This is a genomic window from Psychrobacter sp. AOP5-GZ1-6, assembly GCF_052376345.1.
Taxonomy (GTDB): domain Bacteria; phylum Pseudomonadota; class Gammaproteobacteria; order Pseudomonadales; family Moraxellaceae; genus Psychrobacter.
Map to the genome: position 1 here is coordinate 1 of NZ_JBQSVP010000013.1, position 44,876 is coordinate 44,876.

General features: G+C 42.4%; 37 protein-coding genes. 17 read left to right on the plus strand and 20 right to left on the minus strand.

The window, feature by feature from the left end; genetic code table 11:
- Positions 1-399: 399 nt before the first annotated feature.
- On the minus strand, positions 400-2,598 hold the full coding sequence (locus ACT3RN_RS03275; protein ID WP_192518192.1) for a malate synthase G: 2,199 nt from the start codon (positions 2,596-2,598) through the stop codon (positions 400-402).
- A gap of 888 nt (positions 2,599-3,486) precedes the next feature.
- On the opposite strand from ACT3RN_RS03275, the gene ACT3RN_RS03280 reads away from it, so the two are divergent.
- Positions 3,487-4,101, plus strand: a complete 615-nt coding sequence (locus tag ACT3RN_RS03280) for a tRNA-(ms[2]io[6]A)-hydroxylase (RefSeq protein WP_226945044.1) — start codon at positions 3,487-3,489, stop codon at positions 4,099-4,101.
- Positions 4,102-4,267: 166 nt separating this feature from the next.
- Here the strand turns inward: ACT3RN_RS03280 and ACT3RN_RS03285 are convergent, their stop codons facing one another.
- The 6 genes from ACT3RN_RS03285 to mtgA all read right to left on the minus strand — a co-directional run bounded on the left by ACT3RN_RS03285 (position 4,268) and on the right by mtgA (position 8,910).
- Positions 4,268-4,468, minus strand: coding sequence for a hypothetical protein (locus ACT3RN_RS03285; RefSeq protein ID WP_192518194.1), 201 nt, complete (start codon positions 4,466-4,468; stop codon positions 4,268-4,270).
- Positions 4,469-4,568: 100 nt separating this feature from the next.
- Positions 4,569-4,868, minus strand: coding sequence for a hypothetical protein (locus ACT3RN_RS03290; RefSeq protein WP_192991719.1), 300 nt, complete (start codon positions 4,866-4,868; stop codon positions 4,569-4,571).
- A 67-nt stretch (positions 4,869-4,935) separates the two neighbouring features.
- Entirely contained in the window at positions 4,936-5,181 is a 246-nt protein-coding gene (locus tag ACT3RN_RS03295) for a hypothetical protein (protein WP_192991720.1), read from the minus strand.
- A gap of 56 nt (positions 5,182-5,237) precedes the next feature.
- Positions 5,238-5,408, minus strand: a complete 171-nt coding sequence (locus ACT3RN_RS03300; RefSeq protein WP_192518197.1) for a hypothetical protein — start codon at positions 5,406-5,408, stop codon at positions 5,238-5,240.
- A gap of 449 nt (positions 5,409-5,857) precedes the next feature.
- A complete protein-coding gene (gene ppk1, locus ACT3RN_RS03305) occupies positions 5,858-8,011 on the minus strand; it encodes a polyphosphate kinase 1 (RefSeq protein ID WP_442062883.1) in 2,154 nt (717 codons plus the stop codon).
- A 212-nt stretch (positions 8,012-8,223) separates the two neighbouring features.
- On the minus strand, positions 8,224-8,910 hold the full coding sequence (gene mtgA / locus ACT3RN_RS03310) for a monofunctional biosynthetic peptidoglycan transglycosylase (RefSeq protein ID WP_442062881.1): 687 nt from the start codon (positions 8,908-8,910) through the stop codon (positions 8,224-8,226).
- A 208-nt stretch (positions 8,911-9,118) separates the two neighbouring features.
- Here mtgA and ACT3RN_RS03315 point away from each other — a divergent pair, with 208 nt between their 5' ends.
- The 4 genes from ACT3RN_RS03315 to ACT3RN_RS03330 all read left to right on the plus strand — a co-directional run bounded on the left by ACT3RN_RS03315 (position 9,119) and on the right by ACT3RN_RS03330 (position 12,641).
- Complete coding sequence (locus ACT3RN_RS03315) at positions 9,119-9,430, plus strand: glutaredoxin family protein (RefSeq protein ID WP_192518199.1); 312 nt, start codon at positions 9,119-9,121, stop codon at positions 9,428-9,430.
- Positions 9,431-9,470: 40 nt separating this feature from the next.
- Positions 9,471-10,658, plus strand: a complete 1,188-nt coding sequence (locus ACT3RN_RS03320; RefSeq protein WP_192518200.1) for an alpha-hydroxy acid oxidase — start codon at positions 9,471-9,473, stop codon at positions 10,656-10,658.
- A gap of 12 nt (positions 10,659-10,670) precedes the next feature.
- Complete coding sequence (locus ACT3RN_RS03325) at positions 10,671-11,726, plus strand: rhomboid family intramembrane serine protease (protein ID WP_192518201.1); 1,056 nt, start codon at positions 10,671-10,673, stop codon at positions 11,724-11,726.
- A 102-nt stretch (positions 11,727-11,828) separates the two neighbouring features.
- On the plus strand, positions 11,829-12,641 hold the full coding sequence (locus ACT3RN_RS03330; protein ID WP_192518202.1) for a MipA/OmpV family protein: 813 nt from the start codon (positions 11,829-11,831) through the stop codon (positions 12,639-12,641).
- A 100-nt stretch (positions 12,642-12,741) separates the two neighbouring features.
- Here the strand turns inward: ACT3RN_RS03330 and ACT3RN_RS03335 are convergent, their stop codons facing one another.
- The 3 genes from ACT3RN_RS03335 to fumC form a co-directional block, all read right to left on the minus strand.
- Positions 12,742-13,176, minus strand: coding sequence for a hypothetical protein (locus ACT3RN_RS03335; protein WP_192518203.1), 435 nt, complete (start codon positions 13,174-13,176; stop codon positions 12,742-12,744).
- Between the two features lie 212 nt (positions 13,177-13,388).
- Positions 13,389-13,916 carry a peroxiredoxin gene (locus ACT3RN_RS03340; protein WP_192518204.1) on the minus strand — a complete coding sequence of 176 codons (528 nt, stop codon included), beginning with the start codon at positions 13,914-13,916 and terminating at the stop codon, positions 13,389-13,391.
- Between the two features lie 322 nt (positions 13,917-14,238).
- Positions 14,239-15,642: a class II fumarate hydratase gene (gene fumC / locus ACT3RN_RS03345; protein ID WP_192518205.1), complete on the minus strand. Its 1,404-nt coding sequence runs from the start codon at positions 15,640-15,642 to the stop codon at positions 14,239-14,241.
- 193 nt (positions 15,643-15,835) lie between these two features.
- Here fumC and ACT3RN_RS03350 point away from each other — a divergent pair, with 193 nt between their 5' ends.
- The 4 genes from ACT3RN_RS03350 to ACT3RN_RS03365 all read left to right on the plus strand — a co-directional run bounded on the left by ACT3RN_RS03350 (position 15,836) and on the right by ACT3RN_RS03365 (position 17,868).
- Positions 15,836-16,486: a 5-formyltetrahydrofolate cyclo-ligase gene (locus ACT3RN_RS03350; protein WP_225739059.1), complete on the plus strand. Its 651-nt coding sequence runs from the start codon at positions 15,836-15,838 to the stop codon at positions 16,484-16,486.
- On the plus strand, positions 16,486-16,737 hold the full coding sequence (locus tag ACT3RN_RS03355) for a hypothetical protein (RefSeq protein ID WP_192518206.1): 252 nt from the start codon (positions 16,486-16,488) through the stop codon (positions 16,735-16,737). The genes ACT3RN_RS03350 and ACT3RN_RS03355 overlap by 1 nt, the downstream gene beginning before the upstream one ends.
- A 44-nt stretch (positions 16,738-16,781) precedes the next feature.
- Positions 16,782-17,231 carry a hypothetical protein gene (locus ACT3RN_RS03360; protein ID WP_192518207.1) on the plus strand — a complete coding sequence of 150 codons (450 nt, stop codon included), beginning with the start codon at positions 16,782-16,784 and terminating at the stop codon, positions 17,229-17,231.
- Between the two features lie 193 nt (positions 17,232-17,424).
- Positions 17,425-17,868: a hypothetical protein gene (locus tag ACT3RN_RS03365; protein WP_192518208.1), complete on the plus strand. Its 444-nt coding sequence runs from the start codon at positions 17,425-17,427 to the stop codon at positions 17,866-17,868.
- Between the two features lie 101 nt (positions 17,869-17,969).
- Here ACT3RN_RS03365 and ACT3RN_RS03370 read toward each other — a convergent pair whose 3' ends face one another.
- Positions 17,970-19,331 carry a Na+/H+ antiporter family protein gene (locus ACT3RN_RS03370; RefSeq protein ID WP_192518209.1) on the minus strand — a complete coding sequence of 454 codons (1,362 nt, stop codon included), beginning with the start codon at positions 19,329-19,331 and terminating at the stop codon, positions 17,970-17,972.
- A 405-nt stretch (positions 19,332-19,736) separates the two neighbouring features.
- Here ACT3RN_RS03370 and lon point away from each other — a divergent pair, with 405 nt between their 5' ends.
- The 3 genes from lon (at position 19,737) to ACT3RN_RS03385 (ending at position 23,818) form a co-directional block, all read left to right on the plus strand.
- On the plus strand, positions 19,737-22,298 hold the full coding sequence (gene lon, locus ACT3RN_RS03375) for an endopeptidase La (RefSeq protein WP_225739060.1): 2,562 nt from the start codon (positions 19,737-19,739) through the stop codon (positions 22,296-22,298).
- A gap of 277 nt (positions 22,299-22,575) precedes the next feature.
- Positions 22,576-23,103, plus strand: coding sequence for a superoxide dismutase family protein (locus tag ACT3RN_RS03380; protein ID WP_192518210.1), 528 nt, complete (start codon positions 22,576-22,578; stop codon positions 23,101-23,103).
- A 157-nt stretch (positions 23,104-23,260) separates the two neighbouring features.
- Positions 23,261-23,818, plus strand: a complete 558-nt coding sequence (locus ACT3RN_RS03385) for a superoxide dismutase family protein (RefSeq protein WP_192518211.1) — start codon at positions 23,261-23,263, stop codon at positions 23,816-23,818.
- Positions 23,819-23,981: 163 nt separating this feature from the next.
- Here the strand turns inward: ACT3RN_RS03385 and topA are convergent, their stop codons facing one another.
- Together topA and ACT3RN_RS03395 are read right to left on the minus strand one after the other, a co-directional pair.
- Positions 23,982-26,636 carry a type I DNA topoisomerase gene (topA, locus tag ACT3RN_RS03390; RefSeq protein WP_192518212.1) on the minus strand — a complete coding sequence of 885 codons (2,655 nt, stop codon included), beginning with the start codon at positions 26,634-26,636 and terminating at the stop codon, positions 23,982-23,984.
- A gap of 351 nt (positions 26,637-26,987) precedes the next feature.
- Positions 26,988-27,590 (minus strand): hypothetical protein, encoded by a 603-nt coding sequence (locus ACT3RN_RS03395; protein WP_192518213.1) that lies wholly within the window; start codon positions 27,588-27,590, stop codon positions 26,988-26,990.
- Positions 27,591-27,875: 285 nt separating this feature from the next.
- Here ACT3RN_RS03395 and ACT3RN_RS03400 point away from each other — a divergent pair, with 285 nt between their 5' ends.
- Positions 27,876-28,409 carry a DUF2799 domain-containing protein gene (locus tag ACT3RN_RS03400; RefSeq protein ID WP_444518482.1) on the plus strand — a complete coding sequence of 178 codons (534 nt, stop codon included), beginning with the start codon at positions 27,876-27,878 and terminating at the stop codon, positions 28,407-28,409.
- Positions 28,410-28,555: 146 nt separating this feature from the next.
- Here the strand turns inward: ACT3RN_RS03400 and ACT3RN_RS03405 are convergent, their stop codons facing one another.
- From ACT3RN_RS03405 to ACT3RN_RS03415, 3 genes are all read right to left on the minus strand, one after another.
- Positions 28,556-28,957 carry an ExbD/TolR family protein gene (locus ACT3RN_RS03405; protein ID WP_192518215.1) on the minus strand — a complete coding sequence of 134 codons (402 nt, stop codon included), beginning with the start codon at positions 28,955-28,957 and terminating at the stop codon, positions 28,556-28,558.
- 103 nt (positions 28,958-29,060) lie between these two features.
- Positions 29,061-29,747 carry a MotA/TolQ/ExbB proton channel family protein gene (locus ACT3RN_RS03410; RefSeq protein WP_192518216.1) on the minus strand — a complete coding sequence of 229 codons (687 nt, stop codon included), beginning with the start codon at positions 29,745-29,747 and terminating at the stop codon, positions 29,061-29,063.
- 123 nt (positions 29,748-29,870) lie between these two features.
- Positions 29,871-30,821, minus strand: a complete 951-nt coding sequence (locus tag ACT3RN_RS03415) for an energy transducer TonB (protein ID WP_192518217.1) — start codon at positions 30,819-30,821, stop codon at positions 29,871-29,873.
- A gap of 404 nt (positions 30,822-31,225) precedes the next feature.
- Here ACT3RN_RS03415 and ACT3RN_RS03420 point away from each other — a divergent pair, with 404 nt between their 5' ends.
- The 4 genes from ACT3RN_RS03420 to ACT3RN_RS03435 all read left to right on the plus strand — a co-directional run bounded on the left by ACT3RN_RS03420 (position 31,226) and on the right by ACT3RN_RS03435 (position 35,381).
- On the plus strand, positions 31,226-32,236 hold the full coding sequence (locus ACT3RN_RS03420; protein WP_444518483.1) for a siderophore ABC transporter substrate-binding protein: 1,011 nt from the start codon (positions 31,226-31,228) through the stop codon (positions 32,234-32,236).
- A gap of 191 nt (positions 32,237-32,427) precedes the next feature.
- Positions 32,428-33,405, plus strand: coding sequence for an ABC transporter permease (locus ACT3RN_RS03425; protein ID WP_192518227.1), 978 nt, complete (start codon positions 32,428-32,430; stop codon positions 33,403-33,405).
- Between the two features lie 54 nt (positions 33,406-33,459).
- Positions 33,460-34,542, plus strand: a complete 1,083-nt coding sequence (locus ACT3RN_RS03430; RefSeq protein WP_413469388.1) for an iron chelate uptake ABC transporter family permease subunit — start codon at positions 33,460-33,462, stop codon at positions 34,540-34,542.
- Between the two features lie 68 nt (positions 34,543-34,610).
- A complete protein-coding gene (locus ACT3RN_RS03435; protein ID WP_192991722.1) occupies positions 34,611-35,381 on the plus strand; it encodes an iron ABC transporter ATP-binding protein in 771 nt (256 codons plus the stop codon).
- A 386-nt stretch (positions 35,382-35,767) separates the two neighbouring features.
- Here the strand turns inward: ACT3RN_RS03435 and ACT3RN_RS03440 are convergent, their stop codons facing one another.
- The 4 genes from ACT3RN_RS03440 to ACT3RN_RS03455 form a co-directional block, all read right to left on the minus strand.
- The gene (locus ACT3RN_RS03440; protein ID WP_192991724.1) at positions 35,768-37,090 is read right to left on the minus strand and encodes a PepSY-associated TM helix domain-containing protein; all 1,323 of its coding nucleotides are present in this window, start codon (positions 37,088-37,090) and stop codon (positions 35,768-35,770) included.
- Between the two features lie 202 nt (positions 37,091-37,292).
- Complete coding sequence (locus ACT3RN_RS03445) at positions 37,293-39,590, minus strand: FepA family TonB-dependent siderophore receptor (RefSeq protein WP_444518484.1); 2,298 nt, start codon at positions 39,588-39,590, stop codon at positions 37,293-37,295.
- A 662-nt stretch (positions 39,591-40,252) separates the two neighbouring features.
- The gene (locus tag ACT3RN_RS03450; protein WP_444518485.1) at positions 40,253-42,304 is read right to left on the minus strand and encodes a TonB-dependent receptor domain-containing protein; all 2,052 of its coding nucleotides are present in this window, start codon (positions 42,302-42,304) and stop codon (positions 40,253-40,255) included.
- Positions 42,305-42,490: 186 nt separating this feature from the next.
- On the minus strand, positions 42,491-44,605 hold the full coding sequence (locus ACT3RN_RS03455; protein ID WP_192518223.1) for a TonB-dependent receptor domain-containing protein: 2,115 nt from the start codon (positions 44,603-44,605) through the stop codon (positions 42,491-42,493).
- Positions 44,606-44,876 lie beyond the last annotated feature (271 nt).

Here is a 44,876-nt window from a genome sequence, read left to right on the forward strand (position 1 = left end):
AAAAACATAACATCGTGGTCATAAATATCATATAAAAGACAAAAATAAAGCGATACCTGTCGAAACAAGTATCGCTCATAATATGTTTGTAGTCCTGTAACAAAACCCTGTTACAGATCTCAGCTACATGAGCTTATTACCAGACCAAGCGCCATGATTCAACTATCGAGCCACATTATTATCAACACCGATATCAACACCGATAAAATAAACTAATGTTATCAAAGCATGTCATCACTTTAAACACAGTGACCAAAACGACAGCCAAACTCAAAAAATAGTCAGGATAATATCAAGCGATTTAATGCAGTTTAGCCAGAATTTGGGCCGCTTCAAGCCATTTACGGCTTAAATGAGCTCAGTGCTAGGTCACAGCCTAGCATCAGTGTATATCTAACTCTAAGTATTCGCTTTTAAGTCAAGGCGTGCTTGATGCAGTAATGGCTCAGTATAGCCACTAGGCTGCTCACGACCTTTAAACACCAAGTCACAAGCCGCTTTGAATGCATAAGAGTTTTCAAAATCACTGGCCATCGCTTGATAACTGCTGTCACCGGCATTCTGCTCATCAACAACTTTTGCCATGCGTTTCATGGTCTCTAACACTTGCTCTTCACTGACGACATTATGATGCAACCAGTTGGCTATATGCTGGCTTGAGATACGCAATGTGGCCCTATCCTCCATGAGACCGACATCATTGATATCAGGTACTTTAGAGCAACCTACACCTTGATTGACCCAACGTACAACATAACCTAAGATGCCTTGAGCGTTATTGTCTAGCTCTTGCTGCTTTTCTTCTTTTGTCCAGCTGGTATCTTTCGCCAATGGAATGGTCAAAATATCATCTAAGCTAGCACGCTCACGTGATTTCAGGCCATCTTGGACATCAGCGACATTTACTTGATGATAGTGCATACTGTGTAAGGTTGCGCCTGTTGGTGATGGCACCCATGCGGTACTGGCACCAGACTGAGGATGTGCCGCTTTAGTATCCATCATTTCCTTCATCTCATCAGGCTTCGCCCACATGCCTTTACCAATCTGAGCAACACCCTGTAAACCTGTCTCTAGACCGATATCTACATTCCACTGCTCATAAGCTGGTTGCCATGTTTGTGACTTCATCTCGCCTTTTGGTACAAATGCTCCAGCATTCATACTGGTGTGCATCTCGTCACCCGTACGGTCTAAGAAGCCTGTGTTAATAAAGATGACACGTTCTTTTGCTTGACGAATGGCTTCTTTTAAGTTGACCGTCATACGACGCTCTTCGTCCATGATACCGATTTTAATAGTATTGCGCTCTAGGCCTAATAGATCTTCTGTCGCGTTAAACAAGTCATTGGCCATTTTCACTTCTTCAGGGCCATGCATTTTTGGCTTAACAATATACATAGAGCCTTTACGTGAATTCGATAGCGCGTTTGTACCTTTGAGATCATTTAAAGATAATAGCGGTGTAATCAGACCATCCATCAGGCCTTCAAATATTTGCTCTTGACCATTCCCTAAATCCACTAGGATTGCTGGATTTTGCATCAAGTGACCGACATTACGGATAAGCAATAATGAACGACCCGGTAGGATAAGCTTGCCACCGTCTGGCGTGGTGTATTCACGGTCTGGATTTTGCTTACGAGTGCGTGTCTTACCACCCTTTTCAAAAGTTTCTTGTAGGTCTGCATTCATCAATCCAAGCCAGTTACGATAGACTTCAACTTTTTCTTCGGCATCAACGGCAGCGATTGAATCTTCACAATCTTGAATCGCAGTAATCGCGGACTCAAGCAATACGTCTTTGATGTTTGCTGGATCATCTTTGCCTACTGGATTATTGGCGTCGATTTGAATTTCGGCATGCAAATTATTATTTTTTAATAAAATACCTGTAGGCGCTGCTGCATCACCCACAAAACCTGCAAATTTTTCAGCGGATTTTAACGAAGTACTACTATCACCCTGAACAATCTCAAGCTGACCATCAACGACTTTAAAGCCTGTTGCATCATTGTATGAACCTGATGCTAGCGCAAAATGCTCATCTAAGAATGCTTTAGCGTAAGCAACAACAGCAGCACCGCGAGTCGGATTATAGCCGCCTGTCGCTTCTTGACCATTTTCATCACTAATAACATCGGTACCATATAACGCATCATATAAACTACCCCAACGTGCGTTGGTCGCGTTCAGTGCATAACGAGCATTGCGTACGGGTACCACCAGCTGTGGCCCTGCAATATGCGCAATCTCGTCATCGACATTTTGGGTACTGACTTTGAAATCATCACCCTCTGGTAATAAATAGCCAATCTCTTGTAGGAAAGCCTTATATGTTGGGTAATCAATTTCACCATCTTTGGCAGGGTGTTGTAGATGCCACTCATCAATCTGTGCTTGAATCTTGTCACGAGTTTCTAGTAGCGCCTTGTTGCGCGGGGTGAACTCTTTAATGACTTTTTCAAAACCTAACCAATAACTGTCTGAATCAACACCGACTTTCGGCAGCACTTCGTTTTCAATAAAATCATACAATTGCTGATCGATGGCAAGAATACCTTTTTGAATACGATTGGCGTTAGAAGATTGGCTCATGTTGTTATCCTTATCTGTTCGTGAGGGTGTAAAAACGAAGTTACTACCGCAATGGTTGGACATTGTCGGTCTTAGACATCTATTCCAAGTTTAGATGAAGTACGAAGCAAACTTATTGTTCTATCTTATAAGCTTGTCATGAATAGCGACTCAAGCATTTATGCTATGCTACTGAAGTGAATTTTCAATCTGAATACTTACGACTAAATGGACTAAAAATAGCTGAACCTTTACCAAGCCACTTTCCTTGTTTGGCTACCATTTGTCTTATTTTTATATCCATTTTCAAAATGAGAACACACTTTGGCATGATATTTCAGCCATAGCATCAAAAGATGCTTATTAATAATATGCCAAAAACCGGTAACAGGCGCAAATGTATTTGTTTATTCTGCAATGACTGCAACTGGATAACTGCTACTTTATACCGTACTGCCAGTTGCTATAATACTTATCACTCATGACTAAGCGATGATACATATATCAATAACAAGATAAAAAATATGCTTCAATGAAATCTCATCGTACTATCAAATAAAGAAATAAACAAGAGAATAGCATTCACCAAGTAAATACTGGGGTTGTCTAATAATGATAACCTATACACCATCAGAGCTAAGGCAGCTCATGCATCATTTTTAAAATGAAGAGATGGCTTGGTAATAAAACATAAGTAATAAAACATATATAAACAGTGAATAATCATTGCTTGAGCAATTTTTACTTATTGGTTATCTACCTCATTTTTATATTCACTCAACACGTATAAAATACTTGACCATGACAGAGACTATGAACCAAGAAAATATGACATCCCATTACATTAACGACAATCTCATTACTGAAAACGCTACAGAGCAAGACAGCGTTGATGTCACACAACTACGCATGCCTCTAAAGGTAGATCTATCCCCTATTTATAACTTTTTGGGTGCTCGAACGACTCAGGACTGGGTATATGCTGCCATTGAAAACTTGCCATTAATCATTCAAGATCATGCCAACTGCGAAAAAAAAGCCGCTGGCACTGCCATGAATCTCATCTTTCGCTATGAGTTCTCTTATGACTTACAGCGCAAGCTAGCGCAGTTGATACGTGAAGAAATGCTGCATTATGAGCAGGTATTGGGCATCATGAACGATCGTGGTCAGGAGTGGGAATACTTGAGTGCTGGACGCTACGCTAAAGGTATGTTGAAGCACAAACGTACTTACGAGCCAGCAGCAATGGTTGATGTGCTTATTATCGGAGCGTTTATCGAGGCACGCTCTTGCGAACGTTTTGCAGCATTGGCTGAAGTTATTAACGATGAGCGCTTGGCAAAGTATTACCGCTATTTATTGAAGTCTGAAAGTCGGCATTTTGAAGACTATCTAGCACTAGCACAGTCATTGGCTGAAGAGAATATTGATGACAGAGTCGCATTCTTTAAAGAAGTAGAATCAGAATTGATATCTAGCCCTGATACTGACTTACGCTTTCACAGCGGCACACCTGCTTAGGTATTGATAGCTATATTTTGGATCAAGAAATTTAGACCAAGAAAAAAGATGCCGTTACCGCTCAAACCAACTTGAGCATTAATGGCACCTTTTCTGATTGAATCTAGCTGTTGGTACCTCTTATTATAATATTTTCGGTGAAAACCACAGCTAGCATGGCAGGTTATTATTCATCATCTATCATTAACGGGCTGTCATATTGTTTATTGTTTTTGGCAATTTGATGTGGGTCATGTTCGTCCGTTGCTCTTTCTGCAGCAGCAGGATTCGCTCTCTGTAAAGCATCATCAGCGACAATGCCATGGCTGTCATCTGCATCTTTCAATTCATGACTCTGATTAACTGCTTTATCATTTGATATGCTCATAACGGCTCCTCACTATCGTCACTATTATAATCGTCTTATCTAAATATAAGTTACTAGGGCGTGCTCCCAGTTCAAACAACAACTTTATATCAGCTAAGCATTAGCTGTCTTTTTCATCAGATTTTAATACCCGTGATTGCGCATTGTCAGCATTTGCATAACGGTTCAGATTGTTTATCTCTTCACTCTTACAGTGTTCTCCTGCAACCGTATGCTCATTGATACCATCATCAAACGCATTACCTTCTTGATCACGACGATCAGGCTGGCGTGCAGGGTTGTCATTATCATTGACGTGTTTTGAGTGAAACACACTTTCTTCGAATGTATCCGTCCCTTTATTCTCAGTAGTATTCTTTTCTATCTGATTGTCGGTTGATACTGGCGCTTTGTGTTCCATGGTTATGTCCTTATTATTTTTATCTACATACTTTCTTAGAAGTTACTTTAATTACTGCCAAACGTACTTAGTTTTGCTGATTTAGATTATGAACATTCAAATCTGCCACGTTTTTGCCACCTGCTGGTAAGCCTTCTTCTTTGCGAGGGTCGGCATATATTTCATCAGTCTCTTGTGAGTCTTGTTGTGGACCATCAATATCTGGTTCATGCTTTCGACCTTCATAGCTGTCTTGCGTATGGTCGAGCTGTGTTGTGGCTTGATTATCAACCACTACCTTTGCTTCATCTCTTAGTTTTTTTTCGTTTGTCATCGTGTACCTCTTGATTTGATAAATTAGACATTGGATCAAAACCGCTGAAACGCTGACTATTTATCGGTGCGTAGTTCTTCTTTAATAAAAGAAGTCTGCTCATCTTCGCTCAATGTTTTAGGCGTGGCGCTCTTTTGCTCATCTTCAAGGTTTTTTGCAATTTTTTGGCTATCTGCTTGCTCTGCGGCCTGCTTAATATCTGAGCGATCGTTATCAATATGACTCATGGTGATTTCCTTTTCTTATAATTAAATATCAGTTAGTGAAACATCAGTTTTCTGTCAGTTAGCTGACTGATAATATTATGACTGACCTTAAGTATAAAGAGGACATTACGTACCTAACCAGTGTGCTGCCGTATCAATATGTATATAAATGTGAGGTTACAAGACAGTTTGTAACTTATATAGTCAGTGAACGACTAAAACCACTACGGTATTACCTTCATTAGCCGTGCTGAATGTACAATCTGCAGTGGTCTACCTGTTACCTATTCTAGAATTTTTTTATAAATACCAATCTCAAACAGTATGAGTGACGATGTCTGTGTCTATGTGTGTCTCTGACTATACAAATAATTTGCCAAAAAAAACCAAGCGCTAGTATTTACTGGCGCTTGGCTTTTTCAATTCATTCACAACATTCAATAATGTTTAAACAGTCATTCAGAGAGTAGCTACACTGAATCTCCTACACCATTGATGTTTTTTAACAAGTACTCTTGGGCGATATGTGGTGTTTCACCAGTTGCCGGCTGCAGGTGTGTCCAAACACCATTGCCATCAAGCGTCCAAGCTTGCGTATTGTCTTTAAGATAATTCAGTAAGCCATCTTGGTAGACTTGCTTGAACAATTTTTTGTCTTCAATTGGAAATGCCACTTCTACGCGGTGAAATAAATTACGATCCATCCAATCAGCACTACCGCAATATAAACGCTCATCACCATTATTATAAAAATAATAGATGCGCGTATGTTCTAAAAACCGACCTATTACTGAACGCACCGTAATATTCTCAGATAAATCTTTTACCTGTGGACGTAGACAACAAATAGAACGTAAAATCAGCTCAATTTTGACCCCTGCTTGCGAGGCATCATATAGCTTGGCAATCAGTTTTCGTTCCGTCAAAGCATTGACCTTTACGATAATATGAGCGCGCTTACCTTTTTTTGCATGAGCAATTTCATCATCGATAAAGCTCATCAATTTATCATGCAAGGTAAACGGTGCATGCAATAGTTTTTTTAGATTGGCCGGTTTACCCATTCCTGTCAGCTCTTGGAATATTTTGTGCACGTCTTCTGAGATATCAGGATCGGCGGTGAATAAACCATAATCAGTATAGACTTTCGCATTAGCTGCGTGATAGTTGCCCGTACCTAAGTGCACATAACGACGGATTCGGTTTTCTTCACGACGGATAATCAACATGAGCTTGGCATGGGTTTTATAACCAACAATACCATACACAACGACCGCGCCCGCTTCTTGTAAATAATTGGCCACAGCAATATTAGAGGCTTCATCGAAACGTGCCCTCAGCTCAATAACGGCGGTTACTTCTTTACCATTACGGGCGGCCGCTGCGAGTGCTTTGACTATTTCTGAATTGGTGCCTGAGCGATATAGGGTTTGCTTAATCGCTAGCACTTTTGGATCACTAGCCGCTTGCCACAATAAGTTAATAATTGGCGAAAAAGCGTGAAAAGGATGATGCACGAGCACATCTTTTTTTCGTATCGCAGCAAACATACTGGTCGCTTTGTCTAGCTTATCCATCTCACGGCGAAACTCTTTGGGAATTACATGGTTAAACGGCTGATAACGCAGCGCTGGAATATTGAAATCAAATAACAACCTTGTAAGGTTGACAGGACCATTAACGCGATACAACTGATTGTCATGTAGCTCAAACTCATTGAGCAAATAGTCACTGATGTCTGTTGGACAGTTGGTAGTGACTTCTAGACGAACTTTATCACCAAAGCGGCGGTTTTCGAGCTCACCTTCTAACGCTTTGGCAATATCTTCGACATCATCAGCCACATCTAGATCAGCATTACGGGTCAATCTGAACTGATGACAGCCCGTCACATTCATACCAGGGAACAGCTCACCGATATGCTCATGAATAATAGCAGATAACATGACGTGATGCTCTTTGCCGCCAGTCAACTCATCTGGCAAACGAATCACACGTGGCAGACTGCGCGGTGCTGGCACAATCGCAAGGTTGATATCACGGCCGAAAGCATCTTTACCCTCTAAGCTGGCAATGAAGTTTAAGCTCTTATTAACCAAGCGTGGAAATGGATGTGCCGGGTCAATACTAATCGGTGTCAGTACTGGTGACACTTGCTCGGTGAAATAACGCTTCATCCATGCTGATTGCTCAGCATTGAGCTCATCGCGTTTGAGATAACGGATGTCTTCCTTAGCAAGTGCTGGCAAAACATCTTCATTAAGAATACGATATTGCTCATCGATTGCATCGTGCATGACCATGGCTATTTCATTCAGCACTTCACTAGGACGCATACCTTGCACACTGGTCGAAACATCACCGATGTTGAGCTTTTGCATCAAGCCTGCGACACGAATTTCAAAAAACTCATCGATATTGGATGAGAAGATAATCAAGAAAAACAAACGTTCTAGTAGCGGATGACGAGTACTGGCTGCCTGTGCTAAAACACGCAGATGAAACTGTAATAAAGATAAGTCACGGTTGATATAGCTACTGGGTGAATAGCTGCCATCCTCTGAACGCTGCCATGCTACTTGGGTTAAATGTTTATTATCAGCAGTTTGAGCTTTATCGTTCACACCAGCATTGTTTACAGCAACATTGTTCACAGTAACATTGTCTTTCGCGTCACTGCTTTTTTTATCGTTTACATCTACCACGTCATTACTCCTGTTGCGTTATCGATACACCATCATTTTTTTTATACTTCTATTAGGGCATTGTCCTCAATCTGAACATTGCACTTTAAATGGGCTAAAAATGAGGACACGCCCTAGGACAAAGCAGCGAATTACTCTGCTTGCGGTAAGACGGCATTGTTCATACGTTTTTTGATAATACTTTGTTTGTTGCGCAATCGCCTATCACCTTGGTTGTCTTGGTAATACTTTGGATTGGTCAACATAGAAATAAGTAAAGATGATTCATCACGATTAAGATTGGCAGCAGATTTATTAAAATAATGCTGCGCAGCCGCTTCGACACCATAAATACCATTACCAAACTCTGCCACATTGAGATAAGCCGTCAAAATACGCTGCTTATCCCATAGTGTTTCAATCATCACGGTAATAACTGCTTCTTCTCCCTTGCGAGCATACGAGCGATGCGAGGTCAAAAACAAGTTTTTTGCCAATTGCTGAGTAATCGTTGAACCACCCGCAGACGTTTTACCTGTTTCTTCATTTCTTTTCATTGCTGCTTCAATGCCTTTCATATCAAAACCATTATGCTGGCTAAATGTCGAGTCCTCGCTTACTATCGCTGCTTGTTTGGCAGATTTTGCAATGTCATCATACTCTACCCAAGTCTGAGTGACTGAACCCTCGGTTATGCGATGCGTCAGCATAAACATGCTGTTATTAATCGGCTGCGTTTTCCAGATCAATAGTAGTCCAGCGACCAACACATGGAACACCACGACTATGAGCATTAATGCCAATAATAGTCGTTTGATAAATTTGCCAAAACTTGCCATGCGCGATATCCAAGTGATTAAAAAGCTAATAAGATGAAATGATAAATCAATAACGAGAAGCAGCAGGTCATCTTACCTAATCTCACAATCGCTGTCATTATTTACCCTACTTCTTTATCATGTCATAATGGTTAAACCGTCTGTATGCTTTGGAATAAAATTATAAAATCAGGACTTTTTTGATAATTATTAAGACAAGAGAACAAATATGTACGATGATAGTCATATAAAAAATTTACGAGCACGTATCATAGGCACCAATCCAAACCTTGATACAGTTGAAAATAGAGATAAATGGTGGTTGCTTGGCACCGCTGGCTGTCATTTATGTGACATCGCAGAGCAGCAGCTAATTCAATTTCAAGCGGTACAGCCCATCGATTATCACTATATCGATATCGCTGATTTTGATGAAACATTAATGTTAGAGTTTGCCACCACCATTCCTATTATTTTGACACCCTCAAAACAACTAAACTACCCATTTTCAGTACTGGACTTACAGCAACTCATCGTTTGATAATATTTAAATGGTCATAAAACCCTATAGTGAGAAAACTATGAAAGATTTAAAAAAAATAACAGAAATTGAAGACCTGCGCCGCATCGCTGAGCGCAAAGTACCACGTATGTTTTACGATTACGTCGATTCAGGCTCATGGACGGAGACCACGTATCGCAATAACGAAACGGATTTTGATCGTATCAAACTGCGTCAGCGAGTGCTGGTAGATATGGACAACCGCAGTCTAGCAACACAGATGCTCGGTGAATCTGTCAAAATGCCAGTGGCGATTGCACCAACTGGTTTTACAGGAATGATGTGGGCGGATGGAGAAATCAAAGCCGCACAGGCCGCTGAAAAGTTCGGTGTGCCCTTCTCACTCTCAACCATGAGCATCTGCTCAATCGAGGACGTCGCTGAAAACACCAATGCGCCATTTTGGTTTCAACTATACGTCATGCGTGATAAAGATTTTATGACCAATCTGATTCGCCGTGCGAAAGCAGCAAACTGTTCTGCGCTTATTCTCACCGCTGATTTGCAAGTACTAGGTCAACGCCATAAAGACATCAAAAACGGTTTGTCTGCGCCGCCGAAACCCACACTCGCTAATATGCTGAATCTAGTGACCAAGCCAGAATGGTGCATGAATATGCTCGGCACCAAACGTCATACGTTTGGCAACATCGTTGGACATGCCAAAAACGTCGAGGATCTCTCATCATTGTCAGCATGGACTGCCGAACAGTTCGATCCGCGCTTGAGCTGGGATGATGTCGCCCGTATCAAGGACGAATGGGGCGGAAAACTCATCATAAAAGGCATTATGGAACCAGAAGATGCCATACTAGCCGCCCGTAGCGGTGCCGATGCGCTGGTTGTCTCAAACCATGGTGGTCGCCAATTAGATGGTGCACTGTCCTCTATCTCTGCGCTTTCTGATATTGTGCAAGCGGTCCATGCTGAAAACAGCGATATCGAGGTCTGGCTAGATAGCGGTATTCGCTCTGGTCAAGATGTATTAAAGGCTATCTCGCTGGGTGCAAAAGGCACCATGATCGGCCGAGCGTTTTTGTATGGTCTAGGCGCTTATGGCGAAGACGGTGTCCGCCGTGCGCTTGAGCTAATCTATAAAGAGTGTGATATTAGCATGGCGTTCTGTGGTCATACCGATATCAATACCGTCACTGACAATATCTTGGTAAAAGGTACCTATGAAAACCTCAAAACTACCTATCTTTAAAGCTAGCTATTTATGACCATTCAACAATTATTTAAAACGGCACCTGTCACTACTTTGTTATTGGTCAGCTTTATTGGCCTATTTGTTATACAAGTGCTGACGGGCGTCGATGCCAATAATCCATCGACAGAAAACCTATTAAACTGGGGCGCCAATGCCTTACCCTACACCATGAATGAAGACCCATGGCGGCTGGTAAGCAGTGCATTTTTGCACATTGGCCTAATGCATTTATTGTTTAATGCCTTTGCGATGTACTTCTTCGGTCAAGTTGCCGAGCCGATATTTGGCTCAGCTAAGTTTTTGGTATTGTTTTTACTGGCAGCCGTCGGTGGCGGCTTACTCAATAACTATATAACATGGCAGGCGTTATTAGAGGGAACGGGGCAGCCTGGACTATCGGCGGGCGCATCTGGTGGCATCATGGGCATCGGTGCAGCATTATTAATAGTGGCGCTGTTTAAGATATCGGTCAATGGCATGGTACTCAATCTAAAAAGCTTGATAATGATTATGGGCATCAACCTTGTGTATGGTTTTGCGGTGCCGGGGATTGATAATGCAGGACATATCGGCGGTGCTATTACCGGACTCGTCATTGCATTACCTTTTGCGATTGCCTACCGTCAACGTATGACAGTCACTCTACAAAATGCCGCTATTTATCAGAACCAAAACCTACACCGTCATCAAACGACCTATATCAATCAACCACCTAGCGTCGATAGTTACTCAGCTCCTCACGCTACTGATTTAGATAATAGTGACTTAAATAGCTCTGACTTAAATAGCTCTAACTTTAATAGCAATGACCTTGCTCGTTATCGTTCAGATATGACCGACTCCTATAACGATGATACTTATGCGCAACGTAGCGCTGGTATGGATTCAAGGTCAAATATCGACACGGCTCATGCCAACAGCACCACACCAAAAACACCTATTAAACCCTCGTTTATCTGGCAGTTATTGCCATGGCTAGCGATGTTATTGATCAGTATTGGCTTTGTCTGGTGGTGGCAAGATATTCATGCTCAGATCATACAGATATTAAAAACCATTGAGTAAATGCGCATAGTTATTTATCATGACTAAACAGCCGATGAGTTTTACCCACTTATTGCTACACAGTTGCTTTACCTTATTATTCCTAATTTACGAGATTCGATTATGTTTAGACTTGCAGCGCTACCTAGTATCTCTACGCGTACCATGCTTATCACGTCCACAGCTACCGCATTATTCAGTGTGACCAGCATGTCTAACGCTGCACTGTTTGAGGACAACTTACCCACTGACCCAGATGCAGTATTAAGCGTCGGCGTCAACGCCATGTCTGTTAAGTCAGCTTATGACCTGGAAGACGATACCGAGATAAATGTGTTACCAGGCGTATTTTATGACAATAATCTGTTTTATATACGCGGCGCACAAGCAGGTGCTTACGTCATTAACAATAGAGCTAACCAGCTGTCTGCTTATGTCAAGCTTGCGGGTACTGAGTTTGACCCTGACGATGCTACTGATGATTTGGCTGGGCTAGATGAACGCAAATTGTCAGCAGAAGCTGGTTTGAGCTATCAGCGTAATACCTCACTGGGTGCCATCCGTGCTCAGATAGGCGCCGATGTGCTAGATCGCAGCGGTGGTAATACAGCTCGCTTGACCTATCTTGCCAGAGTTACTAAGGGCAATTTAACCGTCTATCCTAGCATTGGTTTTGAATACCATGATGATGATTATAACGAATACTATTATGGTGTCAGTGATAAAGAGTCAGCTGAAACTGGTGTTGACGCTTATCAAGCTGATGCAAGCTTGAACCCTTACGTAAGCGTCAGTGCCAACTATGACTTCAATGAAAAATGGGCAGGGTTTTTTAATCAAAGCGTGAGCTATCTACCGACTGAGCAGTACGATAGTCCAATGGTAGACTCGCGTGTTGAAGCAGCGACGACGCTTGGTTTGCTTTATAAGTTCTAGCTAAAATTGAATGTTTGGTAGAAAAAGCCGAGCATTTTGCTTGGCTTTTTTTGGTTTAAGTCGAGCTGTTATAAATTCAAACGCTCTGCTGGCTTTTTTATCATACTTTATTTAAGTTTCGCTCTAAATAGAAACGCCAAACCGTACTTATGAATAATAATACGTATGAGCCAATCCAACACCCAACTCCCCAAATTTTCAGTTCGATTTCTGAATCATGAACGCCTTTATCGCCTGTTGCTATTATAGTTGTGAGAAAAAAAGTAGATAACCCAAGCATTAAAGTAAAAGCGGCAAGGTTAATCGGGTTTTTATGGCGTAACGTCAGGTATATAGCTAGCAAAAAAGTGAGATTACTATAAGCTTGGAATACTAAACCAATCCAACCCAATAGAATACCCATTACTAAAGTCTCATAGCCAAAATAAGTTTCACCATCGTAATGTAGCGCAGGTAAACATAGAGATAATAGCCACACGTACAGAGCTATTTTAGACAGTGTTGGCGGGTTGGAACAAGTATGATCAAGGCTCATGAGTTATCCTTACTTATTCTACTGGAGCAATGGTTGTTTGATCTAATAGCTCCTAATATACCTATCCAATACTCCTCACTTTGCGTAAAAGCTGTGTATTTAGCATCACTGCTTCATATAAATTCCATAAAATATAAACAAAAAAAAGACCTTGCCACATTCTCTTATAAGAAGTGACAAGGTCTTTTTTATTTCTAAATCCTCAATAGAATCTAAGCATTACTTTTCAAATACGCTAACATAGTGTCCGCATCTGATACTTCAAATGGGTCTATTGGACAGTTGTCGCCAAAGTCAGCTTCCTTAAACACTTTTTTAACTTCTTTATTGTCGACTACCATCGAATAACGCCATGAGCGCATACCAAAGCCAACATTACTCTTATCAACCAGCATGCCCATTTTACGAGTGAACTCACCATTACCATCAGGAAGTAAGAAAACGTTTTCACGGTTTTGCTTTAGACCCCATTGGTACATGACGAACGCATCATTGACAGAAATACAAACTATTTCATCTACGCCTAATGCCTTAAACTCATTATAAAGCTCTTCATAACGAGGGAGATGGCTGGTTGAACAAGTTGGCGTAAAGGCGCCTGGTAGAGAAAACACAACCACTTTTTTATTGGCAAATAACTCATCTGTGGTTAGATCATACCATGTGAATGGGTTGTCTCCGCCAATAGAGTCATCACGAACACGAGTTTTAAAGGTCATATCAGGAACATGGGTAATCATTATTTACTCCGATTTAGGTTATTGTCTTTTTTTCTAAAATTCTGCAGGTATATGATAATAGTTATACTGGTCCATAAGCAATCTTTGAGATTACATCCCCTGGATAAAATATAGCAATAGCTTGAAAAGTATAGACCAAAAAAAGACCTTGCCACATTCTCTTATAACTCATATAAGAAGTGACAAGGTCTTTTTATTTCTAAACTCTCAGTGAGACAAATATGACACTACCAGAAAGACGCATGCAAATGGTACTTATCGTACATTAAGCAAGTCTAACGCTGTAGCAGGTCACTACTTGATCTACTGCTTGGTCTACTGCTTATTTAGGGTTCACCATATCAGCAGGAATAACCCACTCATCAAACTGCGCTTCCGTTAATAGCTCTAGCTCAACCGCCACTTGCTTCAAGGTTTTGTTTTCTTTATAAGCCGTCTTAGCGATTTTCGCTGCATTTTCATAACCAACATGACGGTTCAATGAGGTCACTAGCATCAACGAGTTATGCAAGAAATCATCAATTTTGTCTTTTACTGGCTCGATACCAACGGCACAGTTATCGTTAAAGCTGTTGCAAGCATCGCCAAGTAATTTAATAGACTGCAATAAGTTAAATGCGATCACTGGCTTATACACGTTTAGCTCAAAGTTGCCTGATGCGCCAGCCATGCTGATAGTCGTGTCGTTACCCATGACCTGAGCGACAACCATGGTCATTGCTTCTGACTGAGTTGGGTTCACTTTGCCTGGCATGATAGAAGAGCCTGGCTCATTTTCAGGAATCGTCAATTCGCCCAGACCACAACGAGGGCCAGATGCCAACCAACGTACGTCATTAGCGATTTTATTTAAGCTCGCTGCTAGCGTTTTTAGGGCGCCTGACGCAAATACTTCGGCATCACGAGCGGCTAGTGCTTCAAACTTATTCGGTGAGGTGACAAATGGCAAATCAGTTAGGGTTGATAGTTGCTCAGCCGCTTTTACTGCATAATCAGGATGAGCGTTTAGACCAGTACCGACCGCAGTACCACCTAATGGCAATTCATACAGGCCTTGTAGCGCGTTATCGATACGAGTCAATGCATGGTCAAGTTGGCTCACATAGCCGCTGAACTCTTGGCCTAACGTTAATGGAGTAGCATCTTGTAAATGCGTACGACCGATTTTTACGATGCTATCGAACTCTTTTGCTTTAGCAGCGAGCGTATCACGTAGTGCTGTTACCGCTGGAATCAGCAAGCTATTGATCTGACGAGCAGCCGCCACACGAATCGCCGTTGGGAAGCTGTCGTTGGTAGACTGTGCATGGTTTACATGGTCATTTGGGTGAATTGGCGTGTAGCTGCCACGCTCAGAACCAGCGATTTCGTTGGCACGGTTGGCAAGCACTTCATTCATGTTCATGTTTGACTGTGTGCCAGAACCTGTCTGCCATACGACCAATGGGAATTGATCAGTTAGACCACCATTGATGATTTCGTCAGCGGCTTGTACGATTAGATCACGCTTGTCGCCTTCGATACGCTCTAGGCTTGCATTGGTAATGGCAGCGGCTTTTTTGACCAATGCCATCGCTTCGATCATTGGACGTGGTAATGTTTCACCACCGATTTTGAAGTTTTGACGGCTACGCTGTGTTTGCGCACCCCAATATGCATCAGCTGGGACTTCCACATTTCCCATAGTATCTTTTTCGGTACGAGTTGCCTGATTCTGTGTCGACATAACTACCCTCTTTTCTGGTTTGTTGTTGTATGGCTGAGCCGTAAAAAGTGTAACACCTGCTACACTTAAAAGAATATACGATATAAAGTGGCATTATAATAGCATGACTAAGACCAGTTGAATATTCACAAATAATCATTGCCAATATCTAACATCAGCAGTCAGCATCAATATCTCATTGGATAATATAACTATGCATCCTGAACCAAAAAGCTCAATGTCAGAGGAATCAGAAATTAGCAACCCACCCAGACGATACTTTACTCGCCAGCGTCGGCAGTTAACTGACAGTACACGCAGGAATATGGGACAAGCGGCAAGCCTGTATCTAACTAAGTTACAACAGCGATTGCCAAAAAACGCACGTATTGGCCTATATTATGATGGGTTTGGCGAATTACCCACTCAGCCAATTTTAGAGTGGTGTCAACGCTTAGGCTATTTTTCTTATCTACCCGTGGTCGGTTCACTTGGTCATGCTAACAATGGCTTTGAGGATAAACGGCTGCGTTTTGTCCCTATCTATCATTCAAAGCTACTTAACGTACCAACACGTATCCATCGGTTAGGTATGAAGCAAAACCATCATCGCCGGCTACTTTGGGCGCGAGAATTGGATGTCATTATCTGTCCGCTGGTGGCAGTCGATACACACGGCAACCGTATGGGTATGGGTGGCGGCTTTTATGATACGACATTAAGTAAAGTCTATCGGTCAGGGGCGAAAAAACCATTAAAAATAGGCTGGTGTTATGATTTTCAAGTGGTTGAGCAGTTAGCGCGTCAACCGTGGGATGTGCCATTAGATGGCTTAATCACGCCAAGCGGCATAAGGTGGTTTTAATGAAAGATGATAAACAATTTAAAAAAGAAGACTCTAGCGCTGCTGATTCCAGTGCAGATAGTGTGGATGAGTATCTGCAAACGTTAGGCAACGAGGACGCTAGAGAGCGACGTTACTACAGTCAAGAGCAGCCGTTTAGCTCTGAGGAGATGACACGGCTAATCAATGAAGAACGTCTAAATAAACTGCTGGCGCAAAGTGATGAGTTTTTGAGTAGTTTGAATAGTGAGTTGAGAGATTTTGATGAGTAGCATTTATAATAAAATAACAAGAGTATAATTATCAGGTATGACACATGAGCGCAAAAAACACACCTATAAAGACAGTCGTTAGCTACTTTCGCTCAAAACCGCTACGAATAGTTTTCGCTAGTGTATGGGCTTTTTTTGTCGGTCTTATTATTACTTCAGGTTTTGGGCCACACCCTTATGCGCTAGAGATGCTTGATGCGCCTGAGCCGCATGCATATGCTATGGGGCTCGTTGTCACATTGGTGGTTGCAATGCTTTTTCATTTAAGCTTTCTAGTGACTATCGATGTATATATGCGTAGCCAGTGGAAGTTTTTTACCATGCTGATTGTTACTACGTTCTTTTTACTTTTCTTCGGTATGATGGTTATACATGCACCAGCGCCACTTGGCTGGATGATTGCGTGGAGCTTTTTATCATTTCTACTGTTTTTGGTTATTTGCTTTTGCCAGGCTTGCTTATTTTTTTTACGTTGTGTATTCCGTCAACCATAGTTATGAGGATAAAAAGTTTTATACTAATTAAAAACACCATTCACCCTAAAATATCATCACAATCCAACCAAATATCAATAACAGAATGCTTTAACGGATAAATACTTATTTTTTATCAAACTATTGTTTATAAATGACCTATGAACTATAATTATTGAAAATAGTTATCATTACCGAATAGGTATCGTCCGTCATGAAGAGCAAAACGAAAAAAGGATTTATATCACCAGCTTCACTCAAGGTTATTTTTTACCTTTGGGCAATACTATTTCTGCTAACGCTTGCTGATTATGTCTATGACTATAATGGTTTTGAGCTTGCCGAACTTAGGAGCTTTGGCTTCACTCTAGCGGGATTCTATACTTTCGCACTCATGAGCTATATAGAAACCCAACGGACAAAACAGCGCAACGACAGACCATTCTCACGTATCCTTATCCTTCTTGTATCTTATATTTTCTCAGGGATACTCATGGCTTTATTCATTTTATCAGCCCTAGACTATATGCGTGGTAATTTAGCGTTAGATCATATATATGATCCCGTTTTTCAGCTATTTTTCTTCTACCTTTTACTTAAAACCATAACAGAGATGAAGAATGGTTTAGTCCATAAAGAAGCGCCTATGCTTTCGTAGTAACGCTTACCTTCGGTATCTCTTATTCAAACAAAACAAGACTTACTTCTAAGTCTTGTTTTGTTTTATCTGCTGTTATTTACAAACCATACTCTGTACGTCTACAACACCATCGCGGCTATCCAACCAAATATCAATAACGGAATATTGTAGTGAATAAAGGTCGGCACCACACTGTCTTTGATATGGTCATGCTGTCCATCGATATTCAAACCAGACGTCGGCCCAAGAGTCGAGTCTGACGCAGGAGAACCCGCATCACCTAGCGCGCCAGCCGTACCGATAATCGCCACAGTTGCCAATGGCGAAAATCCTAAAGAGATACATAGTGGTACATAAATCGCGGCCAAAATAGGAATGGTCGAAAATGACGAGCCAATACCCATGGTCACAATCAAGCCAACCAATAGCATGATAAATGCAGCCATCGCTTTATTACCAGCGAACAGTGACGCCGCACCATCAACCAATGGCTGAATCTGATCAGTGGCTTTCATTACCTCAGCGAAGCCCTGCGCAGTAATCATGATAAAGCCAATCATCGCCATTAGCTTGATACCGTCATTAAACACAGTATCAGCATCACGCCACTTGACCACGCCTGTTGCCATAAACACAGCAAAACCAAACATCGAACCTAGCAATAACGATTCTGTGTATAGCTGTACGACAAAAGCGGTCACAATAGCAGCCAATGCCACCATTGTTTTTGCTGTACTTTGGGTTTGCGCACTAGCGGCGGTTTTGCTCAATGCATCATTTTCTATAGCGGCATCATGTGCCTCTTTGTCTATCGCAACTTGTTGATACTCACGCGGCTTACGGTAGCTAATAAACACAGCCGTCAATAAGCCAACAAACATACCCAACGCTGGTATCGCCATGGCATGAGTGACCGAGATATTACTCACGTCAATGCCCGCCTCACCGACGTTTTTCAGCATGATTTCATTCAGGTAAATATCACCAAACCCATACGGAATAAACATATAAGTAGTAACCAGCCCAAACGTAATCAAACAAGCAATGAGACGTCTATCAATTTTCATACGATTAAACGCTAGTAGCAATGGCGGTACTAGTAGAGGAATAAAGGCGATATGAATAGGAATTAAGTTTTGGCTAAAGCAGCTCATGGTGATTAAGCCTGCAAACAGCATGTACTTAATCATGCCACTGGTGCCGCCCGCATCAATACGCTTGATGACCGATCCTGCCAACGACTGTGGCAAGCCTGAATGCGCAATCGCGACTGCAAACGCACCCAGTAACGCGTATGACAGCGCGATTTGTGCGCCATTACGAATACCTTCTTGAAAAGCCTCTAAAGTCTCAGTGATACCGAGACCGGCTATTAATCCACCAGCCAGTGCACCGATTAATAAACTGAGCACCACGTGTACCCTTGCAAGTGACAGGCCTAGCATGATCACTACCGCCAGTAATACTGCATTGATTGTCATGTGTGCCTCGTATTCTGTTTTCTTTGGTCTAATTTAAACCGATTAATATTTCATGATGTATGGATATCGCCTTCGTCTTGAAGAGGCTTTATTCTGAATGACCACTGTTTAAGACGCGCGATAGTTTACCTTATTTTACCTATAAAACCTATGTGTAGAACCTGCTAGATATAAGACAAATCTGTATATAAACACCTAATACGCCTTACTTTTCAACGGCTTTTTATAAAAATTTTCACGAAATAAACAGCCGTATCCATCGCAATATCTATACAGATATGGCTATTTAATCAAGATAAGCATCTGACTTGCTCAAAAAGCCTTGCAATTTTATCTGTGAGCACCATTTATCTAACAATGAACCACGAACTTGACTTTACAAGTCTGGGGAACGAGGAAAAATATATGAGTGAACATAATATTGATAAAGACAACATCGACATCGATGTATCATCTGCCCTTAATACTGATACTGACGCAAGCAATGAGTCAGAGAGCTCATCTACTGATGAGTTAGACACCACGTCTAACGTTGTCAAAGACAATGAAGACGAAAGCTACTTGCCACTGCTAGCATTACGCGACGTCGTCGTTTATCCACACATGCAGATTGCATTGTTTGTAGGACGTGCGCCATCGGTGAAAGCGGTAGAGCTAGCACAGGCAGAGTACGGCAATAAAGTGCTGGTAGTCGCGCAAAAAGACTCGCTAACTGAAGATATTGATCACGACAACTTATATCAATATGGTACTGTTTGCCGCATCGTCAGCACCATGCCGCATGACAGCGATGAGAACTGCATTAAAGTATTGATCGAAGGTCAGTATCGTGCGCGCGTTGATAACATCGAAAACCATGATGATTTATTGATGGCTCGTTTTGAGCGTACTGATCTCGATATGAGTATGGATGAAAGTCAGCAAAAGAACACTATTCAAGCACTAACCACGCTATTTGAAAGTTATGCCGATGCACGCCTACGTAATGCGCGTGAGCTAACGCGTGTGGCAAAACGTATCGATGACTTACTTGAATTGATCTACTTTATCTCAACCCGTGTGTCGATGGATCTTGACATCAAGCAGTCATTCCTAGAACAAGACGACATCAAAACACACATCAATACCTTGACTGAATATTTGGTCAAACAAAGCGCTGAACAAAATATCGAACAAGACATCCAAGAAGCGGTCCGTCAGCAAATGGAAGATAATCAGCGCGAATACTTCCTAAATGAAAAAATGAAAGCCATTAAGAATGAGCTGTCAGATATGAATGACGGCGTGTTCGATGGTGATGACGATGTGGCAGAGCTGGAACAACGTTTAGAAAAGGCTGACCTACCAGACGATGTGCGCAAAAAAGCAGAGCAAGAGTTTAAGAAACTCAAAATGATGCCACCTGCATCAAGTGAATCATCAGTGGTTCGCAACTATATTGAATGGATTTTGGACACGCCATGGAATGCGACGACCAAAGTCTCTATCAATTTAGATAAAGCCAAAACTGTATTAGACGAAGACCATTACGGTCTGCAAGATGTGAAAGATCGCATCTTAGAGTACTTAGCCGTTCAATCACGGGTGAAAAAACTGCGCGGCCCTATTCTATGTCTCGTCGGCCCTCCAGGTGTGGGTAAAACCTCATTGGGTGAGTCAATTGCCCGAGCGACTGGTCGTAAGTTCGTGCGTATGGCGCTGGGCGGTGTGCGTGACGAAGCTGAGATACGTGGTCATCGCCGTACTTATATTGGTGCGATGCCGGGTAAAATCGTCCAATCATTGGCCAAAGTGGAAGTCAAAAACCCGCTGTTCTTATTGGATGAGATCGATAAGATGGCGCAAGACTTCCGCGGCGATCCAGCATCAGCATTGCTTGAAGTATTGGATCCTTCACAGAACGATACGTTTAACGACCATTATTTAGATATGGACTTAGACTTATCGCAAGTGATGTTTATCTGTACTGCCAATAGCATGGATATACCAGCGGCACTGCTTGACCGTATGGAAGTCATTCGTCTGCCTGGTTATACCGAAGAAGAAAAAGTTAATATCGCGCAGAAGTATCTCGTCCCAAAAGCGATTAAAAATAACGGTCTCAAAGACGGCGAGATTGAGATTGTAGAAGCAGCATTACACAGCATCGTGCGTAGCTACACACGTGAGGCTGGCGTTCGTAATCTTGAACGCGAAGTCAACAAGATCTGCCGTAAAGTGGTTCGCGGTTCCGTCGAAACACATGGTGCGCGCACACCGAAAAAGGCAAATCGTGAACTGGTAGTGGTCGATGATAAAAACATCAATGACTATCTAGGAGTCCATCAGTACGATTATGGTCTGGCAGAAGAAGAGCCGGAGATTGGCCGTATCACTGGTCTTGCGTGGACACAGGTTGGTGGTGAATTATTGACCATCGAAGCAGTCGCCATGAAAGGCAAAGGCGAACTGAGCTTCACAGGCTCACTTGGCGATGTGATGAAAGAGTCAATTCGTGCGGCCATGAGCGTGGTTCGTGCACGTGGTGATAGCTTAGGCATCGATTACGAAACGTTTAAAACCACTGACGTCCACGTACACATGCCAGAAGGAGCCACGCCAAAAGACGGCCCCTCTGCTGGTGGCGCACTGACGACAGCGCTAGTATCTGCATTGACTGGTATTGCCATTCGCCCAGATATCGCGATGACAGGTGAAATTACCTTACGTGGTAAGATCCTACGTATCGGTGGTCTAAAAGAGAAGTTGCTTGCGGCACATCGCGGCGGTATCAAGCATGTATTGATTCCTGCAACCAACGAGCGTGACTTGGCTGATATCCCTGATAACGTGAAAGAAGGCCTAACTATTCAGCCAGTCGCCACGATTGAAGAGATATTAAAAGTTGCGTTGGTTAGTATGCCAAAACCACTTAAGCCTGCCAAAGTAACAGTGGATAAAACCAAAGGTAAAGCATTGCACAGTTAATAAATAGTTATATTATTAGCTTAATCTGACAAGCTCTAAAAAGCCGCTCATCGTATGATGGGCGGCTTTTTTATTTAAGCGATTATTTCTATTTCAAATCCTTTAAGGTCTATTGAATATTCAATCCGTAACCCCCTAGGGCGTGTCATCAATTAGCACATTGATATAATTTATGATACCCCTTAACTTATTAAAAAATATAAACAATAGTTCTAAATGATATAAGATAATTACAGCTACATCAAAAAACCGTTAAAACAATATTACCGGATGGATAATGAGAAAAATGATATCTGTACCTCTTTGCGCTTTTGTATTGATTATGGCTGGTTGTGAAAGCCCTCTCAGTTATATCAAATCAAGCAAACCATTTATGACGGCTAACCTTAAAACCACGTATAAAAATCAAGATGCTGGGCAAATTTATTTGCGCCGCGTCGATAGTGGCATTCAAGTATATGGCACATTGACCAACTTACCATCCGACTCATTATTGAACATTAATATCTATATGTCTGGTGCTTGTATCAACCGTGGTAAAGTAGCTGGCGGCTATCTAAACTCTACATCTGCACCACTATCACATTCAAGACTCTCTTTCAGCTCTCCGTCAGTGATCAAGGTTAATAGGCAAGGCATCGCCAAAGTTGACTATATAACAACGGATATCTCTCATAAAAAATATCGATCAAACAGTGTGTATCAGCAAGCTTTTGTTGTTTATCCCATTCCAGTTGACGATAAGGATTTGTCTTTAGAAAAGACTAACACTCGTATTGCATGCGGCATAATTAGTCAATACTAAAGGCTGAACGATATACGTTACTTACATTTATTAACTGATTGTTGCGCTTCTAGTGAATAACTATTTCAACGCTTAGCTATACTAAATCTGATGTTAAACAGCCCCTAACACCTAAAAATAAATTTACCATAACAATCAAATATAAATGGAGATAATAATGAGTAAGACATTACTAGCAAGTACCCTACTATGTGGTTCAGTACTAGCAATGACTGGCTGTCAAACCGTAGAAGGTCAGATGCAAACAGGTAATCCGTTAAACCAACCTACCCTAAAATCAACGATTTATACCGTTGGTAGTGATAAAAAAGAAGTCGGACAAGTATTCTTGCGCCCAGTCGATGAAGGTGTGCAAGTTTATGGCAAGCTGATGAACCTACAACCAGGGCAAACAGTGGCGCTACACATCCATGAGACAGGTAGCTGTGCTGACATGGGTAAAGCGGCTGGTGGTCACTTTAATCCAGACAATAAGCCTCACTCTAGCCCAAACGATATGAATGGTCACGCAGGTGACTTGCCTAACTTAACTGCCAATGATAACGGTGTCGCGACTATTAACTATGTCAATAAGAAAATCTCTGCAACAGAAGCGGGTAAGTACAGCGTAAACCGTTTAGCGTTTATCGTACATGGTGGTACAGATGATTATACCAGTCAGCCATCAGGTGATGCTGGTGACCGCGTCGCTTGCGGTATCATCGAAACGATGTAATAGCACACTAATGACATTTAAAGCTAAATGTTACTTGGGCCGAATGTTATTGAAGCTAAATGCGATTAAAACTAAGTATGATTGATAGCATAAAAAAACCTCTTAGATAATCTAAGAGGTTTTTTATGGCTTAACACTATTTATGACAAAGATAAAAGAGATTTTACTCTTCTACCCACTCGCCTTTGCGCCAGTAAACACCCCAACGCGTGGCTTTACCGTTTTTCTCAGAGCCGATATATTGCTCTTTTTTCTTACGTGACCAGCGCAATATCGTTGCATTGCCGTCAGGATCTTCGTCTGGTCCTTCAAACAGATACTGGAACTTGTCTTCCATCTTATCCTTGATATCTCTTAGCTCAGCCAGTTTCGGTGCCCGTGTTTCACGTACTTTCGGGAACTTAGACGCTGCCAAGAACATCCCAGCAGCCCCTTCACGCAAGATGAAATAATCATCATGCTTGGTTGACTTTAGCTCTGGCAAATGAATAGGATCCATACGCGGCGGTGCGGCTTCTCCTGTTTTTAATACTTTACGTGTATTGTCACATTTTTGACAGGCAAAATAAGGACCGAAACGTCCCGTCTTGAGCTCCATTTGCCCATCACATTTATTGCAGTCGATGGTTGGTGCATCTGAACCCGGTACCTCGAATTTACCCTCTTCTAAGACATAACCATCACAATCAGGATTGTTACCACAGATATGTAATTTGAGACCACCATCGACGATATAGCCATTCATCGCTGTACCACATTTCGGACAGCGTTTTTTCTCCATCAAATCTTTAACTTCTGCTGCTTCGTCATCACCTTCTGCATCATCAAGGTTGGCAAAAGCCTCAACTGGCATTAAGTTTTTGGTGCCTTTGCAGCGCTCTTTTGGTGGTAAGTTATAACCTGTACAACCTAAGAACACACCTGTTGAACCGGTACGCAATTGCATCGGACGACCGCACAGATCGCAATGAACGTCAGGTACATCCGTTGGATCATTGGGACGCATGCCGTCTTTTTCTTTGGCACGCTCAAGCGTGGTTTTGAACTCACCATAGAAGTTATCAAGCACATCTTTCCAGTCTTTATCACCTTCTGCAACATGATCGAGCTTGTCTTCTAACGCAGCGGTAAACGTGTAATCCATCAAATCTGGAAAGCTTGCCGTTAGCCTATCAGTAACGATATCACCCATTTTTTCGGCAAACAAACGTTTGTTTTCAAGCTTTACATAACCACGATCTTGAATGGTTGAGATGATAGACGCGTACGTCGATGGACGGCCGATGCCTTTTTTCTCAAGCTCTTTAACCAAACTCGCCTCGGTGAAGCGTGGTGGTGGCTTGGTAAAGTGCTGACTCGGGTCCAACTTATCAAGCGTTAATTTATCGCCTTTTTTAACATCAGGTAATAGCGTATCGTCGGTCTTGGCTGGTGGCAATACTTTGGTATAACCATCAAACACCATGGTACGACCACGGGCTTTTAGCTCAACATCATCAGCACTTACAAATAAATTTACTGACAGATATTTTGCTGGCAGCATCTGACAGGCCACAAACTGACGCCAAATCAGCTCATACAGGCGTATTGCGTCACGCTCAACCCCTTTGAGCTGAATTGACTTCATATTGACGTTAGAAGGTCGAACGGCCTCATGCGCTTCTTGTGCGCCTTGTTTATTACCATAGAAATTTGGCTTTTCTGGCACGTACTTTGTACCATAGTTGTCTTCGATATAACCTCGAGCGGCAGCCAGCGCATCACCCGACAAAAACGTCGAATCGGTACGCATATACGTGATGTGACCTGCTTCATATAACCGCTGTGCCAATATCATGGTTTTCTTAACCGAAAACCCCAATCGAGTACTGGCTGCTTGTTGCAATGTCGAGGTAATAAATGGCGCACTTGGACGCGACTGTGTGGGCTTCTCTTCGCGCTCTTTGACGATAAAATCATTGGCGTTTAACACTGCTAATACTTTATCAGTCTGCTCTTTATTGACGAGCTTAAGCGTTTTGCCACCTTGTTTGGTCGCTTCTAGACGTATACCGATCTTTTCAGCATCTTTTTTACTAGTCGCAACATGCGTGTCTGCATGAATCTGCCAATACTCTTCTGGTATAAAGGCACGAATCTCATGCTCTCTTTCTACGACCAAGCGCATAGCAACCGACTGTACGCGACCTGCTGATAGACCACGTGCAACTTTTTGCCACAGCAGAGGCGACACCATAAAACCGACCACTCGATCCAAAAATCGTCGTGCTTGCTGAGCATTCACCCGATCTATATCGAGCTTAGAAGGCTGTTTAAAGGCATTTTGAATGGCAGATTTGGTAATCTCATTGAATACCACACGCTCATATTTACTATTAGCACCACCAATCACTTCTTTTAGATGCCAAGCAATCGCTTCCCCTTCTCTATCCATATCCGTTGCGAGATAGATTTTGTCAGCGTCTTTGGCTAAGGCTTTGAGCTCTTTGATTACCTTGGTTTTATTTGGTAGCACTTCATAGACTGCCGCCCAGTCATGTTCTGGGTCGACGCCCATGCGTCTGACCAATGCTTGCTGAGTTTTTTCTTCTTTCGTTAAAGTCTCATCTTTTTTGGTCGTTGCTGGTTTTTTTGCGCTCTTACTAGCACCAACTGGCAAATCACGCACGTGACCGATACTTGAGCGTACAACAAAGTCATCACCAAGGTATTTATTAATCGTTTTTGCTTTGGCTGGTGATTCTACAATCACCAAAGACTTGCCCTTTGATTTGTCAGCAGTAGATGTGGGGCTTTTTTTGGTTGTGGTTTTTGCCATATTTGACGACACCATAATATAAGTAAATTAAAAAATATAAGTAAATTAAAAGGTATAAATAAATTAAAAGGTATAAATAAATTTAGCCGCATGGCAATTTATAATAATTGGTTATAGTCGCTCAGCGAATTATTGTATTAGCGCTTACTAAGTTTTTAACCATGACACTGAGGTATACCCTCAATAATAAATGCTCATAAAAATAGTTATAAAACAAATAATAACCATAAAATAAAGATATAGTTATAAAGACGTTACACTGCTAGCCATTAAACTGTCAACTAAAAATGACTATGAGTTTATCAAAAGCACTTGCTTATTGATTATTAATGGTGACCAAAAAATAATTTACTACCTTGTCTTATTTTTCTGCATTTCTGACGCCCACTTTTCCAAATTCTCTTTGAGCGCTAATAGATCTCTTTCAATCAACGTATGATGGTACGCAGGATTACTTAACGGACGTACATAAGCAATGTCTTCCCAATAAATAATAATGCTGTTTGCCTTAGTCCATAAACCTTTTACAAAGGGTTGAATACTCACTGGCAAATCTAGTGGCGTTTTATCCAAACTGAAATTGGTTTTTTTGACCACACTATCCGTATTACTATGATGAGCACGAATGGCACTGGGAATAGTAAGCTTAGTATCTTTTTTAATCGTATCAACAAAACTGCTATCCGGGCGCCATTGTCCATCAATCACTTGATAGCGTGTATGCGGCAACTGCATATCTTCTAGCACCAAGCAGTACTGACCCATCATGCCGCGGCCATATTCATTATCTTTGCCCTTGATCCAGTCAGGACAGGCCACTAATTTTGGGTTAAGTTGTAGCCGACGCGCAGTCATACGCAGCTTATCCAAACGCTGATCAATACCGTTAGGTTTGAGCGCCATCATACTCCCTAATACAAATAGTACAATGACAACACCAATGAATATGCCCATGATCGTCTAACCTTTTGGCTAAAGTAGTGATACTAAAAAACATGCCGCTATTGGAATAACATCATATATAGCTGCTTATAATGAGCACAAACCTAGAAAAATCAAGCAGTATAAAATAACAATCACTGTATAATGAAGCATCTACACTGTACCAAAACCGCTATATATATATAGATATCAAACACTTATACCAACCAAAAATAAATATGATAAACAAATACAAAAAATTGTCAGCCGCAAAAAATGCTATGATAAACCATAATTTTAAACACGCGCAGGTTTATTATGAATTATCTTATTAAGCGAAACTCATCGACTGCTTACTTTTCAAATAAACTGGCTCAGAAAATCACAAGCCAACCCGGTATCACCCTATCTCTGCTGGGTATCACATTACTGGCATTATCCGGCTGTGCTACCACGCAAAGCCTCACACCACAGCAATGCCAAACCAGTAATTGGGAAGAAATCGGCCGTGCAGATGGTAGCGTTGGTCGCTCAGGTGCTTATTTTGGTCATTATGCGAATAGCTGTGCAAGCATAGGCGCAGCAACACCCAATCGTGTGCTGTGGGAACAAGGACGTCAGCAAGGACTCGAAAACTACTGTACCGAACTCACTGCCTATAAGCTTGGCCGCGAAGGCTATGACTGGCAACCTGTCTGTCCGATCGAGGGTATTGAAAAGTTAGAAGAGGCTTATTCACAAGGGCGTTACTACTATATCCGCCAGCAGAACTTGGATTATCTACGATCACCTTATCCTTTCGGACATAGCCCTTTTGGTCACAGATACCATCTACTGAGACATCATTGGTAAAAAGAAAACCCCAATGAGTACTTAATTTGAGGTTTAAGTACTCAGTGAGGCTGGAGAAGATTTTATTATTTTTATTTTATTATTATACTAGCTACCTTGATGATGGTTGGCTATCTAACACACGTCATCCCTTCTATATACACGCTTTACTCATTCACAAAAGCTATCTTGGTCAGTCCTGCTTCACTAGCCGATGCCAATACTTGTGCAACGGTGTCGTATTTGCTTTCTTTGTCTGCACGTAGCTGAATAGAAGGGTTCTTACCTTCTGCACCTTGCTGCTGCAGGCGCTCATCCAACTGCTCTATTGTGAGAGGCTCACTGTCCCAAAATATGCCCGCGTCCTGATCAATACTAATCTGAATAGCTTCTGGTGGTGGATCATTCACTTGTGCACTTGTCTCTGGCAAATTAAGCGGTACAGTCGGATTAAGTACAGTTGCAGTCACTAAAAAGATAATCATCAAAACCAGCATGACATCGATAAGCGGAATGAGGTTCATCTCATTCATACCTTGGACGTCATCATCACCTAATTGAAATGCCATAATTACTCTCAATATATACTTGCTATGTGTGCTTAGTCGTACTGCCATAAAGCTGGCTGCTAGCTATCTGGTTGAGATAACAGCCACGATTTTACTATGTATTCTACGGCTGTGAGGTAGACGCATTGCGATATGATCTGTCAGTTTTACTCGCTTGCGCGCTACTTGGAGTTACTGATACGGCGACTGGCTCAGCGGCTGTCTTCTTACTCACATTATTAATAGTTGACGTATTTATGTGTGCAGCATCCGCCAGTAAGTCATGCGCTCTGTCATTTGCGTGATACATCACACGGCGATTGATACGTATAGCAAGGTTATAAAAGACCACCGCTGGAATAGCGACAGCGATACCCAAGCCTGTCATGATAAGTGCTTCGCCAACAGGTCCTGCCACTTGTCCTAGTCCTGCTTGTCCACTTGTACCAATACTATGCAGCGCATGAAAAATACCCCAAACCGTACCAAACAGACCGATAAATGGTGCAATCGCTGCCGTCGTACCAAGGATAGGTAGTCCACGCTCACTAGAAAAACGATAGCGACCAATATGCTTGAGTAACGCCTGCTCGATTATGACGCGACGCGTCGGCGCATCCACTTCTCTCAATCCAGTCTGTTTGGCTTGAATTTGATGAGCCAAATCATCGGCAACCGTAGAAGCCAGCTTGCGGCTCTGTAGTACACGAATGATACCCGTCACCCAAGAGATAAGGGATAAGGCGAATAGTAAAAAGAACAAGGTTTTGGTCACCATGTCACTATATTGCCAGTATTGCATAAAGTCCATGTCAGACTCCTTCGTCTTTTGTGTTATGACTTGATATCATTGCAGATAGCACAGTTGCTTTCATTATGACAATGTTATTTAAAATTATTAATATTGATATCACAATTTATAAAAAACTTGGTATTACTTTGGCACTTTATAAGAAACAGTAAATGTGACATTTCCTACTCTTGGAACACCATTTTCAGTAAAAGGTTTAAATCTACCAGATGTGACTTGTCGTTTAGCTGCATTATCAACTGCTCTATTCTCTGACGACCTTGCCACTCTCACATTACTAATAACACCTTGTTTATTGACGGTCATTTTCAGTACAACATTAAAAGTCGCACCTGGACGAGCGCTAGATGCAGCACGTTTAGGAAATTCGAAGTTTGGCTTAGATGCCCAGCTGGCACTATTAGCAGTAAATTGCACCGGTGTATTGTTAGCAGCCGCAGCCGCAGCTTCCGCTTCTTTTGCTTTTTGTGCCGCAGCTGCATCAGCAGCCGCTTTAGCATCAGCTATTTCTTGAGCCCTCTTTGCGTCTGCTGCAGCTTGTACCTGTGCTGCTTTTGCATCGGCATCGGCTTGTGCTCGCTGTTGTTCAGCTAATAATGCATCTCTTCTCGCTTGTTCGGCTTTCGCCGCCAAAAGCTTGCGCTGATCATCAGCCACTTGCGTCATATTACTTTTTTGAGGGGCAGTTTTTTGTGGCGCAGGTGGTGGTGTGAACTCAGCAGGCTTAGGCTTTTCAGCTTTTTTCGCTTTCGGCTTCTCTACTGGTTGCTTTTTCTTCACAACTTTAGGCTTGAGCGCAGCAACTGGCTTCGCTTTTGGCTTAGGCTTAACCTCTCTGACCGGTTTCGGTTTTTCTTCAATTTTCACCTCTTCAATCTCCACAGGTGGTGGTGGAGGCGGTGGCGTGACCAGCTCTATCTCAATAGGTGGTGTCACCTTTTCTGGTTCTACTTTCATCTCAGGCGCTTTGACCGCCGCTAATGCGACTGCCGTCAGCGCATGCAATCCCACAACTATAGCGATAGTCGCGAGAGTCAATTTAGGTGATGGCGCGTCTAAATTCGTTGAACTCATAACACCCTAATATTAATTAACGGAGATAGAATGGCGTAGATAATAATGTAAACGATAATTATTATCAATACTAAATTACAATAATTTTCCTTATTTGAACAATTATATCAAACCAACTTCAGTTTGTTAATAAAAACCATTATCATTTGTATTGATAATCAATCTCAATTGCCTTATCATTGCCATTCTTTGGTTACTTATAAAGTAGTATTACCTATTTTACACAAAAAAATGTAAACACACCCATACAGTAAATGTAAAACCAAGTGATCAGCAATAATAGCTGCCAAAGCAACACCGCCGAGCATTGTCAGGTATATATCTTATATTAGATAAGCTCATTTCATTTTTTATACGGGTACTCATCTTCCTTATACCCAAACCAATAACATACCGAGTTATTTATGGCTACTTCCTTATTCTCTAATCCTTCGTCTACGTTTTTTAAACGCCCATTACTGACTGCTATGATAACTGCACTGGTTACTAGTATCAGTGTGGCAGGCTGTAGCTCGCCTGAATCTAGCGATGCTGAGACAACGGATACCACCACTGAAAACCAAACTGCTGACATCATTACTCTTGATACAGTAAGAGGAGATGTTGATTTAGCAGTAAATCCATCGCCTGTCGTGGTATATGACATGACGTTGATGCAAGATTTAGCAGCACTCGATGTGGCTATTGATGGCGCGCCAACTACTACAGAATCTCTAGACAATCTTCATTCTAAAAACCAGCCAGAGCCTACAGTTGTGGGTACAGTATTTGAGCCAGATCTTGAGGCACTGAACGCCATGCAACCACAAGCCATTTTAGTTGGCTCACGCATGGCCGAAAAATACGATGAGCTGTCTAACATCGCACCAACACTAGACATGTCTATCGATACCGCCAATATCTATGAATCAAGCAAGCAACGCTTGGCTGATTTAGGCGCATTATTTGGCAAAAGCGAACAGGCTGCTAAGCTACAACAAGACATCGATGGTTTGATTGAAGAAACCAAGGCTGTCACTAAAGACAGTGGTAAGGGTCTAGTGGTCATGGTCAACGGCAATAAAATGTCGACATATGGTGCTGAATCACGCTACGGCTTTATTCATAATGTCGTAGACATACCAATCGCTGATGATCAAATAAAAGATGGTCGTCATGGTCAACCAATCTCTTTTGAATACCTACAAAAAGTAAATCCAGACTGGTTGTTTGTGGTAGACCGTAGTGCCGCTATCGGTGCAGACAGTGTTGGTGCAAAAGCAGTATTAGACAATCCATTAGTAGCACAAACCACCGCATGGAAAAAAGACCAAGTGGTTTATCTCAGCCCAGATTCTTACCTTGCGTTTGGTGGCTATTATCAGTGGATACAAGATTTGACAACCATCAGAGATGCCTTTACTAACGCTAAGTAAACGCCACTTTTGTTTTAGACCGTTTTTCATGACCGTCTTTACAACTTATTTGTATGCCAGTAGCCGTTATGTCTTTATTTTCACATCGTGCACAGCCCAGCGTTAAATCCAGTACTTCTTTGCCAGCCGCATCAGCGAGTTGGAAAAGCGGTACTGGCAACAGTCTCAACTCTAAAAATCGCCGTGCCGCCATGCCACCATGGTTAATCAACACGGGCAGCCTCATTATTATGGGGCTTTTGGTGTTATTGAGTTTATCTATTGGCGTGGCAGATTTTTCATGGTCTGGTGTGTTACACAGCCTTATCAATCACAGTGCCAACTCTGATAGCTCGCTTTTTTTAGTTAGCCGACTGCCCCGTACTATTGCAATTATCTTGACTGGCGTCTCGATGGCAGTGGCAGGAATGATTATCCAAGTGGTGCTAAAAAACCGCTTTGTTGAGCCATCAATGGTCGGCGCCACTCAAAGCGCGGCGCTCGGACTGCTAGTGGTCAGTCTACTATTCCCAGCCAGTGCGCTTATTATTAAAATGGGCGTGGCCACGATCACAGCGGTCTTTGGCATGATGCTGTTTATGCTACTCATTCACCGGATCCCGCCGACTGACTTTTTGATGATTCCTCTGATCGGCATCGTCTTTGGTGGCATTATCGAGGCGGCAACGACCTTTATCGCTTATCAGACTGAATCGTTACAGATGCTGAGCGTTTGGCAGTTTGGAGATTTTTCTGGTGTACTAGCGGGTCGGTATGAGCTGCTTTGGCTGACAGGAGGTCTCTGCGTGTTGGCTTATATCATTGCTGATAAGCTGACCATCGTGGGCTTGGGTGACAATATCGCGCTGAACCTAGGCATTAGTAAACGACAAGTTACGTGGCTTGGCGTTGGTATGGTTGCAATGATGAGTGCTGTTGTTGTGGTCACCGTTGGCATGATTCCTTTTATCGGTTTGGTCGTTCCCAATATCGTCAGCCGACTGATGGGAGATAAGTTACGCCGTAGCTTGCCAGCAGTGGCGCTACTCGGTGCCTCGGCTGTCCTACTCTGCGATATCATTGGTCGCTCTATCCGCTATCCATTTGAAGTACCGGTCGCTACAGTATTTGGGGTGGTTGGTACGGTACTGTTTTTATGGCTGCTGTTACGCGCTCCCGCTGATCGATAAGCTTATGCTTATGCTTGATGCTTATGCTTATGCTTGATACTACAGGACTCACGCATGTTTTCACCATCTACGCCCCACTCCAAAAAAACCAATCATGCGAAAAACAGCATCAGAAAAAAAGAGGTCTTAAATAACGGTGCTCATGCAACAACGTGGCAGGCTCGTATCGCCCAATCTTGGACATGGATTGTGAATCACCCAAAGTCAATCGCTACTGCCGTTTTAGCAATTTCAATGCTGCTGTTTTTGACACTGAACGTCAACGGACATTGGGACTTTGCCCTACCCTTACGTGGCAAAAAACTGCTGGCGTTAATGGTCGTTGGCTATGCGATTGGGGTCTCAACACTACTATTTCAAACCTTAACGCACAATCCAATTCTCACGCCTTCTTTATTAGGTTTTGACTCACTATATATCTTACTACAAAGTCTACTGGTGTTCTTTTTGGGGGCAATCAGCTTTACCAGTATTGATCCCCTTGCCAAATTTAGCCTTGAAATTGTCCTGATGTTTGGGGCGTCATTATTATTATTTAAGCTGCTATTTTCAAAGAGCAGTCAAGATTTGACTCGATTAATATTGGTCGGTGTTATCTTTGGTGTGTTATTTCGCAGCTTATCAACATTGATTGCACGGCTAATCAACCCTGATGATTTTGTCGTCGTACAATCAGCTAGCTACGCGCAGTTTAATACAGTCAACCCTCAGTTACTCGGTATCAGTGTATTTATCTGTGCTATCACGGCGATATGTGTATGGCGCTGGCGCTATCAGTGCGATGTACTGATGCTTGGTAAATCCCAAGCCATTAACCTTGGTATCCATTATCAGCGCCTAGCATTTGGACTATTGACCATTATCGCTATATTGGTCGCCACTGCTACGGCGTTGGTTGGCCCTGTGACCTTCTTTGGCTTATTGGTGTGTGCCTTGACCAATCGTATCGCTCGTCACATGTATCACACTGAACGGCTGATATTGGTCAGCTTGGTTGCTATGATTTGCTTGGTACTCGGTCAAACTGTCTTTGAGCAAGTACTGGGTATGGCAGGTGTATTATCCGTTGTGATCGAATTGGTGGGTGGCTTAGTATTCTTATTATTAATTTTTACGACACAACGTCGCCGTCGATAACTCGTGATACATAGCGGGCATTTAGCACTCTTAATCAAAATTAGCACTCTCTAAAAACAAGAAGCACTATGATTAAATTAGATAATATCTCATACCATATCGGCAAACAGCAAATCCTGCATGACATTACGTTGTCCTTGCCAAGTGCACAAGTCATTGCGTTGATAGGTCCAAATGGTGCTGGCAAATCCACCTTATTTTCGGTTATGGCACGCTTGCAGCCGTTACAGTCAGGACAAGTGAGTTTCGCTGTAGATAATGAGGAACGTGATATTGTCAGCTGTCATGCGCGGACCTTGTCCAAGACCGTCGCGATGCTCGGGCAAGAAAACCACGTGCAAGGACGACTACGCGTACATGAGCTGCTGATGTTTGGACGCTATCCATATCATCAAGGGCAACCCACAGCAAACGATCAGCAAAAAGTACAAGAAATTATCGAGCGATTTGAGCTAGAACTATTGGCCGATCGCTTTTTATCGACGCTATCTGGTGGTCAACGCCAGCGCGTATTGATTGCGATGATTGTTTGCCAAGATACGCCGTATTTATTGCTTGATGAGCCATTGAATAATTTAGATATGTACCATGCTGGTCGACTGATGCGTGAGCTGCGTGAGCTTAGCCACAGTCAGCAAAAGACCGTGGTGATTGTATTACATGATATCAATCAAGCAGCACAATTCGCTGACACCGTAGTCACTATGAAAGAAGGCCAAGTGATGGCTGTTGGTCAGCCTGTCGATGTCATCACACAAGAGACGATGAAAGAGCTGTATAACGTTGATGTGACCGTACTGAACCATCAAGGCCGTCCAGTAATTGTTGATGCGGTTTAAATACAGAACTTTGCAGACGAAAAAAGGAATTCTTGATGCATAAAATGCTATTAAATCATCGATGGATAAACTATAAAAATCTATTGATACTGTTTTTAATCGTGAGCTTTTGTCTGTGCCTGTCTTCTGCTGTAGATAAAGACATAGCAAATACCTTTTTTTGGTTAGGAATAACTTTATATGCGCTAAGATTAGTCGTTATTCCTATGGACTTTACTCAAGATATTGCTTCAGTAGATTATACAAAGAACTATGATAAAAATAATACATGGCATAAATGGGTTATGCTAGGTGAGAAGTTTGCTTCCTTTATTTTTACTGTCTGGATAGCATACACAATATTTGTGCAATTAAGTTGATAGAATGCCCTAGCCAATTTGGCAATATCACCTGCCTTTTTGCAGCGCCTTTAATCGACTTTGACGCCCTTTCCACCACAGATAAACACCCGTCACTGACAACACCGTCACAACCAAACCTAATACTGCTAAAAATATCTGATACAACAAATGACCGATACCGTGGCTAATATGCCCCATGTGCAAGCTCATTAACCAATTGTTTGTTTTACCACCGAATGATGAGTTTTGATAACCAAAATTCACACGCTCAACGTTACCGGTTTTTGCATTGACCGTGATAGATGATGCACCGCCTTTTTTGCCAATATCTTTATTCGTCTTAAAGCGCAGTTGCCATTGACTGTCATCCTCAATCCAACGTATACCCAATAACTGCTGTACGCTCATGCCCTGACGTTGAGCCGCGATGGCAGCCTGCTCACTTAAATAAGCAATGCTATTGGCCTTATTGACCACATCAACAGTACCCAGAGCACTGATGTCAGTGGCTTCAGTGCTAGCTTCGACACTAGGTGACTTTCTCATTTTCTCAGGTGGTTTTTTTGACTTTTCTTGTTTTTCGCCTCGTCCTTCTAATCCAACGACTGCCTGCATCACGGGTCGATAGACTTGCTGTAAATTAAAACCAACACTCGACCAAGCGATGACAAATAAAATACCCCAAAGCCATAACCCGAAAGCATGATGCAAATCATAATTGAGTTTAAACAGGTTACTCTTGGTACGAATTTTCCATGCTGGCAACCAACGCTTGAGAAATGACGCGCGTTTTTTAGTGGATTGTTTTTTCTGCGTCTTTTTCTTTTTAGCAGCTCTAGGAAAAGTCAAATAAAAGCCAATAAAGCAATTAATCGTCCAAACGAGCGAGACAATACCCAGTATCAACTTGCCAATATCATCAAGTAACAAGTCACGATGTAGCCAAAACACTTTCCACATGGTATTGCGCCATGCCCACTCATCTCTATCACGAGTACCGATGATATCGCCCGTATAAGGGTGGACATACACTTCTTGAAACAGTGCTTGTGGCTGGTTATTGGCAGCCGGACCTCGGACTCTATCTACCGAAAACACCGCAGACCGATCAGCCTCTATTGATGTTGGCATACTAGAAAAGGTATGTTCTGGATATGCACTCTCCACCTTATCATGAAGCGTGGCAATAGGGAGTTGTGGTGTCTCTTGGACATCAACCTGAGCCAGTTCATGATTGAAGACATCATCCAACTCCTCATGAAATGCCAATAGCGTGCCAGTAATACCAGCGATAATTAAAAACGCGGCCATAGCAAGCCCAGTATAACGGTGAATCCAAAGACAGCTATAGCGAATATTAAATGACATAAATGAATCTGCTGTTATATTGTGATAGTTATTGATTAAAAATTTAAAGAATTAGAAAGTTAAAGAATTAAAAAAGCTTCTTTAAAAGGCCTACTAAAAAACGATTGCTTAGATAAGACCATTTAAAAAAGTTACTGACAGCACAAAGGTCTGAGCCAGTAGCTCAGACCTTTTCTAATCGAACAAATTTTATGTCTACTTATTAAAAGTCAACGCTAACGTCGAACACATAAGTACGGCCAGGCTCATTGAACGTACGTGCACCAGCATTCGTAGCAGTACCCTCACGATAAACACCCGTATCAAATAAGTTTTTGACACCAGCACCAACCGTAATCGCTTTTGTCAAATCATAGCGAGTGCTCACGTTAGCAATGGCATACGGCTCGCGATCAAGCAACGGGTCATCACTATCATCTCCCGTCGTCGCTGAAATCGTTGGGGCTTCAATCGTGCCATAGTAGCTCACATCAAAACCAGCATTCCACTGAGGCGTGATATCCCAATCGACACCCGTGTTTACAGTGAACTTAGGAATGAGCGATAATGGCTCGCCATTGTCTTTACGCTCTGAGCGGATGTTACCAGTGATATTAGAAGACCATCTTACATTGTCAGTGACTGGTACTTGTACAAAGCCTTCTAAACCTTCAACAATTGCTTCACCTTGATTGTCCCATTGAAAGATAGAACGATCTGTCGCCGTATCTACCGCCACACGATCCGTACCAGCGCCAATGCGGTTATCATAGGCATTGTGGTAATAAGTCAAGCCTGCATTCAGCCCAGTGCCATCATCATAAGTAAAGGTCAGCTCTTTGTTCCAAGAGGTTTCATTTTCTAGGTCAGGATTACCTAAGACTTGACAACCTCTTTCATCAAGAGGTACCCAAGATGGACAGCCATTTCCACGAGTGTAGTAAATATAGTTTGGGTCAAGCTGGTACAGCGATGGCGCTTTAAATGCACGACTGACACCTGCCTTCACTGACCAATCAGGGCTAAAGTGCCAAGTGGTATTGATACTCGGCGACCAGTTACTGCCAGCTTCGCTATGATAATCGAAGCGTAGACCTGGCGTGACATACCAATCAGGCGTGATCTCATAGTTATCTTCTAAATAAGCACCGATGAGGTAAGCATCTGAGGTCGGGTCGCGCTTGTCAGGGTCGGTCTCCACATCACCAAACTCAAAACCATCATCAAATGTCATATCAGATACCACAGGGTTGTCTAACCTCTCGCCGCGGAACTCAGCACCAGCCGTTAAAGTATGACGGTCAAAATAGATATCCCACTCTGATTTGGCATTGAGCGTATCGTAGGTTGCCTCTACCCATTCAAAATCCTCGCCGTCGTCAGGTATGACAATCTGACCTTCACCACCACCCGCACTACCTTCACCCAAACGCTCATTAATTGTCCGAGTGTACTCCACAAAGCTATTGCTACTAGCATTATCATACTCACCGCGATGGGTAATCGCCGCGCCGTAGCGTTGCATTTTGCTCGTTGTTTCACCGTCTAGTTCGTTTATCAACGTTTCATTCACTGACTGGAATAATGAGTCACCCGCCCATCGGTTTTCTTGACGGCTATAATTGACCTCAAAACCGACCGTATTCATCGCATCCATCGCGTATTCAAACACTTGGCGCGCATCGATATTTTCAACCCCTTCAGTACCTGCTGCTACTGAATCATCTAGTGCTTCAGCTGCATTAATATACGGATCATCTGCTTCACTATCGTGATAGCCTAGAGTGGTACGTGAGGACAGCTTGTCAGTCAAAGCGCCTGCCATATTGACATTGGTACGCCAGCTACTGCCTTCTAAGTCGCTCTCTGGTGCCTCGTAGTGCCCAGTCACAGAAAACTCTGTATCAGTCGGGCGCTTAGTGATGATGTTTACCACACCGCCCATACTACCTGAGCCATAACGAGCAGCAGCAGGACCACGCAATACTTCGATACTCTCAATTGCACTTGGTGGTACCCATTGCGAATCACCACGCGTGTCTTGCTCACCACCACGGCTAGGTCGTGAGGAATTACGCGAGGTAACTGGACGGCCATCGATTAAGATAAGCGTGTTGTTTGGACCCATACCACGCAAATCAATCTGACGTTGGTTACCACGTTGACCTGACGTCGATGACCCTGACAGGTTCACACCTGGCATCTTACGTACAATTTCTGAAATATCATTAGAAACGGATGATTTTTCGATGGCTTCTTCACTAATAACGGACAGTCCTGCCGCCTGCTCTAGCTCCTCTCTTGCCGCTCGCACCACAATAGTATCAAGTGTCGCTGTAGGTACTGCTTCTTGGTCAGTCGCCTCATGCACAGCTACCTCATCACCCTCAGCAGCAAAAGCGGTGCTGCTAAGAATAGAGGCGATAGCGATGCTTAGCAAAACTTTGCCGGTCGCTAAAGGTTGTGAGGTTTTTGGAGCATTAAGGTGCTGCTGAGGCGAAATATTTGAGAGTTTTGACATGAATAATGTTCCTTGAAGCATTTGATCTCAATAGAATCTTTCAATCTCGAACAATTTTAGTCATTTTTGATGTGGCATCCACATCGTAAGCATATATAAGTTGATACATACAAATAGGCACACGACTGCCAAGCAAGACAAACTTGTTATCCAGTATATGTATGATGAAAACGGGACTAAAACATAGCCAAAAGGCTTAAATATCGATAGATGAAAGACTAGTAAAAGTATCTACTGCATACGGTTAAAGGTTTGGTGATACTGCGACTGGCAAAAGCCAACTCATTTAAATAGTAATCACAATAAAGCCTCCAAAGAGAGGTAATACAAAAAGCTGTTAATAGTTCTGTAATAAACAAAACACACTTTAGCAAAACAGAAATATTAATGCAAATATTAATAATAATTATTATCATTAACATTAAATTAATAATGTATAGTCAAAAAATGATAAATTGAATACAAAAACGTTGACTACAAATTTAGGACTTCTAAGGAGGGAGGGTCAGTCTGTAGCGACTTAGGAAGTCACTGACGGTACCTGATTTTCGATTTACTGTTGGGTACAACTGGTAAGGCTAACTTGCTTTAGAAGTTACCTACGCTTAGGGCGTGCTGAATACTCAACACGCCCTATCTATCAAATGCCAATTATTTATATATTAAAACTGATAAGTTAAAGAAGCTTTCACATTTCTTCCCATCGCATAATCAGTATAGTCCGAATCGGCTGAGTAGCGTGATGAGTGATTTGCGTACGTTTCATCAAACATATTGTACACACCTAGGGTCGCTTTCACGCCCGCTAACTGCTGAGGCTTGTAGGTCATGAATATATCATGTACGTCATAGCCTTCTTTTTCTTGATCTGTATCATCACCTGTATTAGGGTTGATAGAAGTCACATACGTACTACGCCAGCCTAAATCAAGCGTATCAGTTGGTGCATATCCCAGGTTAACCATGTACTTATCACCAGAGTCATTTTCATCACCAGTGCCTTGAGACAAACTATAGCCAGTCTCTTTACCTTCGCTACGCGCTCGTGCATAGCTCAAGCCCATATTGAAGTTACTGGTACGGTAATCAGCTGAGAGCTCTACCCCTTTGACTTCATAATCTTCATCTGCATTAAATGAGCCTGCGCATGTGCCAGTATCAGAGGCCAGTCCTGTATTACAATCGATACCGCTCTCGTACGTAATCCAGTTTTCCAAATCTGTCACAAAGTACTTACCAGAAAGCTGTAACGAATCGTTTTCAGTGGTCAAGCCACGGAAAATAGTGGATACACCAACTTCGGCATTACTACCAGTTTCGGGCTCTAAATCAGAAGAAATATATTTATCTTCACCATCTGTATTACGGATGGCTTCCTGTAAGTCAGGACCATTGAACAACTGGGTATAACTTGCAAATATATTGGTGCTTGGCAACACTTGATAACTGGCGGCAAAAGCACCCACAACATTGTCGTACGTTTCACCATTTGCCACATCTTGTGGTGCTTCGTAATGATCATAACGAACACCAGGTGTTAGCGTTAATTTACCCATTTGCCATTGGTCTTCTAAATATACAGACGTATTTTTTGCCTCGTCATTTCCGCCAAGGACACCTAGACGAGTTACCTCTGACTCTTTTGTGTAATATTCCACACCAGTAATCAGCTTATGCGAGCCCAACTGACTGTCTATGAGGCTGGTATTTTCGATTTTGCCACCTTTGGTGATCAAGTCAACTTCAATGCCTTTATTATCTCTATCGAGATAAGTTTCAGTTTGATAAATATTGGCTTTAACATCAACTAAGTCACTGGTTGGGTTGTAGCCATACTCTAGCGTATAGGTATCACGGCTTTGTTTCCAAGGTATGACTGGATTCCAGCCATTTTCATCAGTCAATGGGAAATCCGCTCGGGCTGGATACATACCGTCATTTTCTGTACGGCTAAAACTACCACTCACATGATGATCATTACCTAAATAAGCACCTGCTTTTAACAAAATACTTTCTGTATCACCGTCTGACGTTTGAATATCACGACCATCACCATCTTCACCTGCGTCGGATGAGCGTTTGCCATAATAAACTAATAAATCAACATTTTCTGTCGGTGCAGCAAATACGGTCGCTGAGGTTAACAGCTCGTCATTATTACTGCCATAGCCTGTATGGATTTTTGCACCAATCTTTTGATCAACATCAAGCAAATCTGCTGCATCAACGGTCTCAAAAGCCACCGCACCACCAATCGCATCATTACCTAAAGTGACTGAGTTATTACCAACTGAAACTTCAGACCGCTTCAATAAGTCTGGATCAATGACCAAATCTCCAGAATGGTGGAACGCATAGCCTTCTTGACGGGCACCATCAACGGTCACTTTTAAATTCGTATCATCAAAGCCGCGAACACGAACACGTTGGTTCATAGCTGATGTACCGCCTACTGAAGCGCCTGGCACACCGTCTAAAAAGTCATTTAAAAGACTCGCTTGCCCTGCAGGTATATACTGAGCTGAGTCAATAGAATCCGATTGCATACCATCACGTACAGAACTGTTGGCAGTCACTGTAATGGTCTGTAGCGTGGTACTTGGCATATCTTCTACAGTAGCTGCACTCGCCGCCTGCGACCACAATACTGCGGCAACACCCATCGATAATACGGTCAATGGACTAGATAGTTTTGACAACTTTACTTCACGCATAACGCATTTACTCGCTTTTTCTATGATTAGGAATGAAAATTACTTGTTTTTGAAGGCTACTGATTTGTGAAAACTACTTTTATTAATAGGGCGTGTTGAACATTCACAAATTATATAAGCCATAAAAAAAGACCACCTATATAATATAAGTGGTCTTTTTACTACTAATGAGTAAAGTAGTTTGGTTTAGAACTGATAGGTTAAAGAAGCTTTGATGTTACGACCTGGCTCAAAGTCAGTTCTTAAAGTACCATCGTCAGGGCGTGGCGCAACGATACGTGACGCATGATTGGCATAGTTTTCATCAAAGATATTGTATACACCAACTGTTGCTTTTATTCCTTCTATCTGTTTTGGCGAATAGCTCATAAAAATATCATGGATGTCATAGCTTGGTTTTTCGATGTCATCGCCACCCGTATTCGGAGTTACTGAAGCAACATAGGTACTGCGCCAGCCTAGCTCTGTAGTGTCTGTTGGCTCATAAGCCAGATTGAGCATGTATTTATCGCCCGAATCAGAGCTACTGCCTGTTTGTGAGTAGATGCTATAGCCGCTATCTTTGCCTTTACTACGTGCATGAGCGTAGCTCAAGCCCATACTAAAGTCATCCATCTTATAATCGGCGGCAAGCTCGACACCTTTGATTTTGTAGTCTTCATCTTTATTAATTGCACCTTGGCAACTACCGCCTAACTGACCCGTCGCACAATCTAAACCAGAATGCCTACCGCCTGACCGTACAAACTCAATATAGTTTTCGATATTGGTCTCAAAGTATTTACCACTTAATTGCAGTGCATCATCAGCAGTGGTCAAACCACGTAATGTGGTCACAACACCAACCTCGGCGTTATCACCTTCTTCTGCTTTTAAGTCATCATTTACATAAGTCTCAGTGCCATCTTGGTTAAAAATAGCTTGGCTCAAATCTGGACCATTAAACAATTGGGTATAACTGGCAAATAGCTGAGTACTTGGGGCAACCTCGTAGCTGGCGGCTAATCCACCGACGACGTTGTTAAATACTTTACCATCAGCAACGAAATCTGGAGACTCATAGCGATCATAGCGAATACCTGGCGTTAGGCTAAATTTACCCATCTGCCATTGGTCTTCTAAATACACAGAGGTGTTTTGAGCTTCATCGCTACCTGTTTTGGCAGAGTCACGTGCCATTTCAGACTCTTTTTTGTAATGTTCAACACCAGCGATTAGCTTATGCGAACCAGTGATACCCTCAACGATGCTGCTATCAATCACACTGGTATTCTGAATTTTACCGCCTGTAGTTTTGACCTCGGCTTCCCAGTCATAACCAGGGTTTACCGTATAGTCTGTATCTCGCGAGATTTTAGTCTTTGTTTGATAGACGTTGGTATCAACATCGATTAGCTGGTTAACCGGATTATAGTTATAATCTAGTCCATAAGTGTCGCGTTTGACTTTTTGCGGTAGAATCTCATTCCAGCTGCCAACTCCTGGACTGGCTGGAAAGTCGGGACGTAATGGGAACTTACCTTCGTTTTCAGTACTGCTAAAGCTAGCGCCCACATGATGATCATCTGTAATATAAGCACCTGCTTTTAATAAGATGTTTTCGCCCTTGCTGTCTTCGGTTTGAATCTGGCGACCGTTACCATCTTCTCCAGCGTTGGCATCACGCTTACCATAATAAGCAAGTAAATCAACATTGTCTGTTGGTGCGGCAAAGACAGTCGCTGACGACAGTAGTTCGTCGTTATTACTGGCATAACCTGCATGAAGCTTGGCCCCTATTTTTTGACCAGGTTTTAGCAAATCAGCGGCATCGACTGTCTCAAAAGCAACTGCGCCACCAATAGCATCGTTACCTAGCGTGACAGAATTGTTGCCCACCGCGACTTCGGCTTGTTTAAGCAAATCAGGATCGATGGTCACATCGCCCATATGGTAAAACATTTTGCCTTCTTGACGTGCACCATCAATCGTCACTTTCAAACGACTATCATCCAGACCACGTATACGTATGCGCTGATTGACGGTCGATGTACCGCCCACAGTGACACCTGGCACCACATCCAAAATATCACTTAAATGGTTTGCCTGCGCAGCGGGCGTATAATCTTCTACATCGACCCCGCCCTCTTGCACTTTTTCACGTACTGAACTGTTGGCCGACACCGTGATGGTTTGTAACGTGGTGCTTGGCATATCTTCTACCGTATCGGTAGTTGCCGCTTGCGACCCTTGCGACCACAACACCGCTGCCACGCCCATGGACAATACGGTCAATCGACTAGAAAACTGTACTTCACGCATAACACACTCACTTTTTACTATCAGAGATTAGGATTTTCGATACCTGTTTACTTTAAAAACCATTTTTTTAAAACGACTACACTTTGAGAGCTGGCTTTAAACGCTGGATTTTTTAAAAGCGTTTAAAAAACCATATGCGAATAACATCATTAATGTTAATGATAATGATTAGCGTTTAAATGTTGAGGGCATAATAACGAAGTATTAACAATTTGGCAATAATTAGGGCGTGTTGAACATTCATAATTTCAGCCAGATATAAGCGCAAGCG

Bases quoted from the DNA above. Each gene is read 5' to 3' on its own strand.
- ACT3RN_RS03395 (WP_192518213.1), bottom strand. From the start codon at position 27,590: ATGGGCATATTCATTGGTGTTGTCATTGTACTATTTGTATTAGGGAGT.
- ACT3RN_RS03455 (WP_192518223.1), bottom strand. From the start codon at position 44,605: ATGCGTGAAGTACAGTTTTCTAGTCGATTGACCGTATTGTCCATGGGC.
- lon (WP_225739060.1), top strand. From the start codon at position 19,737: ATGAGTGAACATAATATTGATAAAGACAACATCGACATCGATGTATCA.
- ACT3RN_RS03445 (WP_444518484.1), bottom strand. From the start codon at position 39,590: ATGTCAAAACTCTCAAATATTTCGCCTCAGCAGCACCTTAATGCTCCA.
- ACT3RN_RS03450 (WP_444518485.1), bottom strand. From the start codon at position 42,304: ATGCGTGAAGTAAAGTTGTCAAAACTATCTAGTCCATTGACCGTATTA.
- ACT3RN_RS03355 (WP_192518206.1), top strand. From the start codon at position 16,486: ATGAAAGATGATAAACAATTTAAAAAAGAAGACTCTAGCGCTGCTGAT.
- ACT3RN_RS03415 (WP_192518217.1), bottom strand. From the start codon at position 30,821: ATGAGTTCAACGAATTTAGACGCGCCATCACCTAAATTGACTCTCGCG.
- ACT3RN_RS03435 (WP_192991722.1), top strand. From the start codon at position 34,611: ATGATTAAATTAGATAATATCTCATACCATATCGGCAAACAGCAAATC.
- ACT3RN_RS03365 (WP_192518208.1), top strand. From the start codon at position 17,425: ATGAAGAGCAAAACGAAAAAAGGATTTATATCACCAGCTTCACTCAAG.
- ACT3RN_RS03295 (WP_192991720.1), bottom strand. From the start codon at position 5,181: ATGACAAACGAAAAAAAACTAAGAGATGAAGCAAAGGTAGTGGTTGAT.
- ACT3RN_RS03420 (WP_444518483.1), top strand. From the start codon at position 31,226: ATGGCTACTTCCTTATTCTCTAATCCTTCGTCTACGTTTTTTAAACGC.
- ACT3RN_RS03340 (WP_192518204.1), bottom strand. From the start codon at position 13,916: ATGATTACCCATGTTCCTGATATGACCTTTAAAACTCGTGTTCGTGAT.
- ACT3RN_RS03280 (WP_226945044.1), top strand. From the start codon at position 3,487: ATGCCTCTAAAGGTAGATCTATCCCCTATTTATAACTTTTTGGGTGCT.
- topA (WP_192518212.1), bottom strand. From the start codon at position 26,636: ATGGCAAAAACCACAACCAAAAAAAGCCCCACATCTACTGCTGACAAA.
- ACT3RN_RS03410 (WP_192518216.1), bottom strand. From the start codon at position 29,747: ATGGACTTTATGCAATACTGGCAATATAGTGACATGGTGACCAAAACC.
- ACT3RN_RS03430 (WP_413469388.1), top strand. From the start codon at position 33,460: ATGTTTTCACCATCTACGCCCCACTCCAAAAAAACCAATCATGCGAAA.
- ACT3RN_RS03325 (WP_192518201.1), top strand. From the start codon at position 10,671: ATGACCATTCAACAATTATTTAAAACGGCACCTGTCACTACTTTGTTA.
- ACT3RN_RS03275 (WP_192518192.1), bottom strand. From the start codon at position 2,598: ATGAGCCAATCTTCTAACGCCAATCGTATTCAAAAAGGTATTCTTGCC.
- ACT3RN_RS03370 (WP_192518209.1), bottom strand. From the start codon at position 19,331: ATGACAATCAATGCAGTATTACTGGCGGTAGTGATCATGCTAGGCCTG.
- ACT3RN_RS03405 (WP_192518215.1), bottom strand. From the start codon at position 28,957: ATGGCATTTCAATTAGGTGATGATGACGTCCAAGGTATGAATGAGATG.
- ACT3RN_RS03380 (WP_192518210.1), top strand. From the start codon at position 22,576: ATGAGAAAAATGATATCTGTACCTCTTTGCGCTTTTGTATTGATTATG.
- ACT3RN_RS03350 (WP_225739059.1), top strand. From the start codon at position 15,836: ATGCATCCTGAACCAAAAAGCTCAATGTCAGAGGAATCAGAAATTAGC.
- ACT3RN_RS03425 (WP_192518227.1), top strand. From the start codon at position 32,428: ATGCCACCATGGTTAATCAACACGGGCAGCCTCATTATTATGGGGCTT.
- ACT3RN_RS03335 (WP_192518203.1), bottom strand. From the start codon at position 13,176: ATGAGCCTTGATCATACTTGTTCCAACCCGCCAACACTGTCTAAAATA.
- fumC (WP_192518205.1), bottom strand. From the start codon at position 15,642: ATGTCGACACAGAATCAGGCAACTCGTACCGAAAAAGATACTATGGGA.
- ACT3RN_RS03360 (WP_192518207.1), top strand. From the start codon at position 16,782: ATGAGCGCAAAAAACACACCTATAAAGACAGTCGTTAGCTACTTTCGC.
- ACT3RN_RS03315 (WP_192518199.1), top strand. From the start codon at position 9,119: ATGTACGATGATAGTCATATAAAAAATTTACGAGCACGTATCATAGGC.
- ACT3RN_RS03320 (WP_192518200.1), top strand. From the start codon at position 9,471: ATGAAAGATTTAAAAAAAATAACAGAAATTGAAGACCTGCGCCGCATC.
- ACT3RN_RS03385 (WP_192518211.1), top strand. From the start codon at position 23,261: ATGAGTAAGACATTACTAGCAAGTACCCTACTATGTGGTTCAGTACTA.
- ACT3RN_RS03440 (WP_192991724.1), bottom strand. From the start codon at position 37,090: ATGTCATTTAATATTCGCTATAGCTGTCTTTGGATTCACCGTTATACT.
- ACT3RN_RS03285 (WP_192518194.1), bottom strand. From the start codon at position 4,468: ATGAGCATATCAAATGATAAAGCAGTTAATCAGAGTCATGAATTGAAA.
- mtgA (WP_442062881.1), bottom strand. From the start codon at position 8,910: ATGGCAAGTTTTGGCAAATTTATCAAACGACTATTATTGGCATTAATG.
- ACT3RN_RS03400 (WP_444518482.1), top strand. From the start codon at position 27,876: ATGAATTATCTTATTAAGCGAAACTCATCGACTGCTTACTTTTCAAAT.
- ACT3RN_RS03300 (WP_192518197.1), bottom strand. From the start codon at position 5,408: ATGAGTCATATTGATAACGATCGCTCAGATATTAAGCAGGCCGCAGAG.
- ACT3RN_RS03290 (WP_192991719.1), bottom strand. From the start codon at position 4,868: ATGGAACACAAAGCGCCAGTATCAACCGACAATCAGATAGAAAAGAAT.
- ACT3RN_RS03330 (WP_192518202.1), top strand. From the start codon at position 11,829: ATGTTTAGACTTGCAGCGCTACCTAGTATCTCTACGCGTACCATGCTT.